General features: G+C 63.5%; 30 protein-coding genes and 6 pseudogenes. 11 read left to right on the forward strand and 25 right to left on the reverse strand.

The features are described from left to right. Positions 1 to 283 (reverse strand): annotated as a pseudogene (locus tag IE243_RS17655) (hypothetical protein); the annotation flags it as partial. Between the two features lie 76 nt (positions 284 to 359). On the opposite strand from IE243_RS17655, the pseudogene IE243_RS17660 reads away from it, so the two are divergent. Beyond that, a pseudogene (locus tag IE243_RS17660) lies at positions 360 to 1,119 on the forward strand (IS5 family transposase). Here IE243_RS17660 and IE243_RS17665 read toward each other — a convergent pair. The 6 genes and pseudogenes from IE243_RS17665 to IE243_RS23870 all read right to left on the reverse strand — a co-directional run. Next, positions 1,103 to 2,785, reverse strand: a complete 1,683-nt coding sequence (locus IE243_RS17665; protein ID WP_191320705.1) for a dipeptide ABC transporter ATP-binding protein — start codon at positions 2,783 to 2,785, stop codon at positions 1,103 to 1,105. The pseudogene IE243_RS17660 and the gene IE243_RS17665 overlap by 17 nt on opposite strands. After that, positions 2,782 to 3,549 carry an ABC transporter permease gene (locus IE243_RS17670; protein ID WP_210319895.1) on the reverse strand — a complete coding sequence of 256 codons (768 nt, stop codon included), beginning with the start codon at positions 3,547 to 3,549 and terminating at the stop codon, positions 2,782 to 2,784. Before IE243_RS17670 ends, IE243_RS17665 begins: the two co-directional genes overlap by 4 nt. 149 nt (positions 3,550 to 3,698) lie before the next feature. After that, complete coding sequence (locus IE243_RS17675; protein WP_244643251.1) at positions 3,699 to 4,637, reverse strand: ABC transporter permease; 939 nt, start codon at positions 4,635 to 4,637, stop codon at positions 3,699 to 3,701. Next, a complete protein-coding gene (locus tag IE243_RS17680; protein ID WP_191320706.1) occupies positions 4,634 to 6,313 on the reverse strand; it encodes an ABC transporter substrate-binding protein in 1,680 nt (559 codons plus the stop codon). The genes IE243_RS17675 and IE243_RS17680 overlap by 4 nt, the downstream gene beginning before the upstream one ends. 183 nt (positions 6,314 to 6,496) lie before the next feature. Continuing rightward, positions 6,497 to 6,664, reverse strand: a complete 168-nt coding sequence (locus IE243_RS23865) for a hypothetical protein (protein WP_191320707.1) — start codon at positions 6,662 to 6,664, stop codon at positions 6,497 to 6,499. Positions 6,665 to 6,767: 103 nt separating this feature from the next. After that, a pseudogene (locus tag IE243_RS23870) lies at positions 6,768 to 7,202 on the reverse strand (LLM class flavin-dependent oxidoreductase); the annotation flags it as partial. A gap of 422 nt (positions 7,203 to 7,624) precedes the next feature. Here IE243_RS23870 and IE243_RS17695 point away from each other — a divergent pair. Beyond that, a pseudogene (locus IE243_RS17695) lies at positions 7,625 to 8,574 on the forward strand (IS481 family transposase); the annotation flags it as partial. A gap of 106 nt (positions 8,575 to 8,680) precedes the next feature. On the opposite strand, the gene IE243_RS17700 reads toward IE243_RS17695, so the two are convergent. Beyond that, positions 8,681 to 9,907, reverse strand: a complete 1,227-nt coding sequence (locus IE243_RS17700) for an ABC transporter substrate-binding protein (protein ID WP_191320709.1) — start codon at positions 9,905 to 9,907, stop codon at positions 8,681 to 8,683. 85 nt (positions 9,908 to 9,992) lie between these two features. Further along, the gene (locus IE243_RS17705; RefSeq protein WP_308432077.1) at positions 9,993 to 10,781 is read right to left on the reverse strand and encodes an alpha/beta hydrolase; all 789 of its coding nucleotides are present in this window, start codon (positions 10,779 to 10,781) and stop codon (positions 9,993 to 9,995) included. Between the two features lie 26 nt (positions 10,782 to 10,807). On the opposite strand from IE243_RS17705, the gene IE243_RS17710 reads away from it, so the two are divergent. From IE243_RS17710 to IE243_RS17735, 6 genes are all read left to right on the forward strand, one after another. Beyond that, positions 10,808 to 11,575, forward strand: a complete 768-nt coding sequence (locus IE243_RS17710; protein ID WP_191320711.1) for a helix-turn-helix transcriptional regulator — start codon at positions 10,808 to 10,810, stop codon at positions 11,573 to 11,575. A 114-nt stretch (positions 11,576 to 11,689) separates the two neighbouring features. Further along, positions 11,690 to 13,138, forward strand: coding sequence for a flavin-containing monooxygenase (locus tag IE243_RS17715; protein ID WP_191320712.1), 1,449 nt, complete (start codon positions 11,690 to 11,692; stop codon positions 13,136 to 13,138). A gap of 5 nt (positions 13,139 to 13,143) precedes the next feature. After that, on the forward strand, positions 13,144 to 14,025 hold the full coding sequence (locus IE243_RS17720) for an SDR family NAD(P)-dependent oxidoreductase (RefSeq protein WP_191320713.1): 882 nt from the start codon (positions 13,144 to 13,146) through the stop codon (positions 14,023 to 14,025). Between the two features lie 65 nt (positions 14,026 to 14,090). After that, positions 14,091 to 14,870 carry an SDR family NAD(P)-dependent oxidoreductase gene (locus tag IE243_RS17725; protein WP_191320714.1) on the forward strand — a complete coding sequence of 260 codons (780 nt, stop codon included), beginning with the start codon at positions 14,091 to 14,093 and terminating at the stop codon, positions 14,868 to 14,870. A gap of 131 nt (positions 14,871 to 15,001) precedes the next feature. Continuing rightward, positions 15,002 to 15,793, forward strand: a complete 792-nt coding sequence (locus IE243_RS17730) for an SDR family NAD(P)-dependent oxidoreductase (protein WP_191320715.1) — start codon at positions 15,002 to 15,004, stop codon at positions 15,791 to 15,793. Between the two features lie 132 nt (positions 15,794 to 15,925). Then, positions 15,926 to 17,521: an AMP-binding protein gene (locus IE243_RS17735; protein WP_210319896.1), complete on the forward strand. Its 1,596-nt coding sequence runs from the start codon at positions 15,926 to 15,928 to the stop codon at positions 17,519 to 17,521. Between the two features lie 182 nt (positions 17,522 to 17,703). Here IE243_RS17735 and IE243_RS17740 read toward each other — a convergent pair whose 3' ends face one another. The 12 genes from IE243_RS17740 to IE243_RS17795 all read right to left on the reverse strand — a co-directional run bounded on the left by IE243_RS17740 (position 17,704) and on the right by IE243_RS17795 (position 29,829). Next, complete coding sequence (locus tag IE243_RS17740; RefSeq protein ID WP_191320736.1) at positions 17,704 to 18,957, reverse strand: cyclopropane fatty acid synthase; 1,254 nt, start codon at positions 18,955 to 18,957, stop codon at positions 17,704 to 17,706. 23 nt (positions 18,958 to 18,980) lie between these two features. Next, the gene (locus tag IE243_RS17745) at positions 18,981 to 19,571 is read right to left on the reverse strand and encodes an undecaprenyl-diphosphatase (protein WP_191320716.1); all 591 of its coding nucleotides are present in this window, start codon (positions 19,569 to 19,571) and stop codon (positions 18,981 to 18,983) included. A gap of 131 nt (positions 19,572 to 19,702) precedes the next feature. After that, positions 19,703 to 20,527 carry a MipA/OmpV family protein gene (locus tag IE243_RS17750; protein WP_191320717.1) on the reverse strand — a complete coding sequence of 275 codons (825 nt, stop codon included), beginning with the start codon at positions 20,525 to 20,527 and terminating at the stop codon, positions 19,703 to 19,705. Between the two features lie 2 nt (positions 20,528 to 20,529). Beyond that, entirely contained in the window at positions 20,530 to 21,906 is a 1,377-nt protein-coding gene (locus IE243_RS17755; protein WP_191320718.1) for a sigma-54-dependent transcriptional regulator, read from the reverse strand. Next, positions 21,903 to 23,621, reverse strand: a complete 1,719-nt coding sequence (locus tag IE243_RS17760; protein ID WP_191320719.1) for a sensor histidine kinase — start codon at positions 23,619 to 23,621, stop codon at positions 21,903 to 21,905. The genes IE243_RS17755 and IE243_RS17760 overlap by 4 nt, the downstream gene beginning before the upstream one ends. Positions 23,622 to 23,696: 75 nt before the next feature. Further along, positions 23,697 to 24,113: an EamA family transporter gene (locus IE243_RS17765; RefSeq protein WP_191320720.1), complete on the reverse strand. Its 417-nt coding sequence runs from the start codon at positions 24,111 to 24,113 to the stop codon at positions 23,697 to 23,699. Continuing rightward, entirely contained in the window at positions 24,110 to 25,249 is a 1,140-nt protein-coding gene (locus IE243_RS17770; protein WP_191320721.1) for a GNAT family N-acetyltransferase, read from the reverse strand. Before IE243_RS17770 ends, IE243_RS17765 begins: the two co-directional genes overlap by 4 nt. Before the next feature lie 29 nt (positions 25,250 to 25,278). Then, positions 25,279 to 26,169 (reverse strand): alpha/beta hydrolase, encoded by an 891-nt coding sequence (locus IE243_RS17775; RefSeq protein WP_191320722.1) that lies wholly within the window; start codon positions 26,167 to 26,169, stop codon positions 25,279 to 25,281. A 157-nt stretch (positions 26,170 to 26,326) separates the two neighbouring features. Next, positions 26,327 to 26,683, reverse strand: a complete 357-nt coding sequence (locus IE243_RS17780) for an EamA family transporter (RefSeq protein WP_191320723.1) — start codon at positions 26,681 to 26,683, stop codon at positions 26,327 to 26,329. Continuing rightward, a complete protein-coding gene (locus IE243_RS17785) occupies positions 26,680 to 27,609 on the reverse strand; it encodes an arginase family protein (RefSeq protein WP_191320724.1) in 930 nt (309 codons plus the stop codon). Before IE243_RS17785 ends, IE243_RS17780 begins: the two co-directional genes overlap by 4 nt. A gap of 12 nt (positions 27,610 to 27,621) precedes the next feature. After that, positions 27,622 to 29,046, reverse strand: coding sequence for an aspartate aminotransferase family protein (locus IE243_RS17790; protein WP_191320725.1), 1,425 nt, complete (start codon positions 29,044 to 29,046; stop codon positions 27,622 to 27,624). 12 nt (positions 29,047 to 29,058) lie between these two features. Continuing rightward, the gene (locus IE243_RS17795; RefSeq protein ID WP_191320726.1) at positions 29,059 to 29,829 is read right to left on the reverse strand and encodes an HAD-IB family phosphatase; all 771 of its coding nucleotides are present in this window, start codon (positions 29,827 to 29,829) and stop codon (positions 29,059 to 29,061) included. 367 nt (positions 29,830 to 30,196) lie between these two features. Here IE243_RS17795 and IE243_RS23565 point away from each other — a divergent pair. The 3 genes and pseudogenes from IE243_RS23565 to IE243_RS17810 form a co-directional block, all read left to right on the forward strand. Then, positions 30,197 to 30,289, forward strand: a pseudogene (locus tag IE243_RS23565) (alpha/beta fold hydrolase); the annotation flags it as partial. 358 nt (positions 30,290 to 30,647) lie between these two features. After that, positions 30,648 to 30,914 (forward strand): con-10 family general stress protein, encoded by a 267-nt coding sequence (locus IE243_RS17805; RefSeq protein ID WP_191320727.1) that lies wholly within the window; start codon positions 30,648 to 30,650, stop codon positions 30,912 to 30,914. A 487-nt stretch (positions 30,915 to 31,401) separates the two neighbouring features. Further along, on the forward strand, positions 31,402 to 32,493 hold the full coding sequence (locus IE243_RS17810; RefSeq protein ID WP_191320728.1) for a hypothetical protein: 1,092 nt from the start codon (positions 31,402 to 31,404) through the stop codon (positions 32,491 to 32,493). Between the two features lie 347 nt (positions 32,494 to 32,840). Here IE243_RS17810 and IE243_RS23810 read toward each other — a convergent pair. The 4 genes and pseudogenes from IE243_RS23810 to IE243_RS17835 form a co-directional block, all read right to left on the reverse strand. After that, positions 32,841 to 36,073 (reverse strand): annotated as a pseudogene (locus tag IE243_RS23810) (efflux RND transporter permease subunit). Next, the gene (locus IE243_RS17825; RefSeq protein ID WP_191320730.1) at positions 36,070 to 39,174 is read right to left on the reverse strand and encodes a multidrug efflux RND transporter permease subunit; all 3,105 of its coding nucleotides are present in this window, start codon (positions 39,172 to 39,174) and stop codon (positions 36,070 to 36,072) included. Before IE243_RS17825 ends, IE243_RS23810 begins: the two are co-directional and overlap by 4 nt. Positions 39,175 to 39,444: 270 nt before the next feature. Next, on the reverse strand, positions 39,445 to 39,915 hold the full coding sequence (locus tag IE243_RS17830; RefSeq protein ID WP_191320731.1) for a GNAT family N-acetyltransferase: 471 nt from the start codon (positions 39,913 to 39,915) through the stop codon (positions 39,445 to 39,447). A gap of 165 nt (positions 39,916 to 40,080) precedes the next feature. Next, positions 40,081 to 40,305: a hypothetical protein gene (locus tag IE243_RS17835; RefSeq protein WP_191320732.1), complete on the reverse strand. Its 225-nt coding sequence runs from the start codon at positions 40,303 to 40,305 to the stop codon at positions 40,081 to 40,083. Positions 40,306 to 40,539: the final 234 nt, after the last annotated feature.

Here is a 40,539-nt window from a genome sequence, read left to right on the forward strand (position 1 = left end):
GAGGCCCGCACTCCGCTAATTTACGCCGCGATCTGCGCCAAATGTTCTGACGACGTACAGCAGGCTTCTCGGTCGGCATCGCGGGTTCAACTGTCTTCGCTGTGCCTGTTTCCTTGGGAAGGACGCCCTCGTGCTCAAGCTGATCGAGATAGCTCTGCTTGCCGTCGATGTCCCAGATATCCCCGAGCACCAGATCGCGTTCGGCCATGTCCTTCGCGATACGAGCCAGTGCGGCGAGCGACTTTGTCTCGTCATGCGTGAACTGGAAGCGGCCGCCCTTCATGCTAGGCTCCGGACCCATAAAAACAGTTTCGCTTTTAAGCGCTTTCTGATTCAAGGCTCCCGAAGGGAGCCATCGGATGGACACGCACGTTTTCTGGCTGACGGACGAGCAGTTCGCGCGGCTTGAGCCGCATCTTCCAACAGATACCCGCGGCAAGGCCCGGGTGGACGACCGACGCGTCATCAGCGGGATTGTGCATGTCTTGAAATCGGGCTGCCGCTGGGTGGATGCGCCCCCGATCTATGGGCCGAGGAAAACGCTCTACAACCGGTTCGTTCGCTGGGCGGACAAGGGCATCTGGCAGAACATCTTCCACGCTCTGGCGGCAGCGGGCGGCCCTCCGGCTCAGGTCCTGATCGATTCATCGGCGGTTAAAGCCCACCGGTGCGCCGCTGGCGGAAAAGGGGGGAACGGGCGCAGGCGATTGGTCGCTCGCGGGGCGGTCGCACCACGAAGATCCACGCCCTGACCGATGCTTTCTGCCGGCCCATCGCCTTCCTGCTCACGGGTGGGCAGGTTGCCGACTGCACCGCTGCAGACACGCTTCTCGAGTACATGCCGCACACCGACATCCTGCATGGCGACAAGGGTTATGACACCAATGCGGTGCGCGCGAAAATTGAGAACATGGGAGTTGCGCCCAACATTCCGCCCAAGGGGCCAGCCGGATCTGGAAGAGCTGTTTTTCACCAGTACTTTATCGGAAGCGAAATGCGATTGAGCGCATGTTCTGCCGCCTCAAGGACTTCCGCCGGATCGCGACCCGATATGACCGCAGCGCCGTAAACTTCATGGCCACAGTCTGCATCGCAGCGACCATCAGCTACTGGTTATGAGTCCGAACCCTAGGCGCGGCAATGCCGCGACGAGTTCGGCGGTGTAGCTGTGCGACGGGTTGCGGAAAATGGCCCGGGCGTCGCCTTGCTCGACAACCCGTCCATCCTTCAGGATGATTACCCGGTCGGCGGCATGCTGCACCAAGCCAAGGTCATGGGTGATGAACAACAGCGCCACGCCCGTCTGGGCTTGTAGATCCGCCAGCAGATCAATCACCTGGGCCTGGATGCTGACATCGAGCGCAGATACCGGCTCATCGCAAATGATGATGGCGGGATCGGCGGCGAGCGCCCGCGCGATGGCAATGCGCTGGCGTTGGCCACCAGACAACTGGCCTGGGCGCCGGCTGGCGTAATGGACGTCGAGGCCAACCAGGGCGAGCAGATCCATGACGCGTTCACGGCGGGACATGCCGGAAAATGCACGTAAATTTTCGCCGATAATGTCAGTAACGGTGTGGCGTGGATCAAAACTGCTGAGTGGATCTTGCGGAATGTACTGCATTTTGCGGCGCAAATGCTTGCGCGCGCGCTCTTTCATCCCGGTCCAGTGCGCGCCAAGCAGGTGGATTTCGCCGTCGTCTGGCTCCAGCAGGCCAAGGGCGATCTTTGCGCAGGTCGATTTGCCCGAGCCGGATTCACCGACAAGGCCCAGCACCTCGCCCGCATTGACTGTGAAAGACACGCCATCGAGGGCCGTGAATACGCCGCCAGCCGTTGTGCGATAATGCTTGCGCAAATTGTGCGCCTCCAGCACCGGTCGGGCAAGATCTGGCGCGGCGCGCGGCGGAAGCGGCTCGCGGGCATCCAGATTGGCGCCACCCGCTGTAACCGGGCGCGTCAGGCGATAGCCGTGGGTGGATGCGGAGGGCGAGGCGGCGATAAGCCGTCTGGTCCACGGATGGCGCGGCGCATTCAGAACCTCCTGTGTTGGCCCTGAATCGAGCACCACACCATCGCGCATCACCATCGCACGGTCAGCAATGCCGGCCACCACAGCGAGATCATGGCTGATGAGCAGTAGCCCGGCGCCTTCATCGCGACGTTGCCGCAACACGCTGAGCACCTGGGCCTGCACGCTGGCGTCAAGTGCTGTCGTAGGTTCATCGGCGATAATCAGCCGGGGCTGACCGGCGATCGCAGCGGCGATGAGCGCACGCTGGCGCAAGCCGCCGGACAATTGCTGGGCGTACTGGCGCGCGCGCTCCTCAGGATCGGGGACGCCCACGCGCGCCAGCGTCGCCGTCGCCAGTGTATGCAGGGCGGCGGCGCCACGGGCAAGGCCGTGGATTTGGGCGGCCTCGGCCACCTCTTTGCCAATCGTGCGCAGCGGATCAAGCGATGTCAGCGCGTCCTGCATGACGAGGCCTGCGAAGCCGCCGCGCACCCGGCGCCACTGGCTGGCGTTGAAGGCGCGGGCATCCGCGCCATTGATGAGAAAGCGCTCAGCTTCAATCCGTGCGTTGCCGCCAACCAGGTTGAGCAGGGCGCGGGCAGTGACCGATTTGCCAGAGCCGCTTTCACCCACGATGGCGACGCATTCTCCGGGTGAGATGGTGAAGCTGACATTGCGCGCGACAGCGTGCTGGACGCCACGGTCGTTGGGGAAGGAAATGGTGAGGCCCGCGATATCGACGAGCGGGGCAGGGCGTCTGGCGTTGCTCATGGGGCGCGGCCTTCTATATGGCGCTGTAACGACCCGCCAAGCACGGCGAAGGCGATGACGGTCAGCGTAATGGCGATGCCCGGGAGCACCCCTGTCCACCACGCCGTGCGCAGATAATCCCGGCTTTCCGCCAGCATAAGGCCCCATTCGGGCGTTGGCGGCTGCGGCCCGAGGCCAAGAAAGCTCAGCCCGGATGTGGTCAGGATGGCCGTCCCGACAGAGATGGTGGCGACCACTGGCACAACGGTGAGCACATTGGGAACCACATGCACGAGAAACGCCGAAAACCTGCTGCGGCCATAGATGCTGGCCTGCACGACATAATCAGCGTCCTGCACGGCCTTCGTCTGGGCCCGCACAACCCGGCCAAATTTGGGGATGCCGGCGATGCCGACCGCGATCGCGACATTGACCAGCGAGCCGCCAAGGAACGTAATCAGCAACATGGCGAGCAGGACGCCAGGATAGGCTGACACCACATCGAACAGGCGGGAAAAGCCTTCATCCAGTACGCGCTGACGCTGGCCAGCGATCAGGCCGAGCAGCACGCCAAACGCCACGCTGATGGCCACGGCGCCGAGGCCAACGCCAAGTGAGAAGCGCGCGCCGTAAACAATGCGGGCGAACACATCGCGCCCCAGTTTGTCCGTGCCCAAAAAGTGTTCGGCGTCGGGCGCGGCCAGCGAGGCCAGCACATCGCCTTCCAGCGGATCATAAGCGGTGAACCAGTGCGGCGCGAAGGCGAAGCCTGCGATCAGGATCATCCACGCGCAGGCCAGCAGCGGCGCGAGGCGTCGTGGGCGTGTCAGGAAATTTATCAGGGCATTGATCAGGGTGTTTATAGGCTTTGGCCACACGGAACGCGCCGTAACAGTGTGACTGGCCGGGCCGGACAGGCGAGAGGACATCTCTGTCATTGGACTTTCAGCCTTGGATCAATGAACACGTAAGCGACATCGAGAGCAGTGGATGCGAGCACGTGGATCAGCGCGGCCAGCATCACGACCGCCAGCACAACTGGCGCATCCTGCGACAGCACGGCGTTGAGCGTGACCGTGCCGAGCCCAGGGCGTCCGAACACCTTTTCAGTGATCACTGCGCCGCCAAGCAGCCCGCCGACGAGCCAGCCGCCCAGAGTGACTGCTGGCAACGCCGCGTGCCGCAGGACATGGCGCAGACGCAACAACGTCTCACCGATGCCGCGCGCCCGCGTTGTCACCACGAAGGGTTGCACCAGCGCCTTTTCCATGGCTTCACGCAATACTTGGGCCAGCAGCCCCGCCGTGGGCAGCGCGAGGGTCACGGCAGGCAATACCAGTGCGCGCCAGCCGTCGGCGCCGGACACCGGGAACCAGCGCAGGGTGAAAGAGAACGCCAGCAGCAGAAGCAGGCCGATCCAGAATACTGGGGCCGAAACGCAGGCCAGCTCGATCAGACTGGCGGCCGCGCGGGCGATGCGTCCGCGCCCTGCTGTGAGGGTCGCCGCCAGCACCGCCAGCACAACGGCCAGAATGCCGGCGCTGAGCGCCAGATGAACCGTCGGCCAGATCTGCGGGCCTATGACATCAGCGACCGGTTGCCGCATCACATAGGATGTGCCGAAATCACCTTGGGCAATGCGCCAGATGAAGCCGACGTACTGGCTCCAGACGCTTTGATCGAGGCCCCATTCCTGGGCGATGGCCTCGCGCAGGCCTGGCCATGACATGTCGCCAGCCAGAATATCCTCAACCCTGCCTGGCAATGCGTGCATACCGATGAAAGCGGCGGTCACGGCGCCCCACGCCACCAGCAATCCGGTCAGCAGCCGCGGCGCGATCCGCTTCGTGATCATCGCGCGGGTCGATGTCATGGAGCCACCCAGACGTCGTAGAGGTTCGACGGCGAGTCAAGCTGGGCCTCGAATGAGAGGCCACGCACCTTGTCGCGCGCCGCGAGTTGGTAACTTGCGGCGAACAGCGGCACGATAACCGCCTGATCGACCGCCCGCTTTTGCGCTGCATGAACGTGTTTCAGCTTGTCGTCGGCTGTGGTGGCGCGCAGGGCGCTTTCGATATGACCGAACAGCTCCTTGTCGCCCTTGTCTGAAACGGCGCGAATGAAGCCGGTGCGGCCAATATTACCTTCGAGTTCACGCACGGGATCAGCCGGCAGATAGGTGTTGGGATAGATCGTCCACGTGCCTTCGCGCAGCTGCTGGCCCCATTCGCCGCCGGTGATGATGCGCAGCTTGAGATCAAAGCCGAGGTTCTTGCGCAATTGCGCCTGGACGCCCTGGATGAGCACGTCGCGACTGTCGCGAACGAATGGCTGCGGATAGCCAACTTCAATGCCCAGGCGCTTGCCATCCTTCGTGCGATAGCCTTGCGCGTCGCGGCCGGTCCAGCCCGCTTCATCAAGCAGTTGGTTGGCTTTTGCGACGTTCAGGCCCCAGGAACCTTCAAGCGCCTTGTTGTAGAGTGGATTGTCCGGGCCGATATTCGACCAGGCGCGCCGCACTGTGCCGCGATAGACGCTTTTCACCAGCGCTTCGATGTCGGCGCCGTCGCGCAGGGCCTGGCGCACGCGCACGTCGGTAGCGGGCTCAATGGTGTTGTTGATATTGAGGGTGAAGGCGGTCTGGGCGCCCGATGGCCCCGTGAGGAACTGGAAGCCAGGCTGGTCCTTGAACTGCCCGACATCGGTCGGCTGCACGCCCTCAATGACATCAATCTGGCCAGATGACAGGGCGCCGGCCCGCACCGAATACTCCGGCAGGAAGCGAATGGTCGCCTTCTCAAGATAGGCGGGGCCATTATGCTTTGCATAGCCTGGACCCCAATTGTAGGCGGCGTTGCGTTCAAGCGCGACGGACTGGCCGCGCGTATAGCCCGCAAACCGGAAAGGCCCGGTGCCGGCGAGCGCCGGGCCGCCGCCGCAAAGCTGCGCCCCGGCTTGCAAGGCCTTTGGCGACAGCAGGCCAAGCCGTACGCTGGCGATCGACTCCAGCAGCGCAGTGTCTGGCTGTTGCAAATGCAGGCGGAGGTGGTGCGGGGCTACAGCCTCAATCTGCTCGATTGACTGTAGTAATTCGCCAGCGGGAACAGCGTTTTTGGCATCGCGCGCATGGTCGAAATTAGTTTTTACTGCGGCGGCGTCGAATTTTTCTCCGTCATGGAAAACAACATCATCACGTAGGATGAAGTCATAGGTTTTGCCATCGGCGGATTTCTGAAAGCTTTTCGCCAGCCACGGCAGGAAACGACCGTCTGCATTCTTGGCGACCAGTGAATCCACATAATTGCGAATGATAATATACGAGTTCTGCTGAACAGAGCGATGCGGGTCGAAGCAGACGGGTTCGGTCGTGACGCCAAATGTCAGCGTTCCGCCCGAACGCGGCGTTTCATTGGCTGCTGCCGGCTGGGCGGCCAATAGCGACATGCCTGCGCCTGCGATGCCCGCCAGCAGCATCAGGCGGCGAGCGGTCAGTTGTTCGCTCAGTTTGTGATGACCGGATCGGTCGGTACTATTGGAACGGGCGTACATTGTTGCTCCGGGATTGCTTGTCTTTATTGGTCTGGAGCATTTTCGAGAAAAGTGGATCCCACTTCGTGATGAAAATGCGTAAAATCAGAAAGATGGAGTATGTTCTGTGACCTTTGTTTCACAGAACATGATCTGGAGCTTTTTCAGCGCAGGGCATGCCGCTTGCGCCGGGAAACGCAGGGCTCAGGCCACAAGACGCGAGGCCGCGACACTCGCTGCCGGGTGCGCGAGACCGAAGTGCTCGCGCAGGGTTGAGCTTGTGTAGGCCTGGCGGAAGATGCATTTTTCGCGGAGTAGCGGCACGACCGTGTCGACGAAGCTGTCGAGGCCATCTGGCAACACGTCCGGCATCAGATTGAAGCCATCGGCGGCGCCGGCGCGGAACCACGCCTCAATGTCATCGGCAATCCGGCGTGCCGACGATCAGCCGATGGCCAATGCCGCCGGGGCCCGCGTGACCAAAATTCAGGGCGGCTTCCGGGTCGTTGGAGGTGACAAGGTTCCAGCCGGCGCGTCCGCCTCTGATGTGATCCAGCGAGGCGAACTGGCGGGCCAGATTGTAGGGATCGCTGAAGGTGGTGGATGCGGTGCCGATCAGCCCGATGTGACTGGTGACCGCGGCCAGGGCAGACAGCAGCGTCAGGGGTTCGAAGGGGGTAATGCCGGTGTGCGCCTTGCGCGCCGCGCCATCCGGATGCAACAGCCGTACGTCGACGCTGTCGGCCAGGAAAATCGCGTCAAACTTCGCTGATTCAGCCATGCAGGCAAAGTTGACGAAGTCTTCCAGCCGGTCATCGCGAGAGGCATCAGGATGACGCCACGCGGCTATGTGATTGCCAGAAATATAATGAAAAGCTCCAAGCCGCATCTGGCCTTGTCGCCGCGTCATTGCCGAACCTCGTCTTGCTGCCCAAATGGGAAAGAACTGCTGCTTTGACCGGTAATATGAACGTTTGCATCCAAGTCATGCTGAGCAAGCTAGAGATTCCGCATATGGTAGTTCAACCCCTCCGGAGAGTATTTGAAACTCTGTGCTGTCGTGACCCTTTGGGACGAGTATTTTTTCTCCGATGTCGTCAGCAAACGACATTTTTGCGCGCGATTTCGAAGCGGTGGCAGCCACTGGATATCCCAGGCACGTCTTTGATGACGTGATCGGAAAATGCATTGAGACAACTTGGCTATGCGCAAATTCTGGTTGATCAGCCTGGATGCTGGATGCTGGATGCTGGATGCTGGAATGCGCTCTAAAAAATGTTTAGTCCCGGTATTTGATGGTGCATTATTCTCGCCAGAGTGGAAGGATGCGCTATGGGGCAAATTCTGCACGGGAGCGCCCGCACGACAGAGGCGGTCTGTAGAGCGATACAGCATAGTCAAGAGAGCCTGAGGGCGCTGGCGAAGCGCTACGGGATCAATCAGACGACCGTGGCGAAATGGAAGAAGCGGACTGCGACCCAGGATTTGCCGACCAGACCAAGGGATCCTCGTTCAAGTGTACTGACAGTCGAGGACGAGGCGACCATCGTCGCTTTCCGCAAACACACATTGTTGCCGCTTGATGACTGGCTCTATGCCCTGCAGGGCACGATCCCGCATTTCGCTCGTCCCTGCATCGCTGCCTTCAACGGCACGGGATCAGCCGATTGCCCGATGTGGCAGGCAACAGGCAGCCGAAACGCAAATTCAAAACCTACCCGATTGGCTACTTTCACATCGACATCGCCGAAGTGCGCGCGGCGGAAGGCAAGCTTTTTCTGTATGTGGCGATCGACCGGACCAGCAAGTTTGCGTTTGTCCACCTTGTCGCCAAAACAGGCAGGACATCAGCCTCTGCCTTCCTGGTCGCCCCGATTGCCGCTGTTCCCTACAAAATACACACCGTCCTGACGGATGACGGCATCCAGTTCACATATCCGCCCCGCTATGCCGACGGTCCTACCGCGACCTATATGACGCATATGTTCGACATGCGGTGTCGTGAGAACGGGATCGAGCACAGGCTCACCAAAATCAAACACCCCTGGATCAACGGACAGGTCGAGCGGATAAACCGCACCATCAAGGAAGCGAGGGTCAAGCGCTATCATTACGACAGCCACGATCAACTGATCGCACACCTCAATGACTTCATCGACACCTACAATTACGGCCGGCGATTGAAGGCCCTGCGCGGCCTCACTCCATACGAATACATCTGCAAAATATGGCAAAACGAGCCGGCCAGATTTAAGCTGAATCCGCACCATCAAATGCCGGGACTAACCACCTGGAGCATTTTGGTGAGCTGGTTTTCATCGAAAATGCTCAAATGCGCGCTCCGGGGGCATTCCCGGGAGCAAGCCCCCCGCGTGCGGGGCGCTGGCGTCAGTCGGAGCAGACCGTTTCACCGGCGGCGTTCCACCGGCCATCACGGAAGGTCTGGATTTGCATGCATTTTGTCAGCCGGTGCTGGGTTGGGCTGGACGACATGGCGATGCCAGGCAGCACCATGGGCGGCTTGTAGGCGTCCAGCGCATTGGCCATGGCCAAGACATTGGCGCGGGTGAGGTTGTCCCCGGCCTTGCGCAGCACATGCGCTGTGGTCTGGCAGATGGACCAGCCCCAGACATTGAAGACCTCGGCCTTGTTGCCTGAAGGGTAGTGGCTGTTCATCCAGGACAGCCATTCCTTTACATCATTGTCCTGCGCCTTCGCCGGCGCGCCCGGGTCCTTCAGAAAGGCCGATGAGATCAGCTTCTCGTCCCCCTTCAGGTCAGCCGCCTTCAGCACAATGTCCGGCGAGTTGGCAATGTAGGGCAGATAGATGACCGGGCTCCATGAAAGCTCCCGGATCGCCTTGATCGCCTGGGCGACGAATTTTCCTGTCGCCGCGAGGTAGATTGTGTCGGCCCCCGCCGCCTTTATCTGGGCGATTTGCGAGGTGATGGTGGGATCAGCCGCTTCGTATGGTCGCGCGGAGACCAGCCGCGCCTGGGCGTCCGTTCCCAGCCCGTCCTTCAGGCCAGCGAGAAAATCCCGTCCAAGATCATCGTTCTGGTAAAGCACGCCGATGCTGGCTGGCGTTCCGGCGCTGGCTGCGGCAGCGCGCATGTGCCGGGCGAAAATCGCCCCTTCCTGGGCTGCGACCGGCTGCCATCCCATCATCCACGGATAGGCGGCGGCGTCAGCGATCTTGCTTGCGGCTGATGCGACAAACAGATGGGGAACCTTTTTGGCGCTGAGATAGGGCGCGGCCGCCAGGCTTGTCGCCGTGCCGACGCCGCCGATCAGGAACAACACGCCATCGGATTCGACGAGCTTGCGGGTCTGCTCCACCGTGCGCGACGGATTGTAGGCGTCATCGTACGAAAGAAAACGGATCTTGCGGCCGTTGATCCCGCCGTCATCATTGATCTTGTCAAAGCAGCGCTTCAGCGCTTCCCGGTAGGTGATGTAGATGGCGAGGGGGCCGCTGGCCGCCGCCACGTTGCCGATCCGGATTTCACTGTCGCTGGCGCCCTCGTCGTAGGCGGGGCCGGCGCTGGCGCTGGAACAGGCGAGGGCCGCTGCAACGATCGATGCGGCGATCTGCTTTGTCTTTTTTCTGATCATTTCAATCCTCCCCTCCAGATGCGCCGTTTCATGGCTCCGCTCGTGCATGGGCCATCCGCATGACGCCAGGCGCGTCAGATGTCGTTTACGGGCTGGTTCGGTGATGTCGTTCAATAAATCGCGCGGCGTCCGCCAGGGCGGCGCGGGCCTCGGCCAGGCGTGGCCAGTAGAGGTGCCAGACGTGGAACATCTCTGGCTGGACCGAGAGTTCGACCACGCCGTTCTGCTGTAACCGCGCCGCGAAGGCCTGGATGTCGTCAAGAAAGACTTCGCGGCCGCCGGCCTGGATGAGCGTCGGCGGAAAACCCGTCACATCGCCATAGAGCGGCGACGCCAGCGGCTCTCCATGTCGCTCTCCGGGCGCGTACAGCCTGGCGAAGAAGCCGGCCGTGGCCCGCGAGATCATCGGATCAAGCGCCGCCAGCCGGTCATAGCTGTCGGCCGAGGTTTTCAGCGACACCCAGGGGCTGAACAGCGCCAGGCAGGCGGGGGGCGTTTCGCCCCGCGCCGCCAGGGCCATCGTCAGGGCGCAGGCGAGGCCGCCTCCGGCAGAATCGCCGGCGACCGCGACCGGGCGTCCGCCCATGGCGGACAGGGCCGTCCAGGCGGCGAGCGCATCCTCCACGGCGGCGGGATAGGGCGCCTCCGGGGCGAGCCGGTAATCCAGGCTGAACACCTCGCCCTCCAGCAATTGCGCCAGGCGGCTGGTGAGATGTCGGTGCGAATGGGGCGAGCCAATGACATAACCGCCGCCGTGCAAATAGAGCACGCACGGCCCGGGGCCTGCGTGAAAGCGCTCCGCGGGAACCCCGCCCAGGGCGCGCGTAAGGGGGGATATGGAAAAATCTCCCCTCGAAATGTGCAGGATAAAAATGGTTCCCCGGGAGGGACGAAGGCTTCATGCAGATCGCACATCGCATTCGTGAAGAGGTGCAGGCCCTCCGGGATTGCACGGACATGGATGACGCCACGCCGGTTCTGGAGCGCATTGGCCAGGCCATTGGCGCGACGCGGATCGCCTGGTCGCCGGACCTGTCGCGGCCGCATTTCGATCCGTTGATGGACAGGTTTCACCGGCAGCAGGGCTGGCCTGACGAGATCATGCAGCTGTGGTGGAACAACCATGCGACGCTAAAGATGCCGTTCTATATCCGCTGCCGCTTTGAGCATCTGCCGTTCGCCACCGATCCGGCCTCAAGCGACGCCACGGGCGCCCCCGTTGAGCAGCGCCGCGCCACGACCATCGTCGGGCGCCTGGACATAACCTCAATGATCACGACGCCGCTGCATCTGCCCAGGGGACAGGTGGCGATGATGACGTGGGCGAGCGGCGCCAGCGTGGCCGAGGCGCGGAAAATCATCGCCAGTTGCACGCCGGAACTGCTGGCGTGCGGCCATTTCTTCATGGCGATCATCCTGCGCCAGTCCGGCGGACGCCGTGGGCTGGGGGGCGAGGAGCTGTCGCGCCTCACCCCCCGGGAATGGGAGTGTCTGCGGCTGACCGCCCAGGGCTACCGCGAGCGGGAGGTGGCCGAGATCTGCAGCGTCTCAACCACAACGGTGCGCTTCCACCTCGATAATGTGGTGCGCAAGCTGGGCGCCTCCACGCGCACCCATGCCGTGGCGCTGGCCGCGCAACTGGGCATGCTCGGGCCGATTGGCGTCTGAGCCTGCCGGCGCGCCCGGTTCCGCTCCTTGGACGGTTCCGCCCCCTCGGAAACGAGGGTTATGGCGCTGCGGACATCCGCCTAGCCTGGTCCGTGACAGGAACAGGGGAGCGCCATGAACGCGTATCGGGTTGCAATTATTGGCGCGGGTATATCGGGCCTGTGCGCGGGCATTTTTCTTGATCGCGCCGGCATCGGATCGTTCCGGATCTTCGAGAAGGCCGATGATGTCGGCGGCACCTGGCGGGACAATCGCTATCCTGGCGTGGAATGCGACGTGCCTTCCCATCTCTATTCCTATTCCTTCGCCCCCAGGGCGGACTGGTCGCGAGAGTTCGCGCCTGGCGGCGAGATCCACCGGTATTTGCGGGACGTGGCTGACGACTACGACCTCACCAAGCGGATCAGCTTCAACACGGCTGTCAGGCAGGCGGAATTCGACGGGACGCGCTGGCGCCTGACCTTGTCGGACGGCGAGGAATGCCTGGCGGACGTGGTGATCTCCGCCATGGGCGGCCTGCACACGCCGCATGTCCCGGATCTGCCCAACCTCGCCGCGTTCGCCGGGCCGGCGTTTCACACCGCCCGATGGCCGCAGGATGTGGATCTGGCCGGCAAGCGCGTCGCCATGATCGGCACCGGCGCTTCGGCGGTGCAATGCGCGCCGGAAATCGCCAAAATCGCCAGCCATCTGCATGTGGTCCAGCGCTCTCCGGTATGGGTGGGGCCAAAAAGTAATCCACCCTATTCACACGAAGACATCGAAGCCCTCCGCAATGATCCCGCGCTGCTGCGCGCCAAACGCTGGGCATTGTGGAAGGGGTGGGAAACGACCGGCATGGAAATGATTACGCCAGGCAGCGCAATCAACCGCCTGGCCGAGACCCGGGCGCGCAATCATATCGCCGCGCAGGTCGCCGATCCGGAGATGCAGGCGGCGTTGACCCCGGCCTACAATTTTACCTGCAAACGCCCCACCTTATCGAACGATTACTATCGCATGTTCAATAATCCGGGCGTGTCCCTGGTCGAGGGCGCGATCCGGGACGTGGAGCGCAACGCCATCATCCTGGATGACGGTCGTCGCATCGCCGTGGATGCGATCGTTTTCGCCACCGGGTTCAAGGCATTCGACATCCGCAATGAGATCGATGTGCGTGGCCGCGACGGGCGTTCGCTGGCCGAGGCATGGGCCGGGCGGATCACGACGTATCGCACCATCATGACGGCCGGCATGCCGAATTTCTTCTTCCTGCTGGGCCCGAACACCGCCGGCCTGACGTCGACATTCCAGATGATCGAGGCGGAATGCGGCTACATTGTCAACGCCCTGCAATATCTCGAAAGCAGCGGCTTTGCCTGGATGGAGCCCAATCAGGCCGAGGTCGACGCCTTCTGCGACGACATCCAGAAGGCCTATGCGAAGACCACCCAGAACAAGGGGTGCGTCTCATGGTGGAGCGACGGATCAGGCTACGCGCACGCCAACTGGCCGCGCTCAAGCATCGCCTATCGCCTGATGATGCAGGACTTCGCGCCGCGTCACTTTTCTTACGGTCGGTGAGCGACATGGATCAACATCTCGATTTCAACGGCAGGGTCGCGCTGGTGTGTGGGGCTGAAACCGGGGCTGGCGCGGCCATAGCCGCTCACCTGGCCGCACGCGGCGCCAGAATTATGCTGGGCGCGGCGGACGGGGCGCTGGCGGAGCGTATGGCGCGGTCCGTGGGTTCTGGCGGAGAAGCCATGGCGTCAGGGGACACGGCGTCAGGGGTTGCGGTGGAAGCCTGCGCTGGGTGCGGCGCGGCGGCGGTCGCCGCGACCATCGGCCATTTCGGCCGGATCGATATTGTTGCCGGCGTTACGCCGCATCTGGCGCCCGTGGCCATTGTCGATGGCGGGGCGGCGTATGCAGCCGCCGTCACCGCCATTGATGACGCCGCTGACGCTCTGGCGGCGGCCCTGCCGCACATGCGGGCCCAGGACTACGGGCGCATCGCCTGGGTCACTGGGGCGTCTGGCGTCTTTCCCGAACCGGGTTGCGCTGGCGAGGCCATCTGCTCGGCGGCGATCGCCGCGCTGCTGCGCACCGCCGCAGCCGAGAACCGGGCGCATGACGTGCGCATCAATGTGCTGGCGGCGACCATCGCCGGGGGCAATGGCGACGCGGTTCTGCGCTGCATGCCCCATGCGGATCCCGCCCATTTCTCCGCCAGCGCCGTCATGCCGCTACTCGCCTGGCTCTGTCATGAACACTGCACGCTGGATGGCGAAATCATGAGCGCAGGCGGCGGCCGTTTCGCAAGGATCTTCCCGGCGACGGCGCCAGGATACTTCAATCCGGCGTTGCGCGATGCGGGGGTGGCTGCGGCGCTCGACCAGATCATCTCGGCGGATGGCGCCATCACCCCCCAGCGTGCGTCGGGCGAACTCATCCTCACCCATGTCTGATGCGCATCCACGTCTGACGTCGCAGGCGCGACGTCTCGCGCCAGTTATCCGTATGGAGCCTGTTTATGTCTGATGAAAAGGCGGCCCGCTATATCCGCGGCGCGGCGATCATTGCCGGGGGATCCGGCGGCGTCGGCCGGGCCATTGCCCGCAAACTGGCCGCGAGCGGCTCGGATGTCATCGTCACGTACAATCGCAATCGCGACAGCGCGGACGCGGCGGTGACCGAGCTCCAGGCCCAGGGCCGCAAGGCGCTGGCCGTCCAGCTTGACCTGCGCGACGCGGAGGCCGTGGCTGCGGCCTATGGGGTCGCGGCCAGGGAGTTCGGCGGCGTCCACACCGCCGTTTATGCCGCCGGACCCTACATCGACATGCGGCATGTCAGCCGCCTGCCGCCCGGGCTGTTCGAGAAAACCGTGTCGACCGATGTGTTTGGCGCCTACAATTTTCTCCAGGCTGCGTTGCCGCAATTGCGTGAGCATCGGGGGGCGATGGTGGCCCTCGGCACGCCGGCGATCCGCCGCGCCGCGTTGCGCGACGTCATGTCGGCGGCGCCCAAGGCGGCGATCGAAGCGGTGATCCGCGCCATCGCGGCGGAAGAGGGCCGGTTTGGCGTTCGCGCCAATCTTGTCGGGGTCGGCGTCATTACCGACGGCATGTATCACCAGCTGGTCGCGACCGGCGATTTTACCGACGCCTATTTCGAGGCGACGCGAAAGGTCCTCGCGCTTCAGCGCCTCGGGAGCGCGGATGACATCGCCAACGCCGTCGACTTCTTCGCCTCCGATGCGTCCGGGTTCATCACCGGCCAGAGCCTGATGGTTGACGGCGGTTACGCGCTCTGAGGCAGCGCAGGAGACGAGACGGCACAGGAGGCAAGGCAGGGCGCGCGAGCTACCCGGCCTGATGCCGACGGCAAAGTGAAAAGCCGGGCGCTGGTTCGCCAGCCCCGGGCGACAGGATGGAAGGAACACCCATGGAACTCGGGCTGGCCGGTAAGGTCGTTGTGGTAACAGGCGGCGCCTCGCACATTGGCCGCGCCATCGTCCGTGGTTTCGCGGCGGAGGGAGCCCGGATCGCTATTGTCGATTTCGACGGCGACCAGGCCCGCGCCACCGCTGAAATGGCGCGGGCGACCGGAGCGGCCATGGCGACGGCGCTGGTCGCCGATGTAACCTCCGCCAGCGACATCGCCACGGCGACCGCCGCCATCGATGCGGATTTTGGCGCCGTCGATGTTCTGGTGAACAATGCCGGCTGGGCGCGCCCCATGTATTTCGCCGAACAGACGCCGGACTACTGGCGCAAGCTGATCGACGTCAATCTGATGGGCGCCATCGCCATGACCCATGCGATTGCGCCGGGCATGGTCGCGGCGCGTTCCGGCGCCATCGTTTTCACAAGCTCGGACGCGAGCTTTGGCGAGCCGCGCGAAACCGTTTACGGCGCCGCCAAGGGCGCCATCAACACCTTCACCAAGGCGTTCGCCCGCGAGTATGGCCGTTACGGCATCCGCGCCAACGCTGTCGCGCCAGGCGTCATTATCCCGGAGGACGCCGCTTCGCTGGGCAAGGGCAGCCTGTGGTCCGCCTCCGCCCAGCCGTTCACGCCTGAACAGCTGGAGAAGGTGAAGGCGGCGATCCCGCTCAGGCGCCTGGGAACGCCGACGGATATCGCCAACATGGTGGTGTTCCTCAGCTCATCGGCCGCCGCCCATGTATCTGGCCAGATCGTCAGCGTCAGCGGCGGCTACGCCACACCCGGTTGAGCCGTGGCGAAACCCCGGACGCCCGGCGCGGCGTCGAGACCCGATATTCTGACCAGCGCGCGACCCTGATCCATTGAACCGCAAGGCGGTTGGATGGAAATGGATCCGGCTCTGGCAGCGAGGAAAGCGGCCATGCACGATCCCAGATTTCCGCCACGCCAAGCCTGTGTGCTGCGTGATGTCCTTGACCATCACGCTGGCCAGACGCCCGAAGCGATCTTCGTCCGGCTGCCCGATGGAGAGGAGGTCACATGGTCCCGGATGCGCGCCATGACCCGGACCACCGCCGGCGCCCTGCGGCGGCTTGGCGTGAAGCAGGGGGAGCACGTGCTGGTCTGGCTGCCCAATGGCCTCGACATGCTGCGGGTCTGGTTCGCCATCAACTACATTGGCGCCGTTTATGTGCCGCTGAATGTCGCCTATCGCAGCGCGCTGTTGGCCCATACGGTCGCCTTGTCGGATGCACGGCTCATCGTGCTCGACGCAGAGCTGGCGCCCAGGCTGGCGGAGATTGACCGGGCGCAACTGGCGCAGGCCGTCGTTTTTGGCGACAACATGCCCGCAGCTTTGGGAATTGAGACGTTTCCGTCATCCATTCTCGATGAGGATACGTCTGATCCGCTTGATCTCGAGCGGCCGATTGAGCCTTGGGACACCCAGTCGATCATTTTTACGTCGGGAACGACCGGGCCATCAAAGGCGGTGCTGTCGTCCTACATGCACCTGACCTCGCTGGCCGGACCGCAAAGCTGGCAATGGCTGCGGGACGACGACCGGTTTCTGATCAACCTGCCGCTGTTCCATATCGGCGGGACAAGCTGCGTGTACGCCATGATGCTGCGCGGCGCTTCCATCGCCCTGGTGGAGCGTTTTGAGACCGGGACGTTCTGGCAGGTGGTCAGGCGCAGCGGCGTGACCGCCGTTGGCCTGATGGGCGCAATGGCGCCGTTTCTCATGAACGCCCCGCCCGCTGACAGCGATCGCGGCCACGGGTTGCGGATCGCCGTCATCATTCCGCTGTCGGGCGATGCGGAGGCATTCGCGCGCCGTTTCGGCGTCGAGGTGTACACCGTGTTCAACATGACCGAGATTTCGACCCCGCTGATTTCGGAACGCAATCCGGTATTGCCAGGAACCTCAGGCAAGCCGCGCCCGGGCGTTGAAGTGCGGCTGGTCGACGAGAACGATTGCGAAACGCCAGCCGGTTCTGTCGGTGAGCTGATTATCAGGACGGATACGCCATGGGCGATGAACCATGGCTATTACAAAAATCCCGAGGCGACAGCGGCGGCCTGGCGCAATGGCTGGTTCCATACGGGCGATTCCTTCCGCAGGGACGCCAACAACAATTTCTTCTTCGTCGACCGCCAGAAGGATGCGATCCGGCGACGCGGCGAGAACATTTCATCGTTCGAGGTGGAAACGGAAGCCATGCAGCACCCTGCGGTGCGCGAGGCGGCCGCAATACCTGTGCCGAGCGCCTTCGGGGAGGACGAGGTGATGCTGGTCATCTCGCTTGCGCCTGGCGTCGCCATCGACTGCGGTGATCTGGTCCGCTTCATGGCCGCTCGCATGGCGCACTTCATGACGCCGCGTTACATACGGATTGTTGACAACCTCCCAAAGACGCCGACTGCGAAGGTGCAGAAACATCTCCTGCGCCAGGACGGGATAACGCCGGATACCTTTGATCGGGAAGTTGCGGGCATAGACATCAGGCGCAGATGACCAACACATCATGGCGACATCGATGGTGGCTCCGCGAACTGCCGTGATGCATGTTTCCAGCGCAGTTCCGGAACGAATGGGCCCTGCTTTTCCTAAAACGCGCTGAAGAAGGGAGCCAGAGCCTGTAAATGAGTGCTTAGTGCCCCTATGTCAGAGGTGGTCCCGCAATTTCGGACCAGTCGTTAAGCTTGATGACCTGTGTCAGCAAAGCTAGGTTCGCGCGCCCGCAGCGTGTTTTCCCGCTCCACGATGTAGTCGCGCGTCAGTGAAACCGCGTCCTGCCGCCGGGCGATCTGGATCTGGAACACGGCGACGTCCTGGTGTTCGAACGCCGTCTGGCTCATCGCCAGATAGAACTCCCACATCAGGCAAAAGCGCTCGCCATGGAGCGCCAGGGCTTTGTCGCGTCGCGCCATGAAGCGTTCCCGCCATGCTTGCAGGGTGCGGGCGTAGTGCAGCCGGAGAACTTCGACGTCGGTCACGATCAGGCCGGCTTTTTCGATCGCCGGCAGGATTTCCGACAAGGGGGGCAGGTAGCCGCCCGGGAAGATGTGACGGTTGATCCAGGGATTGGGGTGATTGGGACCGTCCGAGCAACCAATCGTGTGCAACAGCATCACACCGTCCGCGGCCAGCAGTTTCCGGCAGGTCTGGAAGTAGGTTTCGAAGAAACGCGGGCCGATATGCTCGAACATGCCGACCGAGACGATCCGGTCGAATGCGCCGGTCACGTCGCGGTAGTCCTGCAATGCGAACCGCGCCCGTCCTTCGGCGCCGGCCTCACGCGCCCGGCGGGTCGCCGCCTCAAGCTGCTCCGTCGACAGGGTGACGCCAAAAGCTTCACGGACTTTCGCGATCTCCGTCAGATACAGGAACATGCCGCCCCAACCGCAGCCGATGTCGAGGACGCTATGGCCTGGCTCCAGAACCAGCTTGGCGGCGATATGGCGCTTCTTGGCCAGTTGCGCCGCCTCCAGGTCCTGGTCCGGCGTTTCGAAATAAGCGCAGGAATATTGCCAGTCCCGATCAAGAAACAGGGCGTAGAGCCGATCGTCCAGATCGTAGTGATGCGCCACATTGGCGCGCGAGCGCCGCCGGTCGTTGCGGGTGGTGACATGGCGCAGCAGGAAGCGCGCCTTGTCGAGGCAGCGCTCCCACCAGGCTGGAGGCTGGTCGCGGGCGCCGGCCAGCACAAGAGCGAGAAAGTCGTAAATGGTCCCCTGTTCGACCAGCAGCCGCCGGTTCATGAACAGTTCGCCCAGTTGCATTTCGGGGTCGAGAAGCAACGCCAGCATGGCGCGCCTGTCCGTGAGGCGGATGGCGACCTGGGGACCGGTTCCATCGCCACAGGTAAACCGCGTCCCGTCGGGCAGGGTCACCTGCAAGGCGCCGCGGCGGACCAGCGACGACAGGGTTTTGCGCAGAAGCTTGTCCATGAACGGCTGTTCTCTGGTCGACGTCACGGGCCGTGATCCGGTTTGCTGAAGGGGTGCAGCGCCAGCCGCTGTAGGCGCTCAAGCGCGTCCAGCAAGCTGTCGCCATGACGGGCCATGACCCACAACGACGCCATGGCGATGGGAATGGCGATCAGGACGGCGCCAAGCATGTCGAATGGAAAATGGACGCCGAGGTAGATGCGCGACCAGGCGACGATCACGCCAAGAAGGACCGCGATCCAGGCGACGCGGAACCGCCGCAGCATGAACATCACGCTGGCCCAGACGGCGAAGGCCAGACCGTGGTTGCTGGGGAACGACGCGCTTTCACGGTGCTCGATGAGTTGATGACCCAGCCCCAGCATGAAGGGGCGCGGCCGGAACGCCGCCTGGCCGATGAGATAGCTCACCGCCAGCGCCATGCCGAGGGCCAGCAGCAACGCAATCACCGTCAGCCGGTCGCGCCGTCCGCCACCTATCCAGAGGAAGGCCATGTAGACGGGAATTGCGAGAATGACGTATCTGGCGGCGACGATCGCCAGCCACACGACAATGCCGTTGGGGGCGGGGCCTGCATTCAGGATGCTGAAGATCGATTGATCAATGTCAGTCATGAGCGGGCGGCCTGTTGAATTGTCGTGGCGGACTTGCTCAATCTGCGATATTTCTGAAATATCATGATAAAATTGATGTAATTCTCAGTTAATGTCGATGTTTACAATGAAATTCATCGATAGATAGCGTTCTAGTCGCCGCTCCGGAAGGCATAACTGAACCCGGCCCCAATACTGAACTGGTTGCGCTGGCCGATATCGCTCACCAGCGGTGAACGGGCGGCGTTGCCGGTCATGCGTTCGTAGTGGGCGAAGATGCTGGTGCGCCAGGCAGGCGACCACGCATATTCCAGGGACGAGGTGAGGCCGACGGATTTGACGCCTCCGCCCGCGGTGTAAGCCGGCATCAACCCGTTGACGGCGGCTTCCAGCGGCGTGACGCCAAAGTTGCGTCGCATGTAGGTAGAGTCGCCGATCGACAGGCGCGGGCCGATGGAAAAGGTGAAGTTGTTGAAGCGTGAAACCCAATCCGTCGAGAGGTCGACGCTCAACCCGTAGCGACCGAACATGCCCTGGCGAACTTCTATGCGCGTGCGCAGGCGATCCAGAATGGGCCAGTACTCGGCGAAGACCCCGCCTTCGACAGTCCAGGGCAGGTCGCGCAGTCCATAAAGCCGTGGGGTTGAGGCGGCGTAGCGGCCGGCCCGGTAGGCCAGCACGGCGCCGAAGCTGAAACTGCGGGAATCGTACAGGGAGAAGTCGAGGCTGTCGTCCGGAGCGCTGAACCCTTCCGGCTCGTTCGCCCGACGCCAGCTGATGGACGGGCTGTATGAAAAGCCGGCCTTGCTGGCGCCGTCATATTTGGGGCCAAGCTGGAAGCCGCCCCCGAGCGTGACGATCCAGCCGTCATCAACGGCCGCTGGCTTCGGGGCGGCGTCCTCCGCCAGGGCGCCGGTCAGGGGCGCCGTCAGGCTGGCGCAGAGCGCGGCGGCTGACAGCAGGAAAAGCCAGCGCATGGTCATTCCGCCACCTTTCTCGCCAGCCTGATGTCGAGCTTCTTGATGCGGTGCCACAGGCTGCGCTCGCTCACCCCAAGCAGCTTCGCCGCCTGCACCTGCACGCCGTTGGCGCGTTGCAGGGCGTCGATGATGAAATCCCGCTCGATCCGCTCCAGCTCGGCGTCCAGATCCTGGGGCAGGCCCTCGCGACCGCCACGCCTGACGTTGCTGAACAGATCCTGGGGCAGGTCGGGCAGATCGATCACCGGATTGCGCGCCACGATCACTGCCCGCTCCACGCAATTGTGCAACTCGCGGATATTGCCGGGCCAGTCGTGGGCGCTCATCGCGGAGAGGGCGGCGGGCGAAAATCCGGTAATGCGTTTTCCCATCGAATCCGCCAGCCGCCGCAGAAAATCGGCGGCGAGCAGGGGAATGTCGCCGGCCCGCTCCCGCAGGGGCGGCAGGCGCACAGGAAACACGTTCAGCCGGTAGAAAAGATCCTCGCGGAACCGTCCTTCCGTCACGGCGGCGCGCATGTCCTGGTGGGTCGCGGCGATCAGGCGGACGTCAACCTTCTGGCTGCGGTTGGCGCCGATGGGTTCGAACGTCAGCTCCTGCACGGCGCGCAACAGTTTGGCCTGCAGGCCAATGGGCATGTCGCCGATCTCGTCAAGGAACAGTGTGCCGCCGTCAGCGGCGGCGAAGCGGCCAATGCGATTGGCCGTGGCGCCGGTGAAGGCGCCTTTCACATGGCCGAACAGCTCGCTTTCCAGCAGGTTTTCGGGCAACGCGGCGCAGTTCACGGCGATGAACGGCTGGTTGCGGCGCGGGCTGTTAAAGTGGATGGCGCGCGCCACCACATCCTTGCCGGAGCCGCTCTCGCCGGTGAGCAAAACCGTGGCCCGGGTCTCGCAGACTTCGGTGATCTGCCGGATCACCTTGCGGAAGGACGCGCTGTCGCCAACCAGGGTCCCAAGATTGTAGCGCCCGTCGAGTTCGCCGCGCAGCCGCTCATTGTCGCGCACCACGTCGGCGAGGCGCAGCGCGCGCGCCACCGTCGCCGCCACGTGGTCGATCTCGAACGGTTTGGCGATGTAGTCAAAGGCGCCTTCCTTCACCAGCTCCACCGCGTCGCGCACGGTGGCGAACGCCGTGAGAATGATGACCGGCGTTTCTGGCCAGCGGCGGCGGATTTCCCCGAGCAGGGCGCGTCCGTCCATGTCAGGCATGCGCAGGTCGGTCAGCACCAGATCGAAGCGCTCCCGCTCCAGTCGCTGCATGGCTTCATGGGCTCCGCCCACGGCGGTTGCGGCGTGCCCCATGTCTTCCAGCGCCGCCGCCAGCACAATGGCGAGGCGCTCTTCATCGTCGACGACGAGAATGGAATGGTTCATGTCGCCGTTCCGCTGCGGAGAAGGGGGAAGATCATGGTGAAGGACGCTCCAGTCCCATGCACGTCATCGCAGGAGGCCGCGCCGCCATGGGCGGCCGCGACGCCCTGTACTTTGGCGAGGCCAAGCCCCGAGCCCTTCGCTTTGGTCGTGAAAAAGGGATTGAAAATGTCGGCGCGGATATTTTCCGCGACGCCAGGGCCTTCATCACGGATGGTGAGCGCCGCCGTCGCGGCGTCCGCCGTCAGCGTCACATGGATCTGGCCGCCGGCCGGCATGGCGTCCATGGCGTTCAGAACCAGATTGAGGCAGGCCTGATGCAACTGGTCGGCGTCGCCGTTGATCATGGCGCCGTCGCTGTCGTCCTGAATACGAAGCGCGATACGACGCCTGGCGAATTCCGGCGCGGCGAAATCGGCGACCCGGTCGATGACCGAACGGAGCGCCAGAGGCTCACGCACCGGCGGGCGCGGCTGGGCGAAATCGAGAAAATCCCTCACCAGCGTTTCGATGCGTCGCACCTCGTCGATGACATAACCGAGCATGCGATCTTCCGATGGCGGCAGGTGGGTGCGCTTGCGCACGACTTCCGTCGAGGTCTTGATGATGCCGAGCGGATTGCGCACCTCGTGGGCGATGACCATCGCCGCCTGCCCGAGGGCGGACAGCCGGTCCCGGCGCCTCAGTTCGTTTTCCAGTTCATGCAGCGTGCCCAGTTGCTCCGCCATGCCGTTGAAACCGGAGGCCAGCTCCACGATCTCGCGGCCGCCGCGATTTGCGTCGACCCGATGCCGGAAGTCGCCGGCGGCGATGGCGCGCACGCCCCGCGTCAGGTCGCGCAGGGGGCGCGCCAGCAGGCCGGAGATGACCAGGCCGGCGATGATCGAGATGACGCTGCCGAAAATGAAGATGCCAAGGAACAGGCTCTCGCGGCCAAGCTGCGCCAGCAGGCCCTCGCTGCTGCGCAGGCCGATAAAGCTGATGGCGGCGAGTTTGCCGCGCACGTCACGAAACCCCGCATAGACAGCCCGGTAGGCGCCGCCATCCGCGTCAGGGACGAAAATCTCGTTTTCGCCAGCGGCCAAGCGGGATCTTATGGCGTCCGGGATGGTGGTTGAGGCGCCTTCATGGGTGCGCAACACCGACGCCAGCTGGCCGCCGAAGTCGGCAAACAGGCGCACGTCGAGGGAGGTGACGACCTTGATGCCGCCCAGATAGCTTTCATCGAGCCAGGTTCCGACAAGGATATTCACCGGTTGACCGTGAATGTCGACGCGCTGGACGGCGCCCGCCATCAGCCATCGCCTGTCGGAGGCGATGATGCGGAACAGGCCCTCGCCCGTTGTGGTGGGCAGACCATCGGCGACCTGAAACGGGCGCGACGCGTACAGCATTTCGCCGTCAGGCCGGTAGATGGCGATCAGGTCATAGCCGACCGAACTGAGCAGCTCGAACTGATGCCGGATGGAGCGCGGCGCGCTCAGCTCCGCATCAGGCTTGCTTTCCATGCGCCGGGCGATGACGCCGGCGACGCGGCGCGCCTCCTGGGCGGCCTCGACCACTTCAAGGCGGAAGAACCGGGAGGTTTCGCCAAGCCACTGCGCCACGTTGGCTTCAAACGCGCCTGAAATCAGCGTCGCCGCGACATAGGCCGAAGCCAGCATGGCGGGGGCGCTGACCAGCATGAAGCCGAGCACCAGCCGCAGCCGCAGGGTCATGACGCGCGCCTTCACTGGCGCCCCCCATTCGGGGCGGCGCCGCCTTCCGGAAACGCGCGGGGCAGAGCCGCTTGCTCAGTCAATGTTTTCGCCTCCCGCTTCCTCGCCATGGCCGAGCAGGACAACGCCTGACACGATCAGCGCCACGCCACAGGCCTGGGCCAGACTGATCCGCTCTCCCAGCACGGCCCATGCCAGCAACGGCACGGTGATATAAGTCATGCCGGTCATCGGAAAGGCGCGGCTGAGCGGCATGTTGCGCAGGATCGCCATCCAGACAAAAAACACGCTGACATAGCCGGCCACCGCCAGCCAGACTCCCGGAAGGGTGAGGGCGTGCAGCAACATGGCGGGCCCTGCGTCCATACCCGCGAGGCCATCGGCGCCCCATTTGAACGCCAGCTGCGCGCCGGTGTCGAGCAGGATGAACAGCAGCCAGATGACGCCCTGGCGCCAGCGATTGCCGGCGGCGCGTGCGGTTGCAACGTTCACGGCGTTCTCCCGTTGCGCAGGCTGGCGAGGTCGGGGTCGTGGCGGGCGAAATCCAGCCATGGCGCCAGGCGGCGCAACGCCCATCGCAGCGGCGCGCGGCGGTGACGCACGTAGAGAACCGAAGGCTCAAGCCGGCTGCCGAAGCGCAGCTTGGCCGCATAGGCGGTCTGGCCGGTTTGCAGCAGGCGCAGGCCACGCTCCAGACAGAAGCGCACATTGGTCATCCAGCTGACAGCATAGAGATTGTGGGCCCGCGCCAGCGGGTAACGCATGCCCAGAAACTTGTCGATGACCCGATCCCGCCCCACCAGCAGCAGGTTGAACGCGGCGAGTTCGTCATCCACCCGATAAAAAGCGAACACGGCCTGTTCGCCCAGCGCCCGGGAAACGGCGCCGAAATAGCCAGGGGGCAGGGTTTCCAGATCGCCATAGTCAAGGGCGCTCTGCTGCCGGGTCGACTCGTACAGGGCCTCGACCTCCGCTTCGCAGGCCGAAATGTCGGTGTGAAAGCTGATCTGCACGCCGGCGGCCGATTTCGCCAGTTTGCGACGGATGTCCTTGCGGGTGGCGGCGGAGAGGCCGGCAAGCCAGGCGTCTTCAGCGCCGGGCGACAGATCCAGCACGGCGACCGGCAGGCTGCCGATGCGGGCAAACCCGCCGGCGCCCAGGAGCGGCGCAAACTCCTTTTCGTCGGCCGCCGCCAGATCCTTCCAGCCCGAGACATGGGCTTCCCTGCGGTCTGCTTCGGCCGCCAGCGCGCCTGCGAGGGCGGCGAAAGCCGCTGCACGCCTGGCCGCGTCCAGATGCGGTGCAAAACCCAGATGGCAACGTTCGCCATAAGGCGAGCCGGCGCACAGGACGCGCAAGCGCAACAAGCCGGGAAACCGCCGGTGAACCGCATTGGCGAGCCCGCGCCAGCGGCCCTGCAGGGGGGTGTCCAGACGGTAGTCGAACCATAGCGCCGGCGCCACCGCGATGACTCCCGTCGCATCGGTCGCGCAAAGGGCGCCAACCCGCAGCCCGACGCCGGAGCGCTCCGCCATGGCCTCGCAGGCGCGATAATAGGCGTGGCTCTCCGGTTCGCCAGGCAGGCAGGCGTCCCAGGCTGCGGCGTTGACGCTGGCTATGCTGGACATGAACCAGCCACGCGGAGCGGACGGCGAAGTCATTCAGCTGCGCCCGCCAGACGGTAGCCGCGGTCGTCGGCGCTATCCGCAACGGCGAGGCGCAGGCGGCTGGCGCTGCGCCGGCGGCCGTCATCATTCGCGACGCGCCGGCCAAGCGCCAGGGTCCGGTCAACCAGCACGGACTGCTGCTGGTCAAGGGTGACCAGATGGTAACTGTTGTCGAGGATGACCGCGTCCACCAGACCGCCGAGCCGGCGCTGGATGTCGAACGCATTGGAGAGGCCGGAAATGTCGTCCTCACGGGCATGAACCACCAGGGCTGGACACCTGATCTCAGGCATCGCCCGCCAGGTTTCGTCCACCAGCCGCCAGAGTTCGCGAATGGCCCCGGAGGGGGTGCTGGCGAGGCCGGCCTCCTCGCTGGCGCCGCTGGTCATCGCCCGTTTGATCATGGCGCGGGTGCGCGGGTTCTTCACGCCATAAGGCTCGCGCTCGACAAAACTGAACCGGCGACCGAGGGGCGTGTTGATCAGCCAGCGCAGCAGAAACGCATAACGGGGGATTGCCCAACCGTCATAGCGCAGGGTGGGAGCGAACAGAGCGAGGCCATCGACCAGGTCAGGACGCTCCGCCGCGACGCGCATGGCGAGGATCGCGCCCATGGACAGACCGCCAACAATGACGGTGGCGCAACTGCCGCGCAAATCCGCGAGCGCCGCCAGCACGCTGGTTTCCCAGTCGCGCCAGGTCGTTGCCAGCAGGTCGGCCTCGTCGCCGCAATGGCCGGCGAGTTGCGGGCAGTGCACCGTATGCCCGGCGCGATTCAGCGCGCGAGCCACAGGCCGCAACTCCACTGGCGTGCCGCCCAGCCCATGAATCAGCAAAAAACCCGTGCGATCGCCAGCGTAGCGCAGACTGAAGTCGGTCATGCCATGTCTCCCGCCATGTTTCTCGCCAGATTTCTCGCCATGTCTCTTGCGGTGTCTCTCGCCACGTTTCCTGGCGCTCCCGCGGACCAGTCCGGCGCGCTGGCGGCGGCGGCCGCATCAAGGCGTGTGTCGCGCATCCGCGCCTCCGTGGAATGCTTCATGCCCCGCGCGCCACGACGATGACGCCGGCTGTCACCAGCACGGCGCCCAGCCACTGACGGCGGTTCACCTTCTCCCCGAGCAGCAGCACGCTGCCGAGGGTGATGGCGAGAAAGTTCAGGCTGGCGATGGGAAAGGCGACGGACAGGGGCGTTTCAGCCAGAATCCGTAGCCAGATAAAGATTTCGGCCGTGTAGACCAGCACGCCGGCCATGACCCAGCCGGAGTGCAGCAGCGGCCAGACCATCGCCGCTCCCGGGGCGTCGTCCGGCAGCGCGTCGGCGCCGCGTTTGAAGCAGATCTGACCGGCGACGTCGGCCAGCACCGACAGGGCGAACCAGAGGGCCAGCATCATGGGAGCGCCTCTTCCAGACAGTCGATGAGCGTCGCGTTGACGCGCGCATTGATGGCGAGCGCCTGCGGCGTCGGCTGGACGCCGCGCGGATGGTCGAAAAATCCGAGCATGAAGCGGAATGGGTCTGTGAACCGCGGCGCCGACCAGTCGCCGCAGACGTCGACGCCAATGATCCGGCGCGCCGCAGCAAGCCGCCGGATCGCCTCCAGCAGATGCGACAGCGGCAACGCCCCCTGGTCCCAGTTGGTGAAGGCGTCGGACGGGGCCAGCACGTCCTTGTCGATGCTCAGCCAGACCGCTCCCGCCGGCAGGCCGGCGATCATGCCGTCCAGAAAGCTCCCCCAGTTTTCGTCCGCGAGCTGGCGCCAGTGCAGCAGCCGGTCCTGCTGACGAAAGCTGGCGCAGTCGCCATAGCGGCCGCGCACCCGCGATGGCGCGTGACGCCAGGGGTACAGGTCAATGCGTCCCGCCGCGACGGCGTCCAGATTGGCGAACCCCAGCTCCGGCCGCGCCAGATCTACGCTGCTCACCCCGATGCTCACCACCTTGCGAACCTGCGGGTTCTCCAGGGCCCGGTTGACCCAGGCCCCGCAGTTCACCGTCGCCGGAAACGCGGTCCAGTCGGGGTGATTGTCAAAATGCACCACTGTCACGGGTTCGCTGACGCGCTGCAGCAGCATGGCGGCGACATGGTGAAAGTCGCCCGACCCATAAAACCAGGCCGGAGCGCCCGCGCTGGCGGTTGCTTCGGTCGCCGCCAGCCGGCGCATCAGCGCCGCCTGGGCGTCGCGGCTGGCGACGATGCGCAGCCGCGACGCCAGATCCCGGGCGTCGACGCGGATGGCGCGACCATCGTCCAGCCGCGCGCGCACCGCGTCCTGGCCGGCGACCGAACCGTCAAGATCAATGATGCGCAGGCTGACCATGGCGCGATCCGCTCAGGCCTGCGCGACGCGCGCGAACAGCTGGTCGAGCAGCCTGATGGCGAGGTCGATTTCAGCGTGGCTCATGGTCAGCGCAGGCGCGAGCGTAATGACGTTCTTGTAGTAGCCGCCAATATCGAGCACCAAGCCATAACGCTGGCCGTCCGCCTCCAGATCCGCCTTCATGCCCTCGTCGCACATCAGGTCGACCAGTCGCTTTGACGGCGTGTAGCTGTCGTGCGGCTCACAGATTTCGATGTGAAGGGCCATGCCGAGACCGTCAACCTCGCCGACGATGCGATGGCGGCGTTTCAGTTCTTTCAACCCTTCGAGGAAGTAGGCCCCCTTGGCGGCGACCATGGTCTCATAGTCGTCCTCCTGCATCATCTTCATCGCCTCCAGCGCCACGGCGGTGCCGAGCGGGTTGGCGTTGAAGGTGGAGTGGGTGGAGCCGGGCGGGAAAACCCCGGGGTTGATCAGTTCTTCGCGCGCCCAGACGCCGGACAGCGGATTGAGGCCGTTGGTCAGCGCCTTGCCGAAGACGATGACATCCGGCTCGACGCCGAAATGCTCGATCGACCACAATTTTCCGGTGCGATAGAAACCCATCTGGATTTCATCCACGACGAGCAGGACGCCGTGTTCGTCCAGCACCTTCTTCAGGCCCGTGAAGAAGTTCGGTGGCGGGATGACGTAGCCGCCGGTGCCTTGCAGCGGCTCCACATAAAAGGCGGCGTATTCGGCTTCGCCCACCTTGGGGTCCCAAACGCCGTTATATTCGCTCTCGAACAGACGGGCGAACTGCTGCACGCAGTGCTCGCCGTACTCCTCCTTGCTCATGCCCTTCGGCCCGCGGAAATGGTAGGGAAAGGGAATGAAATGCGCGCGCTCGCCGAAATGGCCGTAGCGGCGCCGGTAGCGATAGGATGAGGTGATGGCCGAGGCGCCGAGCGTGCGCCCGTGATAACCGCCCTCGAAGGCGAACATCAGGCTTTTGCCCTTCGAGGCGTTGCGCACCAGCTTGAGCGAATCCTCCACCGCCTGGGCGCCGCCGACATTGAAGTGCACGCGGCCCTTGTGGCCGAATTTGCGCTGGGCGTCCTGGGCGATCATCGCCGCCAGTTCGATCTTCTCCCGATGCAGATACTGGCTCGCCACCTGTGGCAGGGCGTCGATCTGGCGCTTCAGGGCGTTGTCGAGACGTGGATTGCGGTAGCCGAAATTGACCGCCGAGTACCACATCTGCAGATCGAGAAAGCGGTTGCCCGCCGCGTCGAACATGAAGGAGCCGTCGCAGCCCGAGAAGATCTTCGGATGCTCGGTATAGTGCACGGTGTCGCCCCACGAGCACCATTCAGCCTCCAGCGCCAGCAGGCGCCGCTCTTCGTCGGCAAGCAAGGAGAGGCTTTCGCCAGTTGCGCGGGCGTGTCGGTTGTCCATGAATCTGGTCCTTCAGGAAAGCTGGCAGCCGGCTGCACGGGTCCGGACCCGGGGCGCAACGGCGTGCGTATTCAGGGCAGGTTGTGTGAATGCGGATTGCGAGGCGACATTCCGGACGGCCGGCTTGCGTGGCGCGAACAGGCCGCCAGCTTCAAACAACGCCGTCAGCAGTCCTGTTGCTTCCGCCAGGTCGCGGAAGGGAAGGTGCGGCGCGGCGTTGTCCTCGCAGTGGGAAATGAGACTGTTTTTGGCGAGGACGAATCCCGCCTGGCCGGCGAGGCAGAAATCAGAGCGGCCATCGCCGATGAGGATGGCCGAGGACAGGCCAACGGCGCCGGCGACTCCGCATTTGCAGGTGCCGCTGACGCAGGAGGCCGCGGCGTGCGGCGAACTCAACCGCCAGCGATCGCCATGCAGATGCTCCAGCCTGTTGGCGAAAACTGGCAGGCCGTGAACGCCATGGCGTCGGAGCAGGGCGTGAATGGTGCGGTCGAGACCATCAGAGACGATGGTTGCCGGAATGCCGTTGCGCCGGCACAAGGCCAGCAGGCTGGAAAAACCCGGATCAAGCGCCAGTTCCGACACGAAAGCGTCAAACGCCTCAGGCGTCGCCCTCAGCAGCCCGATCTGACGGGCCATGCATTCCCGCGAGCCGATCCGGCCGGCGATCCAGTCCGCCTCGATGTCTTCCCAACCGGGCAGGGCAAAGCGTTGCAAAACCCGGTCCGTCGTGTCCTCACACGAGATGGTGCCGTCGAAATCGATAATGAGATGCCACTGCATGAAGCGATCCGTCTGATTGGTCGCCTCACAACAGCAATTCACATGCCAATTAGTTCATCATTGAAATATAACGGTAATTTTAAAAGCGCACCCTGATGGGCACCCCAAATCCGGGAGGAAGCTACATTTTCTGTAGCTTGAGGGCGCCTTTGCAAACTCTCACCGGTCGTATGACAGCGGGCGGCGGCGCTTCCCCGAAAGACGGGGGAAGAGGATTTCAAGACTGCGTCCCTATGGGGCGACGGCTGTCGTCTCATCGCGCGCGCCGGTTTTACACGTCGCCTTCTCATCCGGAGACCATGCATGGCTGACCGGAAACCGCGCCCCGCTATCGATCCGGGCCGTCACCATCAAAGGAGGGGTTGTCATGGCGTTTGCCACAACAAAGGACGGGACGGACATCTACAAGGATTGGGGGCCGAGGGACGCGCAGCCGATCCACTTTCACCACGGCTGGCCGCTGCGCTTCATGCCGGTCCCCGGAGCAGGGCCAGATCTAATATCAAGCGGACGACATCCCGACAGGTATGCTGCCGACGCCCTGGCGGGTCGCCGGGCATTAGACCCCTGCCTGGAACACGGCGTCAGAGACGCCAGCATTTACGAATGCAAGGCCCGACTGGATGGAGCGGAGCCTCTCGCTCGCGGTCGTCCCTCAAGCTGAGGCCTGCAAAGAAATCGCGGAACACATCTACCATGCCCATACCTCAATAGACGTACTTCGATAGCTCAATCGATCTCGTCGCTAGCGACGATGGACATGATTGGAGGGCATTCTAGAACTGGGACATATCAATCACAATTTTGTGAGATACGTCATGACCGCTCACCCAAAGACACCCAGGGGTTTTGCAGCAATGGACCCGGAACGGGTCAAAGCCATTGCCAGCATGGGCGGGAAAAGCGTCCCAAAGGAAAAGAGGGCATTTTCTTCTCGCCCCGATATTGCGGCGGCAGCTGGCCGCAAGGGCGGGCGGAATGTCGACGCTGTATCCCGGTCGTTGTCCCAGGTCCGGGCGTTAGCCTCTTCCGCTGCCGGAAAAGCCGATCTACGCACGGCTCCCGACACGGATGCCGGGAACTGAGGTGACGTGCGGTGGCCGCTCACATGATGCCCTGACACGGCGGAAACGCCCAGCGTCGAAGAGCGGGATGACCCTGCCCCTCCTTACCGCCAGCACTCCATCCGCTCCGAAACTCAACCGACCGCTGCTCCGGACCTCTCGTTATCTCGCGCCCGCCAAACTGGAAACGAGCGGCGTGCAGCGCCCCCGTTGCAGAGGAAGCCGCAACAAGATGTTGCATGATTGAAGGGAGGAGCCCTTGGTGAGTACGGCAAGGTCGCGGCGACCACCTACCCAGACGAGTGCTGTTCTGCGCCCCGTTTTTCTCGTGCTCCGTTCGCGTGAGGATCACGACTGCAAGACAGAGGAAGGGATGTTGGAGATACGTGACCGGCAGATAGACCTGGGATGGGCTGAACATCCGGGCCGGGCCGCCCGGCAAGCAGGCGCTGCCACCAGCACAGCGGCCTCCTGATTTCTGGCTGGATTCTCATACGGGAGGGCAGAGATGGATATCGCGGTGCTGACCGCTGTTGTGGCCATCTGGTCTCTGATCCAGGGAGCCGTCCTGCTTTCAAGGTGGAATTCATTTCCAGACGCTCCCGATTTGTGGTGGTCGGGAGTCGGGATTGTACTTGTTGGTCTTGGTTCGGGATTATTCGCGGCCAGATACTTTGGATTGTCGTATATTTTGGCAAGCTTTTTCGCGAATATGATTGTACTGACCGGGCTCTCATTCATGGTCCAGGGCGTCCGATCGTTTGATGGCTTCGCAGCGCGGCCCATTTTGCTCGTCGGCCCTGCGCTATTGTGGGCTTTAGCTTCCTCCAGCCCTGCTTTCCGGGCCAGCCACTTCGCCGGGCTATGGTTGTTTTGTCCCCTTGCTGTGGCCCTTTCATCTATCCCGATCATCCAACTCGCCCGGGGAGGATTGCAACTGAGAGCACACAGGATGCTCCTCGGACTCTGGATGCTGATCGCGGGGGCGATGGCCAGCAAGATCATCGACGCCCCCTCAGTTGTCCCGGGCCTTGTCGATCGTTTCGCATTCTCCGCCTGGCACCTCGTGTTTCTGATCTTGTCCGTGATAGCGGTCGCCGCACTCGGTTATGTAAACCTTGCGTTAGCCAATTCGCTGGAAACAGTAGACGCCATCGCCCGGGCACTTGAATCCCGGTTAGGGGCCTTGTGCGGACCGACAAGGAAGCTTCAGACGGGTCCAATTTGCGAGCCGCAATTTATATGGTCTTTGAGGCTCGATCGGCTCGTCGTGAGCCAGGGCCCGCGCAACAACCTGATCGACAGCGTCATCGACGAAATCGCATCAGCGATATCTGACGAATGCCCCGGGATTATTCACATTCAAAGACTTGGATTCGATAGAATTATTTGGATCACAACGTTAAGAACAGAAAATTATGTCGGTAAACTATCTGCTCTGGTAGCACATATTAACGCAATAATTTTAGATCCGAAGTTTCCCTGTATGAATTTGACCTGTGGTGCGACCCGTCTCCGGAATGACGATTTGCCCGGAGCAGCGGCTTCCGCCGATTTACATGCCGCGCTGCTTCGGGCGCGTTACGGCGGAGGCGACTGAGCTCAAGTTTCACTCCCGGCGACGCGGATCGGTAGAATGCTGCCTTGTCGATGCCGGCAATACGGTTGTGGTCGTCGAACACCACATGCGGGCTATCTCACAAATTGACTGGGTTATTGATCGCCGAGCGCGGGAGAAGCAGGTGGCCGCATCATCGCAAGAGGTCCCTCAGGAATTCGCCGAGGCGGAAGGAAGCCTGACTGCACCCTATCCCAAAGCGCATATGCTTCCAGCATCAAGGCATGACAGATCGAACTTTAAACCGGAACAGGATCCGGGGAAACTCAGACGCCCGCAGCCCCAAATCCAAGGACAACCTCGGAGGAGGGTGATCCGCACCACTCAAATCAGTGTGACGCATGCTCCTGTGGGGCAGACGATGAGCCAGGGCGCCGCATGCGGAGGAACCGGAGGCGAAGCCGCTCAACGTACAGGTAGATCACCGGCGTCGTGTAGAGGGTGAGGATCTGGCTGAGAACCAGGCCGCCGACAATGGCGATGCCGAGCGGCTTCCGAAGTTCGCTGCCTTCTCCAGAACCAATCACGAGGGGCAGGGCGCCGAGCAGGGCCGCCATGGTTGTCATCATGATGGGGCGGAAGCGGAGCAGGCAGGCCTCCCGTATGGCGTCGATGGCCGGCAGGTCGCGCGTCCGCTGCGCGTCCAGGGCGAAGTCGATCATCATGATGGCGTTCTTCTTGACGATCCCGATCAGCAGGATCACGCCGATCAGCGCCATGATGCTGAACTCCACCTGAAACAGCATGAGCGCCAGCAGGGCCCCGACGCCCGCCGCCGGCAGAGTGGAAAGAATGGTCAACGGATGCAGGTAGCTTTCATAAAGCACGCCGAGCACCAGATAGATGGTCACGAGCGCCGCCAGGATGAGCCAGGGTTGATTGCGGAGCGAATCCTGGAATGCCCGCGCCGTCCCCTGATACGAACCGCGGATGGTCGCCGGCGCGCCAATCCGGCTCATGGCGGCTTCGATGGATGCGACAGCCGTGCTTAACGCCACGCCCGGCGGCAGGTTGAACGAAATGGTGTTGGCGACAAGCAGGCCCTGGTGGTTGACGGACAGTGGCGTCGCGCCCTGTCCGAACCGGGCCAGCGTCGCGAGCGGAATCATGGTCTCGGCCGCCGTGCTGACTGCTGCGCCTGTCGAAGCCGCGACCTTGCCGGTGGCGCCGATTGAATTGGTCGCGAGATTGCGGGCGGCGTCTGTCGACGGCGTGTTCACGGCCGTTGACCGGGCTCCAGGGGAGGCTTTCACCGTCACCGTGCCGGCCACCGCATTGGTCGCCTGTGAGCCGCGGACAAAGCCGCCGCCCGTGCTGATGAAGATCTGCTTCAGCGTTTCCGGATTTTGCCAGAAGCGCGGCGCCACTTCCATGACCACGTGATACTGGTTCCGCGCGGCGTAAATCGTTGAAACCTGGCGCTGGCCGAAGGCGTCATAAAGCGTGTTGTTGATCTGCGAGACACTGACGCCAAGACGTGCGGCGGCGTCGCGATCTATGGTGACAGTGGTTTCCAGGCCCATATTCTGCTGGTCGCTGTTGACGTCGGCCAACGTTGGCAAGGCGCGCAGCGCGGCCGTGATCCTGGGGCCCCATTCAGCCAGATCTTCGAGGGTGGAGCCCTGCAAGGTGTACTGATACTGGGCGTTGCCAGCCCGGCCGCCGACGCGGATGTCCTGGACCGCCTGCAGGAACAGCGAGGCGCCCGGAACGCCAAAGAACTTCCGGCGCAACCGTGCGATCACCTCATCAGCGGAGACGGAGCGCCCGGATAGCGGCTTCAGCGAAACGAAGACATTGCCGGCGTTGGTCTGGCCGCTGCCGGTGAAGCCAACCACCGTGTCGACGGCGGGATCAGCCTTGATGATCGCCACGAACTGCGCCAGCTTCCGCTGCATGAGCTGGAACGAGATGCTCTGGTCGGCCTGAATGACGCCGACGAGCCGGCCCGTGTCCTGTTGCGGAAAGAAGCCTTTCGGGATCACGTCATAGAGATAGCCGTTCAGGCCCAGCACAGCGGCGAACACCAGCATCACGGCGCCAGGGTGGTCTAGCGCCACCGCCAGCGACCGGCGGTAACCCGCGAGCATCCAGCCAAACACCCGCTCGCTGGCGCGATAGAGCCGGCCGTGGCTGGTGTCCGGGCTCTTGCGCAGCAGCACGGCGCACATCATCGGCGTTGTTGTCAGGGACACCAGCAGCGAGATCAGGATCGCCAGCGACGTCGTCATGGCGAATTCCCGGAACAGACGCCCCACGATGCCGCCCATCAGCAGGATGGGAATGAACACGGCCACCAGCGAAACGCTCATCGAGAGCACGGTGAAGCCAACTTCGCCCGCGCCCCTGAGCGCGGCCTGGCGCGGCTCCATGCCGTCCTCGATATGGCGCGTGATGTTCTCCAGCACCACGATGCAATCATCGACGACGAAACCGGTGGCGACCGTCAGCGCCATCAGCGACAGGTTGTTGAGGCTGTACCCCATCATGTACATGGCGGCGAACGTGGCGATCAGCGACACCGAGACCGCGACAACCGGCGCCAGCGTCATGCGCCAGCCGCGCAGGAAGGCGAAAACGACGGCGATCACCAGCAGGATGGCGATGATGAGGGTGTACTCCACGTCCTGAAGCGAGGCGCGGATCGTCGTCGACCGGTCGATGGCCGGTTGCAGCTCAATGGTGGGCGAGATGGAGGCCCGGAGTTCCGGCAACAGCGCCTTCACCCGGTCGACCACCCCGATGATATTGGCGTTGGGCTGGCGGAACAGCACCACCGCCACGGCCGGCTTGCCGTTCGCCAGACCGGCGTTGCGCAGGTTCTCGGTGGCGTCGATGACCTCTCCCACATCAGAAAGCCGCACAGGTCCGCCGTTGCGCCAGGCGATGGTCAGGGATTTGTACTGTTCGGCCCTGTCGGCCTGGTCGTTGGCGTAAATCTGGTAGCGCCGTTCGCCGACGTCGATGGCTCCCTTCGGGCTGTGGGCGTTGGCGCTGGCGATCGCGGCCCGCACATCCTCGAGGCCGACGCCGTATTTGTTGAGCGCCAGCGGATTGAGCTCGACGCGAACGGCGGGGAGCGAACTGCCGCCGACGATGACCTCACCGACGCCCTCCACTTGCGACAGCTTCTGGGCCAGCACCGTCGAGGCGGCGTCGTACATCTCGCCGCGCGTCTTCACGTCGGAGGTCAGCGTCAGGATCAGCACCGGCGCATCGGCCGGATTGACCTTGCGGTAGGTCGGATTGGCCCGCAGGCTCGACGGCAGATCGGCGCGCGCGGCGTTGATGGCGGCCTGCACGTCGCGGGCGGCGCCGTCGATATCTCCGTGACGTCGGCGATCTGACCGAGGTGACGTTCAAGCGGGCTGGCGACCGTGGTCGCGACGTCTTCAGGGCTTCCGCCGGGAAGTCTGGCCTGCACCGAGACTGTCGGGAAATCGACCTGCGGCAGGGGCGAGACCGGCAACTGGAAAAAGGCGACGCCGCCGGCCGCCGCAAGCCAGGCGGTGAGCAGGGTGGTCGCCACGGGGCGGCGGATGAAGATACGCGACAGGTTCATGGCCCGGAAGTCTCCGGCCGGGATGCCTCTGCCCCCGCGATCTTTGCTCCCGCAACCCCTGTCCCCCGTCCGCCCGCCATGGGCGACGCGTCCGGCGTATTCCAGCGGAAGCGCGTCGCCAGACGGTCGAACCACAGATAGATGACCGGCGTCGTGAACAGGGTCAGCAACTGGCTGACGAGCAGGCCGCCGACGATGGCGACGCCCAGGGGCCGTCGAAGTTCGGCGCCCGCGCCGCCCGCCAGCATCAGCGGCAGGGCGCCGAGCACCGCGGCCATCGTCGTCATCAGGATGGGGCGGAAGCGCAACAGGCAGGCCTGGTAGATCGCCTCGCGCGACGTCTTGCCCTCGCTGCGCTCGGCCTCCAGGGCGAAGTCGATCATCATGATCGCGTTTTTCTTGACGATGCCGATCAGCAGGATGACGCCGATAATGGCGATGATCGTCAGTTCCTCTCCGGCAAGCATCAACGCCAGCAGGGCCCCGATGCCGGCGGACGGCAGGGTGGAGAGGATGGTCAGAGGATGAATGAAGCTTTCATAGAGCACGCCCAGGACAATGTAGACCGTCACGATCGCCGCGAGGATCAGCAGGATCTGGTTCGACAACGACGCCTGGAAAGCCTGCGCCGCGCCAAGAAAGACGGCGGTCGTGCTGGCTGGAAGGCCAACGCGGGCCTGGGCTTCCCGGATGGCCGCGACCGCCTCGCCGATCGATGCGCCAGGGGCAAGGTTGAATGAAATGGTCGCCGACGGAAACTGGCCGAGGTGCGAAACCAGCAGCGGCGCGGTTTCCTCCCGGACCCTGGCGACCACCGACAGCGGCACCGGGCCGCCGCCGACAGATGACGGCAGATAAATCGATGACAGCGACTGCAGCGAGGTCTGCAACCGCGGGTCAGCCTCCAGGATGACCCGGTACTGGTTCGATGTCGTGAAAATCGTTGAGACGATGCGCTGCCCGAAGGAATCGTAAAGCGCGTTGTCGATGGTGGCGGGGGTGATGCCAAAGCGGGCGGCCTTGTCGCGATCAATGTCGACGAAAACCGCGAGCCCATGGCTGGCGATGTCACTGGCCACTTCAGCGAGTTGCGGCAATTGCGACAGGCGGTCGACGAGTTTCGGCGTCCATTCGGCGAGCCGGGCGGCGTCGGCGTCCTGCAGCACGAACTGGTACTGCATCCGGCTTACGGTTCCCTCGACCGTCAGGTCCTGCACCGGCTGCATGTAGAGCGTGACGCCCGGGAGGGCGCGCGTGCGCTCGCGCAGGCGCTCCATGACCATGGAGACGTCCGAATCGCGCTGCCCGTGCGGCTTCAGATTGATCAGCAGACGGCCGCTGTTGAGCGTGCTGTTGGTTCCGTCGATCCCGATGAACGATGACAGGCTCTGGACATCGGGGTCTTTCAGGATCTCGCTGGCGAGCGCCTGCTGTCGGGAAGCCATGGCGGCGTATGAGGTCGATTGCGAGGCCTCGGATATCGCCTGGATGACGCCAGTGTCCTGCAGCGGGAAAAAGCCCTTCGGAATGACCACGTAAAGCGCCGCGGTAAGCCCAAAGGTCGCGAGGGCGACCAGCAGCGTCAGGGTCTGCCGCTCAAGCACCCGGTCCAGCATCCGGGCGTAACCCGCCACCAGCCTGTCAAACGCCTCGCGGCTCAGACGCTGGAAACGACCTTCCGTGGTTTCCTGAACCGGCTTCAGCAATTTGGCGCAGGCCATCGGGGCCAGCGTCAGGGCGACGATGGCGGAGATCAGGATTGTCAGGGCGAGGGTGATCGCGAATTCACGGAACAGCCGGCCGACCACATCGCCCATGAACAGCAGCGGTATCAGCACCGCGATGAGCGACACCGTCAGCGAAATGATGGTGAAGCCGATCTGTCTGGAGCCGCGCAGGGCCGCCTCTTGCGGCGCATATCCCTCCTCGATGTAACGCGAGATGTTTTCGATGACGACAATGGCGTCGTCGACCACGAAGCCGGTGGCGATGGTCAGCGCCATCAGCGTCAGGTTGTTGAGGCTGAAGCCCAGCAGATACATGATCCCCAGCGCGCCAACGAGCGAGAGGGGGACCGACAGGCTCGGGATCAGGGTCGCGCGCGGGCTGCGCAGGAAAACAAAGATCACCAGCACGACAAGGACCACGGCGAGCGCCAGCTCATATTCCACGTCGCGAACCGAGGCGCGAATGGTCATGGTGCGGTCGGTGAGCACGGTCATGTCAACGGCCGACGGCAACGCTGCGCGCAACTGCGGCAGCAGCGCCTTCACCCCATCGACCACTGCGATGACATTCGCGCCTGGCTGACGCTGGATATTCAGGATCACCGCCGGAGTGGCGTTCATCCATGCGCCCAGACGGTCGTTTTCCGCACCGTCGACGACGGCTCCCACATCGGAGAGCCGGACCGGCGAGCCATTCCGGTAGGCGACAACCAGTCCCCGGTAACCGCTGGCGGCGCGGATCTGGTCATTGGCGTTAATGGTGGAGGCGCGCATCGGGCCGTCAAAGCCACCCTTGGGCGTATTGACGTTGGCGTTGCCCAGAGTGGTGCGAAGATCGTCTATGTTCAGGCCATAAGCGGCGAGCTTGCGGATATCGGCCTGAATGCGGACGGCGGGGCGCTGGCCGCCGCTGATGCTGACAAGGCCGACGCCAGGGAGCTGGGAGATTTTCTGCGCCAGCCGCGTATTGGCGATGTCCTGCACCTGCGTCAGCGGCATGGTCGCCGACGTCAGACCCAGCGTCAGGATTGGCGCGTCGGCCGGGTTGACCTTCGCATAGACAGGCGGCGCCGGCAGGTCGGCCGGCAACAGGTTGCCAGCCGCGTTGATCGCCGCCTGCACCTCCTGTTCCGCCACATCGAGCGAGATGTTCAGTCCAAATTGCAGGGTAATGACCGAGGAGCCGCCGGAGCTGACCGAACTCATCTGGTTCAGGTTCGGCATCTGTCCGAACTGCACTTCCAGCGGCGCCGTAACCGATGAGGTCATGACGTCGGGGCTTGCCCCCGGATAAAACGTCTGGACCTGGATGGTCGGATAGTCGACTTCGGGCAGGGCCGCCACCGGCAGAATGGGCCACCTGCCTGCTGCCATCGCGCACTGACAATTAAGGCCCCGAAAGAGTTTTTTTCATCCCGCGGATGGGCGCAACGGCAGCATTTTATTCAGCGCCCTTGGGGCGTCTCCGGTGGGTCCTCTTGATGAGGGCCATGGATCACCGAGAGTTCCGCAGTTTCTGAGATGCCCCTATCATTGATAAGCGTAGCAAGCCTAATCGTGCCTGGAGCTATGCTTGCCTGCCATCCCCGCTCTCAAAGCCTGCTACGGACGGCGGCAGGCCACCTTTGACACATGACAGAAGTCTTATCCGAGGCGCTTTCGCATTATAGAGAACTGCTTGCCGCCTTCATCGAATGTCTCGACCGTTTTCCACCCCAAGCTGGCAAAAAGGCCCGAGGCATTTGAAGTGTATAGCGACAGCTGATGGATGCAGTTGGCAGCGGCGAAGGCCTCCAGTTCTTCTACCAGCTGACGCCCATATCCAGCGCCGCGAAATTCTGGATCAACATAGAGCCCAGCAAGCCACGGATTTAGCTCAGGCCTCCCTTCGATGTCGTCCAGACAAAGAGCTATCATACCAGCGGGCCTGGAAGCGGCGAGCAGGACAAGCACCGTTGGAAGATGCCCGGTTCCTCTCGCGCAATCTCTCTCGCGCGCAATCAAGCCGGCTCGCGGCTCTGGCCCATCTTTGAAGAATGCTTCCCACCGCCACGCACCAGTCGTATCGGCCAATTCGGGTTTGTCCCTAAGATTCACGATGTGCGCAGTTGTCACGGTGCCTCCGAACTGGACGAACCAATGAGATTGGACCATCCTGCACCCCAATTGAACCCCAACCCACTGAGCAGTTGCAGTAGCGAACTCAAAGACCTTGGCATCGGGCGGCTTCCGCCGGCCGCTCGTGGTCAAAAGAAGCCCCGCCGAAGCGGGGCTTGATGCTCATGCTGCGATATCTTCCGGGGACACTACCATGCTCTGGGCCTGATCTGTCAGCTCGAGAACATCATTTCCGGAGCCAACCTCCCTGCCATTGAGGTATAAGATTGCCCGGCCATCGGGATAGGCATGGACCTCGAAAAGGTCCGGATAGCGCTCCGCCCATATGATACGTACGGTCTGCCCATCCTTCCCATCGCGCGCGAAGCTATTCCAAAACAAACGCATATAAGCCTCCTTAAGCTGATACACACCCCTTTCGGACGCCATGGAATTTGGTGAACGTCGGTACGGCATCAACTGGGCCACAAAAATTTTATGGACAGGAGCGCCAATAGCTCCCGTCGGAAAATGTCAAAATAGTTCTGGAACAAAATGTGGTTTCGTTTGTAGGGAGGGCAACCCGGCACTGCCGGCGTTCCAGCGCCGGGTCTGACTGTGCCAATTTCGGGGGGGGGGGGG

This window comes from Camelimonas fluminis (assembly GCF_014656355.1).
Classification (GTDB): domain Bacteria; phylum Pseudomonadota; class Alphaproteobacteria; order Rhizobiales; family Beijerinckiaceae; genus Camelimonas; species Camelimonas fluminis.

Coding starts and splice junctions, on each gene's coding strand:
- IE243_RS17665 (WP_191320705.1), bottom strand. CDS start 2,785: ATGAGCAACGCCAGACGCCCTGCCCCGCTCGTCGATATCGCGGGCCTC.
- IE243_RS17670 (WP_210319895.1), bottom strand. CDS start 3,549: ATGATCCTGATCGCAGGCTTCGCCTTCGCGCCGCACTGGTTCACCGCT.
- IE243_RS17675 (WP_244643251.1), bottom strand. CDS start 4,637: ATGACATCGACCCGCGCGATGATCACGAAGCGGATCGCGCCGCGGCTG.
- IE243_RS17680 (WP_191320706.1), bottom strand. CDS start 6,313: ATGTACGCCCGTTCCAATAGTACCGACCGATCCGGTCATCACAAACTG.
- IE243_RS23865 (WP_191320707.1), bottom strand. CDS start 6,664: ATGCCGGACGTGTTGCCAGATGGCCTCGACAGCTTCGTCGACACGGTC.
- IE243_RS17700 (WP_191320709.1), bottom strand. CDS start 9,907: ATGATCAGAAAAAAGACAAAGCAGATCGCCGCATCGATCGTTGCAGCG.
- IE243_RS17710 (WP_191320711.1), top strand. CDS start 10,808: ATGCAGATCGCACATCGCATTCGTGAAGAGGTGCAGGCCCTCCGGGAT.
- IE243_RS17715 (WP_191320712.1), top strand. CDS start 11,690: ATGAACGCGTATCGGGTTGCAATTATTGGCGCGGGTATATCGGGCCTG.
- IE243_RS17720 (WP_191320713.1), top strand. CDS start 13,144: ATGGATCAACATCTCGATTTCAACGGCAGGGTCGCGCTGGTGTGTGGG.
- IE243_RS17725 (WP_191320714.1), top strand. CDS start 14,091: ATGTCTGATGAAAAGGCGGCCCGCTATATCCGCGGCGCGGCGATCATT.
- IE243_RS17730 (WP_191320715.1), top strand. CDS start 15,002: ATGGAACTCGGGCTGGCCGGTAAGGTCGTTGTGGTAACAGGCGGCGCC.
- IE243_RS17735 (WP_210319896.1), top strand. CDS start 15,926: ATGCACGATCCCAGATTTCCGCCACGCCAAGCCTGTGTGCTGCGTGAT.
- IE243_RS17740 (WP_191320736.1), bottom strand. CDS start 18,957: ATGGACAAGCTTCTGCGCAAAACCCTGTCGTCGCTGGTCCGCCGCGGC.
- IE243_RS17745 (WP_191320716.1), bottom strand. CDS start 19,571: ATGACTGACATTGATCAATCGATCTTCAGCATCCTGAATGCAGGCCCC.
- IE243_RS17750 (WP_191320717.1), bottom strand. CDS start 20,527: ATGCGCTGGCTTTTCCTGCTGTCAGCCGCCGCGCTCTGCGCCAGCCTG.
- IE243_RS17755 (WP_191320718.1), bottom strand. CDS start 21,906: ATGAACCATTCCATTCTCGTCGTCGACGATGAAGAGCGCCTCGCCATT.
- IE243_RS17760 (WP_191320719.1), bottom strand. CDS start 23,621: ATGACCCTGCGGCTGCGGCTGGTGCTCGGCTTCATGCTGGTCAGCGCC.
- IE243_RS17770 (WP_191320721.1), bottom strand. CDS start 25,249: ATGTCCAGCATAGCCAGCGTCAACGCCGCAGCCTGGGACGCCTGCCTG.
- IE243_RS17775 (WP_191320722.1), bottom strand. CDS start 26,169: ATGACCGACTTCAGTCTGCGCTACGCTGGCGATCGCACGGGTTTTTTG.
- IE243_RS17780 (WP_191320723.1), bottom strand. CDS start 26,683: ATGATGCTGGCCCTCTGGTTCGCCCTGTCGGTGCTGGCCGACGTCGCC.
- IE243_RS17785 (WP_191320724.1), bottom strand. CDS start 27,609: ATGGTCAGCCTGCGCATCATTGATCTTGACGGTTCGGTCGCCGGCCAG.
- IE243_RS17790 (WP_191320725.1), bottom strand. CDS start 29,046: ATGGACAACCGACACGCCCGCGCAACTGGCGAAAGCCTCTCCTTGCTT.
- IE243_RS17795 (WP_191320726.1), bottom strand. CDS start 29,829: ATGCAGTGGCATCTCATTATCGATTTCGACGGCACCATCTCGTGTGAG.
- IE243_RS17805 (WP_191320727.1), top strand. CDS start 30,648: ATGACCGCTCACCCAAAGACACCCAGGGGTTTTGCAGCAATGGACCCG.
- IE243_RS17810 (WP_191320728.1), top strand. CDS start 31,402: ATGGATATCGCGGTGCTGACCGCTGTTGTGGCCATCTGGTCTCTGATC.
- IE243_RS17825 (WP_191320730.1), bottom strand. CDS start 39,174: ATGGCAGCAGGCAGGTGGCCCATTCTGCCGGTGGCGGCCCTGCCCGAA.
- IE243_RS17835 (WP_191320732.1), bottom strand. CDS start 40,305: ATGCGTTTGTTTTGGAATAGCTTCGCGCGCGATGGGAAGGATGGGCAG.